This window comes from Aerococcus sp. UMB7834 (genome assembly GCF_030215145.1).
GTDB lineage: Bacteria > Bacillota > Bacilli > Lactobacillales > Aerococcaceae > Aerococcus.
This window is the reverse complement of record NZ_JASOLI010000011.1, coordinates 1-57,671: the sequence shown is the minus strand read 5'-3', so window position 1 is coordinate 57,671 and position 57,671 is coordinate 1. Positions and strand designations below refer to the sequence as shown.

Genomic DNA, 57,671 nt, shown 5'->3' with positions numbered 1-57,671 from the left:
TTGGCATCTTTGGATGTTTCTGGGCAGTGGCGTCTCTCTAATACAGTAACCTCACCTAACAAGGTTTATTCTTATTTCTCCCCTAGCATAGCAGAGACCAGCTAAAGATTCAAGCCCTCTTCAAAAAATACCTTAGGCCCGTCTAAATAGCTTGCCTTACAAATTCCTCGCAAAGCTTAAAATAAATCATGCTATAATAACAGTGAAATCCATAAAAAGAGGAGTAGTCACATGATTCCACGCTATACCCGTCCCGAAATGGCCCAAGTCTGGTCCGATGATAACCGCTACAAGTGCTGGCTAGAGGTTGAGATCCTGGCTGCCGAAGCCTGGGCAGAGCTGGGTGAAATTCCCCAAGAAGATGCCCAAAAGATCCGCGAAAAAGCAAGCTTCGATGTCCACCGCATCCAAGAGATCGAAGCGGAGACCCGCCACGATGTCGTGGCCTTCACTCGCTGTGTATCCGAATCCTTAGGTGAAGAGCGCAAGTGGGTCCACTATGGTCTAACTTCGACCGACGTGGTGGACACGGCCCAGGGCTACCAGCTCAAGCAGGCCAATGACATTATTCGTGAAGACTTGGCTTGGTTCCTAGAGATCCTGAAGAAAAAAGCCCAAAAATACAAGCACACCGTCTGCATGGGCCGGACCCATGGCGTTCACGCCGAACCAACCACATTCGGTCTGAAGATGGCCCGCTACTATTCAGAAATCAAGCGCCAGATTGACCGCTTCGACCATGCGGCCAAGGGCGTTGAAGCCGGGAAGATTTCCGGTGCTGTTGGGACTTTCGCCAATGTGCCAACCACTGTCGAAGCCTATGTCTGCGAGCACTTAGGCATCCGTGCCCAGGAAATTTCTACCCAGGTCCTACCTCGTGACCTCCATGCCGAGTACATCGCCTGCCTGTCCTTGATTGCGACTTCCATTGAGAACATGGCCACGGAAATCCGTCACTTACAGAAGTCGGAAACCCGGGAAGTGGAAGAATACTTCGCCAAGGGGCAAAAAGGGTCCAGCGCCATGCCCCATAAGCGCAACCCCATTTCTAGCGAAAATGTGACCGGCCTAGCCCGAGTCTGTCGGGGCCATGTGGTAACGGCTTATGAAAATGTTGCCCTCTGGCATGAACGGGACATCTCTCATTCCAGCGCAGAGCGGATTATTCTCTCAGATACCACCATCCTGGTCAACTACATGATCCGCCGCTTCGGTAAGATCATTGAAGACTTAACGGTCTTCCCGGACAATATGTTGCGGAACATGCAGGCCACTCACGGTTTGATCTACAGCCAGCGCCTGCTTTTGAAATTGGTCGACCAAGGCCTGTCCCGTGAGGCCGCCTATGACCTGGTCCAACCTCTGACCGCCCAGGCCTGGGATAACCAGCGCGACTTCCGCGAGTTGGTGGAAGGCGATGAAGAAATCTCGGATCTTCTCAGTCCGGAAGACATTGCTGACGCCTTCGACTACCACTACCACCTCCAACGGGTCGATGAAATCTTTGAACGATTGGGTATCTAAGAAATATGAGGGGAAGCGTACAGGAGCCTCATTTATACAGTAAAAATATGTCCATTAAACTAGAACAGCCCAGCAAGGATGGCTTTAATCCTGCTGGGCTGTTCTATTTTTATTAGTCGCAAGCTACAAATAAAGGCTTTGACTGTGGCTTCGAAATCGTGAGTCCACAAATGAAGACCTATACTGTGGCTTGCTGGCCGTGAACCCACAAACAGAGACTTTGACTGTGGGTTGGCAAGCTTGAAGCCACAATGAGAGCACCCAATTGTGGCTTCCTAGAAAGATCTAAAAAATCAATGGACCGCGCATAGCCCCATAAGCTGTATAGAAATCCCTCAAGTATTTTCCTTGGTGCTTGTAGAAGAAAACTTGGACAAAATCAGTTAAGTGCTTGATTTCTGGAATCTCCAGTCGGTCTTTGGGAGAGAATTTTTTAAGGGCATTGTAGGTCAGGACAAGGGCCTGGTCGATATTCTTGTTTTCCTGGATGACCTGTGCAGCTTCTAGGAGGTTTTCCTTAGTTTGGTCGGGGAAAGAAATTTTTTTGCAATTATAGACGCCTGCAATCAAGTTAAAAAAGACTTGGGCTTCATCCTTTGTTAGCACAGTTTGCTTTTTCATCTTAGGTCATCTTCTTCCTTTGTTTATATTATATTCTTTCTATTTATAAACACTAATTAAAATTATGCTTCCCCTGAATATTTAATGATCAAATTCAAAAGCGGAAGGAATAGTCTCCCTACGATTTGACAAACTATTCTCAACAAATCTCCAAAAAGCCAATTTATAAATAATTCGTCTTTTGGTAAATATTAATAAAACAAAATGTAAAAACATCCGTTTATATAACAAAATACGAACAATTATAAAATAAAATAGAATAATATATGTTTTTTGACCTTTTCTTGTGTTATAGTATTAGGGAAAAGGAAAGGGGTTATGGAAATGCCAGATGTTGCAGTGATTATGGGATCAAAATCCGATTGGGAGACCATGCGCGAAGCCTGCCGGGTCTTAGACCAATTTGGAATTACATACGAAAAAAGGGTGATCTCAGCCCACCGGATGCCGGATGAAATGTTCGCCTTTAGCGAATCCGCGCGGGCACGGGGCATTCAAGTGATAATTGCAGGTGCAGGCGGGGCGGCCCACCTACCGGGTATGGTGGCTGCTAAGACCACCCTGCCGGTGATTGGGGTCCCAGTTCAGTCCCGGGCCTTGAGTGGCTGGGATTCTCTCTTGTCCATTGTGCAGATGCCTGGGGGTGTGCCCGTGGCGACAACGGCCATTGGCACATCAGGCGCTAAGAATGCGGGGCTCTTAGCTGTTCAGATCCTCAGTCTCCAGGACCGCGATCTCGTTGATCGTTTGACTGATTACCGCCAAGCCATGCGCCAGTCTGCCAAAGAAAGTGGTGACCAACTTGATTAAGACCATCTTACCGGGGCAAACGATTGGGATTATCGGCGGCGGTCAGCTGGGGCAGATGCTGGCCCAGTCTGCCAAGGCTATGGGCTTTAGGGTTGGCATCCTCGATCCAGGGGCTAATTGTTCGGCTGCCCAGGTGTCGGACTTCCACTACCAGAAGGCCTATGATGACCGGGAAGCCCTGGCCGATTTTGCGGATGCCTGCGATGTCTTGACCTTTGAATTTGAAAATATTGATACCGACAGCCTCCAAGCCCTGGGCGACCGGGTCTACCTGCCCCAGGGGACAGAGCTTTTGGCAAAGACCCAGGACCGTTTGACAGAGAAGGCCTTCCTCCAAGCAGCTGGGGCCCAAGTGGCTCCTTATTGCCGGGTAGCTAGCCCAGCCGATTTACAAGCAGGCCTGGACCAATTAGGCTATCCCGCTGTTTTGAAGACGACCCGTTTTGGCTATGACGGCAAGGGTCAGCAGGTTCTCCGTTCAGACCAAGACATAGACCGAGCAGCTGATCTCATCAAGGACCAGGTCTGCATCCTGGAAAAATGGGTGCCCTTCAGCAAGGAATTGTCCGTTATGGCAGTGGGCAAGCCGGGAGGGGACCTGGTGACTTTCCCGGTGGCCGAGAATATTCACTCTGACAATATTCTTTTTGAATCCATCGTGCCGGCCCGGATTTCAGCAGAGCTCCAGGCCAAGGCGGACCAGGTCGCCCGGCAGATTGCACGAGCTGGCCACTTGGTCGGTACGCTGGGGATTGAGATGTTCCTAACGGCAGAAGGGAGTATTTTGATCAATGAACTGGCCCCTCGCCCCCATAATAGCGGCCACTACACCATTGAAGCCTGTGACTTCTCTCAGTTCGACCTCCATATCCGGGCCATCTGCAACTGGGACCTGCCCAAGCCCCGGCTCCTCAAGCCAGCGCTCATGGTCAATGTTCTCGGCCAAGATTTCGATCCCTTCAAGGACCACCTGGCCCAGGCCAGCCACTGGCACCCCCACCTCTACGGCAAAGACCAAGCCAAGGTCAACCGCAAGATGGGACACTTGACCCTCTTGACGGATGATATGACGCAAAGTCTAAAAGAAATTAAAGCAACAGAAATTTGGAAGCGAGGATAAGGAATGACTGATAAAAACTTAATTTATTCCGGCAAGGCCAAGGATCTCTACCAGACAGACCAAGCCGGCATTCTCAAGATGGTTTACAAGAACCAGGCCACAGCAGGCAATGGGGCCAAGAAGGAAGAAATTCCTGGTAAGGGTGCTCTCAACCAGGCCATTAACCAGCTGATTTTCACTTATTTAGCCGACCAGGGGATTCCCACCCACCTGGTGAAAGTCTTAAATTCCCGCGAAGAATTAGTTAAGGAAGCCCAGATGTTTCCCCTAGAAGTTGTCTTCCGCAATTATGCAGCAGGAAGTTTCGTTAAGCGGCTCGGCGTTGATAAAGGAACCGAGATCCCAGGCGGGGTCTTGGAATTCTTCTACAAGGCAGATGCCCTGAACGACCCCTTTATCAATGATGAGGATATTCGCTTCCTCCAAGCTGCGACAGAAGATGAGCTCCAAGAAATCAAGCGGCTGACCCGGCAGATTAATGCCCTTTTAGTTGCTTTATTCAAGCAAGCGGGGCTCATCCTAGTTGATTTCAAGCTCGAATTCGGCCGCACGCCCGATGGAGAAATTGTGCTTGCTGATGAATTCTCCCCAGACAATGCCCGACTCTGGGATATGGAAAGCAAAGCATCCTTTGACAAAGACATTTTCCGTAATGACGAAGGAGATATCATTCCTTTCTATGAAGCAGTACTCAGCCGACTCGAAGCCGTGACCCAAGCCTAAGACCACAAGGAGGACCAACATGTATCAGGTAGAAATTTTTGTTACTTATAAGGAATCCATCTTAGACCCCCAAGGTGAAGCTATCCAGCAAGCCGTCAACCAGATGGGCTATAGCGAAGTTAAAAGTGTACGCCAGGGCAAGTACTTTGAACTGGAAATCTCTAAGGATGTGGCCGATGTCCAAGCAAGGGTTGAAGCTATTTGCGATAAGCTCTTGGCCAATGTCACCATGGAAGCTTACCGCTACACCATTAAGGAGGCCTAGGCATGAAATTTGCTGTGATTCAATTTCCGGGTTCCAATTGCGACACGGACATGTTCCATGCCATCCGGGACATCCTGGGTGAAGAGGTGGCCTTTGTTTCTTCCGATGCCAGCGACTTGTCGGGCTATGATGCGGTCATGGTACCGGGCGGCTTTTCCTTTGGCGACTACTTGCGGTCTGGGGCCATCGCTCGTTTTGCCCCTATCATGACGGCCTTAAAAGCTTTCGCTGATTCAGGCAAGCTTGTCTTAGGGACCTGCAATGGCTTTCAGATTCTCTGCGAGGCCGGGCTCTTACCTGGGGCCTTCTTGCGCAACCGCGACCTCCACTTTGTCTGCAAATACCAAGCTCTGAAGGTTGAAAACAACCAAACAGCCTTTACCAGCCGCTACCAAGCAGGGGAAGAAATCAGCCTGCCTATTGCCCATGGCGAAGGGAATTATTACTGCGACCCAGAAACCCTAGAGGAATTGCGGGCCAAGCACCAGATTGTTTTTAGCTATGCAGGGGACAATCCTAATGGGTCAACGGCCAATATTGCAGGGATCTGCAACCAGGCGGGCAATGTGATCGGCCTCATGCCCCATCCAGAAAGGGCGGTAGAGGCCTTGATTGGCGGTATTGACGGCCTGCGGGTTTTTGAATCGATGCGGGACACTTATGAGAAGAACTTAGGAGGGCAAGCTTAATGGCGACACAAGAACTGACAGCAGAAGCAATCCAAGAGCAGAAGATCTACCAAGAGTGGGGCTTGACGGATGAGGAATATGCCCTGATCCGGGATAAGATTCTCGGCCGCTTGCCCAATTACACGGAGACCGGCCTCTTCTCGGTCATGTGGAGCGAGCACTGCTCCTACAAGAACACCAAGCCCATCTTGCGGACCTTCCCTTCTGAAGGTCCCCAGGTTCTCCAAGGACCGGGTGAAGGCGCGGGGATTGTAGATATTGGCGATGGCCAGGCCGTGGTTTTCAAGGCGGAGAGCCACAACCACCCCTCAGCGGTGGAACCCTATGAAGGGGCGGCAACTGGGGTCGGCGGGATTATCCGCGACATCTTCAGTATGGGGGCCCGTCCCATTGCCGTCTTGGACTCCCTCCGCTTCGGTGAATTAGATGATGCCCGGACCAAGTACATCTACCAAGAAGTGATCAATGGGATCGCGGGTTACGGCAACTGTATCGGCATTCCGACGGTGGGAGGCGAGATTGCCTTCGATAATTGCTACCGCGGCAACCCCTTAGTTAACGTTATGTGTGTCGGACTCATGGACCAAAAAGACATCCAAAAGGGCCGGGCAGCCGGCGTCGGCAATACCATCCTCTATGTTGGCGCTAAGACCGGCCGCGACGGAATCCATGGGGCGACTTTTGCCAGTGCGGAATTCAGCGATGACCATGATAGCCAACGCTCAGCTGTCCAAGTGGGCGATCCCTTTATGGAGAAACTCCTCTTGGAAGCCTGCCTGGAAGTGATCCAGACCTGCCAGGACGAATTGGTCGGCATCCAGGATATGGGGGCGGCAGGTCTAGTATCTTCAAGCTCTGAAATGGCCTCCAAGGCAGGAACAGGACTCCGTCTGAACTTAGACCAAGTGCCCCAACGTGAAAGCGGTATGACGCCTTATGAAATGATGCTATCTGAATCCCAAGAACGGATGCTTCTCTGTGTCAAGAAGGGCAAGGAAGCCAAGATCCAAGCCATCTTCGACAAGTACAAGCTCCATGCGGTGAAGATTGGCGAGGTAACGGACGATGGCCGCTACCGGCTCTTCCACCAGGGCCAAGAAGTAGCCAATGTGCCGGTAGATGCCTTAGCAGAATCCGCTCCTGAATACCAGCGCCAAGGAAAGCGGCCTGAGCGATTAGCCCAAGCAACAGCCAGCCAGTACCAGCCCCAATTCAGCGATGCCAAGGCGACCTTGGAAGCCCTCCTCCAGCAGGGGACCATTGCTTCCAAGCGGTCAGTCTATGAATCTTACGATACCATGGTGCGGACCTCAACTGTTCAAGGGCCTGGGAGCGATGCTGCTGTCCTCCGCATCCGCGGCACCCAAAAGGCCCTGGCCATGACGACTGACTGCAATGCCCGCTATATCTACCTAGACCCTGAACGTGGGGGCCAAATGGCGGTTAGTGAAGCAGCCCGCAACATTGTCGCTAGCGGGGGCCAACCCCTCGCCATCACGGACTGCCTGAACTACGGCAACCCAGAGGATCCGGAAATCTTCTATGAACTTGCCCAGTCAGCCGCTGGTATTTCCCAGGCCTGCAGCCAGCTCAATACGCCGGTCATTTCAGGCAATGTTTCCTTAAATAACGAAAGCAATGGCCAAGCCATCTATCCGACGCCAATGATCGGCATGGTCGGTCTGATCCGCGATCTTTCAGAAATCACCACGCAAAGCTTCAAGCAGGCTGGGGACCTGATCTATAGCATCGGGGAGACTAGTGATGCCTTCAACGGGTCTGAGCTCCAGTACTTAGAGACCGGCCAAATTTCGGGCCAACTCTTTGATTTCGACCTCGACCAAGAAGCTGCCAATCAAGAAGCGGTTCTCAAGGCCATCCAAGCAGGCTACCTGGCCTCTGCCCACGACCTGAGCGAGGGCGGCTTGGCGGTCGCCTTAGCTGAGTCTGCCTTTAAGACCGGATTGGGCCTAGAAGTCACTTATGGGGGACTAATCTGCCAAGTCTTTAGTGAAAACCAGTCGCGCTTCATCGTCAGCGTCCATCCCGATAAACAAGCGGCCTTTGAAGCTGACTTTGGCGACACGTTTAACTTATTGGGTCGGGTGACGGCCGAAGCCAGTTACCGCCTAACAGCTGATGATGGGCAAATTGAAGCCGATGTCGAAGAATTACAAGCACTATGGGAAGGGGCCTTAACGTGTCAACTGAATGCCACAAGAAAATAGTTTCTGAAGGAGACTACCTGTCCACCTATATTGATGAGGCCCACTATGACCTGCCCCATGAAGAATGTGGCTTGATTGGAATCTGGAACCACAGCCAAGCTTCCCGCCTGGTCTTTTACGGACTCATGGCCCTCCAACACCGGGGCCAGGAAGGAGCGGGGATTACTGCTCTGGACAGCCAGGGCCGGATGAAGGATATTCGGGGCTTGGGCCTAGTCAGTGAAATCTTTAAGGCCAAGGACCAATTCGACTATCTCCAAGGTCGGGCTGCCCTAGGACATGTGCGCTATGCCACGTCAGGTGAGCACTCCCTCCACAATATCCAGCCCTTCCTCTTCCATTTTGAAGAGGGGGACATGGCCCTGGCCCATAATGGCAACCTGGTCAATGGCCGGGCCCTGCGCCGGGACTTGGAAAAGAAGGGCGCAATCTTCCGGTCTACTTCAGATAGCGAGGTCCTCATGCACTTAATCCGCCACAGCCAGGAAGATAAATTCTTGGACCAAGTCAAGGACGCCCTGAACCAGATCAAGGGAGGCTTTACCTATATCTTGCTGACCGACCAAGCCTTGATTGGGGCTTGCGATCCCAATGGCTTCCGGCCCCTGGTTGTCGGTCAATTGGCGGATGGCTCTTATGCCATGGCTAGTGAGTCCTGCGCCCTGGACCAAATTGGGGCAGAGGCCCTCTTCGATGTCCAACCGGGCGAACTCGTTGTGATCAACAGCCAGGGTATCCAGCGCCAATACTATACGGCGGACCGCCAACAGGCCATTTGTTCCATGGAATATATTTATTTCGCCCGCCCGGATTCTACCATTCATGACATCAATGTCCACACGGCCCGCAAGCAGTGCGGGGCGCGCCTGGCCCAAGAAGCGCCGGCGCCAGGGGCTGATTTCGTGGTCGGCGTCCCCAATTCCTCCCTGTCAGCGGCCAGCGGTTACGCGGAAGCCGCCCAGCTCCCCAATGAAATGGCCCTGGTAAAGAACCAGTATGTGGGTCGGACCTTTATCCAGCCCAGCCAGGAAGAGCGGGAGCGGGGCGTCCGTATGAAATTATCGGCCGTCCACAAATTGCTTGAAGGCAAGCGGGTGGTCATGGTGGATGATTCCATTGTGCGGGGGACAACTTCCAAGCGGATTGTCAGCCTCTTGCGTGAAGCGGGAGCCAAGGAAGTCCATGTCCGAATTGCCTGCCCGCCGCTCAAGTACCCTTGTTTCTACGGGATTGATATTTCAACGACCCGCGAATTGATCGCTGCTAATCATGACGTGGACGAGATCTGCCGACTGATTGGGGCCGACTCCCTGGCCTTTCTCAGTGAGGAGGGATTGATGGAAGGGATTGGTCTAGAAAGTGATGCACCTTACGGGGGCCTCTGCATGGCCTACTTTAACGGCGACTATCCCACGGGCCTCTACGACTATGCCGAAGAATACTACCGCGCCCTAGAAGAACAGGAGGAAAAGCATGGATAATGCCTACAGCCAAGCCGGTGTGGATGTGACCGCAGGCTATGAAGCCGTCCGCCGCATGGCCAAACATGTCAAAAAAACTCAACGTCCAGAAGTCCTCAGCCAACTAGGGGGCTTCGGGGCCGCCTTCTCTCTGAAAAATTTTAACTACCAAGATCCCGTCCTCATCTCGGGGACAGATGGGGTAGGGACCAAGCTCCTCCTCGCCATCCAGGCCCAGGTCTATGACCAGATTGGGATTGACTGCGTGGCCATGTGTGTCAACGATATCCTGGCCCAAGGCGCTGAACCCCTCTACTTCCTCGATTACCTGGCTGTGGCCAAGAACGATCCGGCCATTATTGAAGCCATCGTTAAGGGAGTTTGTACAGGCTGCCAAGAAGCCGGTGCAGCCCTGATTGGGGGCGAAACCGCTGAGATGCCAGACATGTATACGGGGGACGACTTTGACCTAGCAGGCTTTGCGGTGGGGATTGCTGACCGAGATTCCCTGATTCAAAAAAGAGATGTCCAAGCAGGGGATATCCTCATTGGACTAGCTTCTTCAGGCCTCCATTCCAATGGCTATTCCCTGGTGCGCAAGGTCTTCTTCAAGGACCATGACTTTGCACTCGACGCTCCCTTAGATTTATTACCTCAAGCCGCCAGCCTGGGAGAGGAATTGCTCAAGCCGACCCGGATCTATGTGGCCCCCCTCCTGCCCCTAGTCCAAGCCGGCCAAATCCATGGCCTGGCTCACATCACAGGGGGCGGCTTTGTCGAAAATATTCCCCGCATGCTGCCTGAAGGGCTCTGCGCCCAGATCGACCGGGGGACCTGGCCTGTCTTAGATATCTTCAAGGCCCTGGCCCACTATGGCCAAATTCCTGAAGCCGACCTCTATGAGATCTTCAATATGGGGATCGGCATGGTGGCAGCAGTCGCCCCTGAAGACCGTGACCAGGTCCTAACTGCCTTAGAGGCAGCAGGCGAAAGGGCCTATGTCATCGGCCGAGTTGTCGAGGATGATGACCGAGCCATCCAGATTCACTAAGGAGGTTCTTATGCGTTGTGCTATCTTTGCATCCGGTAATGGGTCCAACTTCCAAGCCCTGGCCCAAGCTTTTGCAAGTGGCCAGGAAGGAGTTGAGATTGTCTTTCTCTTCTCCGACCAAGCGGGGGCCTATGCCCTGGAACGGGCCCTGAATTTAGGGATAAAGACCTACCAGTTCAGTCCCCAAGACTTCCCTAGCCGCCAAGTCTATGAAGAAGCCCTGGTTCAAATCTGCCAGGAAGAAGCCGTCGATTTGGTTATTTTAGCCGGCTACATGCGGGTCCTCCACGCGCCCCTCATTCAAGCCTATCCCCAAGCCATTATTAATATTCACCCCTCCCTCCTCCCAGCCTTTCCGGGACGTCACGGTATCCGTGATGCCTATGAAGCGGGGGTGGCGGAGACCGGAGTCACTGTCCATTATGTGGATGCGGGCATTGACAGTGGGGAGATTATCCGCCAAGCCAGCCTAGCCATCCGACTGGGGGAGACTTTGGACGACCTGGAAGCGCGCATCCATGACCTGGAACACCAAGTTTATCCAGCTGTTATTCGTCAATTGAAAGGAAGAGAAGATGCCTAGAGCTTTAATTAGTGTGTCCGATAAGACTGGAATTGTTGATTTTGCGAGATTTTTAGCCGACCAAGGCATTGACATTATTTCGACTGGGGGAACTCTGAACGCCTTAACTGAAGCGGGAGTCCCTGCGACTGCTGTGGAGGAAGTGACTGGCTTCCCGGAAATTCTGGATGGCCGGGTCAAGACCCTCCACCCTAAGATTCATGGAGGTCTCCTCGCCCGCCGCGACCAGGCCAGCCACCTTCAAGCCTTGGCCGACCATGGGATTGAAGCCATCGACTATGTGGTGGTCAACCTCTACCCCTTCAAGGCTACCCTGGCCCAGGCCCATGCTAGCCACGCCGACCTGATTGAAAATATCGACATCGGTGGCCCCTCCATGCTGCGGAGCGCCGCCAAGAACTACCAGTCCGTGACGGTTATTACCGATCCAGCTGACTATGATTTGGTGCGGGATGAGCTGGCAGCTGAGGGGGCGACCAGTCTGGACTTGCGGGCCCACTTGGCGGCCAAGGTCTTCCGCCAAACGGCCCAGTACGATGCCCTGATTGCCCAGTACCTGACAGACTATGTCGGTGAAAGTGAGCCGGAAAAGCTGACCCTGACCTATGACCTCAAGCAAGAGCTCCGCTATGGGGAGAACAGCCACCAAGCAGCAGCCTTCTACCAAGAACCCCTCGCCCCTGCCTATAGTCTAGTTCAAGCCCAGCAGCTCCAGGGTAAGGAACTGTCCTATAACAATATTAAGGACGCCGATGCAGCGCTAAGAATGATTGCGGAATTCCAAGTTCCCGCTGCCATTGCGGTCAAACACATGAATCCCTGCGGCATGGGCCTAGGCGAGACCATTGAACTCGCCTTCCAGCGCTGTTATGAAGCTGATTCCCAGTCCATCTACGGTGGCATTGTGGCCGTCAACCGGCCGGTGACCCAGGAGCTAGCTGAAGCGCTCAAGCCAATCTTCTTAGAGATTGTAATTGCGCCTGCTTTTGAGCCCGAGGCCCTAGAGCTATTAGCAGCCAAGAAAAACCTGCGTCTCTTAGCCTTGGACCACTTCGACCAGAGCCCTGCACCAGCCAAGGAATATGTGTCCGTCATGGGTGGCCTCTTGGTCCAAGACCAGGACATCCCCCAAACGGTCCATGCGGCGGACTGGCCAGCTATGGGCCAGGTGCTACCTGACCACAAGCAAGACCAGGCCTTGGAACTGGCTTGGAAGTTGGTCAAGCATGTCAAGTCCAACGCGATTGTGGTGGCCAATTCTGTTCAGAGCCTAGGGATCGGTGCCGGTCAGATGAACCGGGTGGGTGCCTGTGAGCTGGCCATCCAAGAAGCCCTGACCAATCCCCACGATGTGGACCGGTCGGATGTGGTCCTAGCCAGTGATGCCTACCTGCCCATGGCCGATACGGCTGAATATGCGGTGACCCATGGAATCAAGGCTATCGTCCAGCCTGGAGGTTCTATCCACGACGACGATTCCATTGCCGTGACCGATGCGGCTCAGATTCCTATGTTGAAGACGGGACGGAGACATTTTAGACACTAGGAGGTTGAAATGAAAATATTAGTCATTGGTGGGGGCGGCCGTGAACACGCCCTTGCCCGCAAATTTATGCAGAGTCCCAATGTTGACCAGGTCTATTGCGCACCCGGCAATCCGGGGATGCTAGGGGATGGAATCGACTTGGTCCCCTTAGCTGTTAACCAGGTCGATGAACTCCTGGCTTGGGCCCAAGAAGCTGAGATTGACTGGACCTTTGTTGGCCCTGAACAGCCCCTCTTCTTGGGAATTGTGGACCGTTTCCGGGCTGCAGGTCAAAAAATCTTCGGCCCCAGCCAGGCAGCGGCCCGTCTGGAATCTTCTAAGAAATTTGCTAAAGAACTATTAATTCAGAATGGAATTCCGACGGCCCACTACCAGTCCTTTGAAGATTACAAAACAGCCCAGGCCTATGTCCAAGAAGCAAGTTTCCCTCTCGTTATCAAGGCGGACGGACCAGCAGCTGGTAAGGGTGTTGTGATTGCCCAGGACCTAACGACAGCCGAAACTGCCCTGGCTGATATCTTGGAAGCCGATTGCTATGGGAGCCAATCCCAAGTCGTGGTGGAAGAGTGTTTGACTGGACCGGAATTTTCTTTCTTTAGCTTGGTCCACGACGGCCGGGTCCTCCACCTACCAACGGCCCAGGACCACAAGCGGGCCTATGACCAGGACCGTGGCCCTAATACAGGTGGAATGGGCGCCTATGCCCCAGTTCCCTTTGTCGATGAGGGTCTCTACCAGGAAGTTGTGACGACTATTGTTGAGCCCACCCTCCAGGCCATGGAAGCGGCAGGTTATCCCTACAGCGGGGTCCTCTATACCGGACTCATGCTGACGGCTGAGGGGCCCAAGGTGATTGAGTTCAATACCCGCTTCGGCGATCCCGAGACCCAGATCCTTATGTCGTTGTTGGGGGATGATTTCGCTGATACCATTAGTCAACTCCTGGATAGCCAGCCTGCCCAGCTGACCTTGAAAGAGAACCGCCCTAGCCTAGGCGTTGTCCTCGCAGCGGAAGGCTATCCCAATCCCTATGCCAAGGGGATGGACCTAAGCCCTCTCGTTAATGCTTGTCCGGCAGACATCTCTCTACTCTATGCAGGCGTGGGCGAAAAGTCAGGTCGCTTGATTGCTCAGGGCGGTCGCATCCTTATGGCAGTAGCCCAGGGGGATGATCTCGTCCAAGTGGCTCAACAGGTCTATGCCTATCTCGACCAGAATCCCATCCCTCAGACCTTCTACCGCCACGACATTGGTGGACAAGTCATCTCTCACTCTAAGGAGGAAAAAGTCTCATGATCCCACGCTACACCCGTCCCGAAATGGGCCAAGTTTGGTCCGATGATAACCGCTACCAGTGCTGGCTAGAAGTTGAAATCCTAGCAGCCGAAGCCTGGGCTGAGCTCGGTGAAATTCCTAGAGAAGATGTCCAAAAGATCCGCGCAAAAGCGACTTTCGACATTGACCGCATCCAAGAGATCGAAGCCCAAACCCGCCACGATGTCGTGGCCTTCACTCGCTGTGTTTCTGAATCTCTAGGCGAAGAACGCAAGTGGGTCCACTATGGCCTGACTTCGACTGATGTGGTCGACACGGCCCAGGGTTACCAGCTCAAGCAGGCCAATGACATTATCCGTCAAGACCTGGCCTGGTTCCTAGAGATTCTGAAGAAGAAGGCGCAAAAGTACAAGCACACGGTTTGCATGGGCCGGACCCATGGTGTCCACGCCGAACCGACCACCTTTGGCTTGAAGATGGCCCGCTATTATTCGGAAATCAAGCGCCAAATTGACCGCTTCGACCATGCCGCTAAGGGGGTGGAAGCCGGGAAGATCTCTGGAGCCGTGGGGACCTTCGCCAATGTACCAACCGCTGTTGAAGCCTATGTTTGCGACCACTTAGGTATTCGCGCCCAAGAAATTTCCACCCAAGTCCTCCCCCGCGACCTCCATGCCGAGTACATCGCCTGCCTAGCCCTGATCGCAACTTCCATCGAGAACATGGCCACGGAAATCCGCCACTTGCAGAAGTCAGAAACTCGTGAAGTCGAAGAATACTTCGCCAAGGGCCAGAAGGGGTCCAGCGCCATGCCCCACAAGCGCAATCCAATTTCCAGCGAAAACGTGACCGGCCTGGCCCGGGTCTGCCGGGGACACGTGGTGACCGCCTACGAGAATGTGTCCCTCTGGCATGAACGGGATATCTCCCATTCTAGCGCGGAGCGAATTATTTTGTCTGACACCACTATCCTGGTCAACTACATGATCCGCCGCTTCGGGAAAATTATTGAAGATTTAACGGTGTTCCCAGATAACATGTTGCGGAACATGCAGGCTACCCATGGTCTGATTTACAGCCAACGTCTGCTCCTCAAGCTGGTGGACCAAGGCTTGTCTCGAGAAGCCGCCTATGACCTGGTCCAACCTCTAACGGCCCAGGCCTGGGACGAGCAACGCGATTTCCGTGGGCTGGTTGAAGCTAATGACCAACTTACCGAACTTCTCAATTCTAAAGAAATCGACGATGCCTTTGACTACCACTACCACCTCCAACGGGTCGATGAGATCTTCGATCGTTTGGGTATATAATGGAAGGAACTGGAATTTATCCATGCAAAGTAGCCTAGCAGCTGGACCTGTTAGGCTTTTTTAGTAGGAGCCTGTAAATAAAAAGATATAAATCAAATGGTATTAGTGAGCATCCGTTCCGCTTTTGCTCAAAATAGCTGATATAGAAAATATTCTTTATTTACTAGTCATCAACACTAATAACTAGAGAATCAATTAAAGTAGCAGACTATTAAAATTTACACCTATGAGATGTCAGGATCTTGTAGAAGCTGCATTGCAACTTGAGATTTCATCATTTAATTTAAGTCCAAAAAGACTGAATACGGCTAAGCGTGCCTTGTTACGGGATAGTTTATTTGCTAGGATAGACTTGAAGCAAGGGCATTTCTGGAGAGGAGGGAGAGCGACCATGTATTTTGTCTTCTTTTTTATCGTGTCACTGCTGACTTTTATGACCCATAATTTTCTCCAAGAGTCCTTACAAGTCACAAACAGCTGGGTAAATGTCATACTCTTTGTTGGCCTCTACACGCTGATCTACATTATTTGTAAGTTTATTTTCAAAAAAATTGGCAAAGATATCTAAAGCAAAAGCGCCAGTTCCCTGACCCTTTCAGGTCGCGAGGAACTGGCGATTTACTTATTTACAGGAGATTATGGACAGCTTCGTGGATCTTTTTGGCGATATAGGGGTTGTTCATGGTGTAGAGGTGGATGCCGTCGACGCCCTGGCTGATCAGGTCGACGATTTGGTTGACAGCGTAGGCGATGCCGGCGTCACGCATGGCGACGGGCTTGTCTTGGTAGCGGTCCATCATCTTGACAAACTTGTCAGGGAGCTTGACCCCGCAGAGGCTGGTCATCCGCTCGATCTGCCGCTTGTTAACCACCGGCATGATTCCGGCTTCAATGGGAACGTTGATATCAGCGAGTTCACAGCGTTCGCGGAAGGCATAGAAGTCATTGTTGTCGAGGAAGAGCTGGGTGATGAGTTGGTCTACTCCAGCATCGACCTTGGTCTTGAGGTGCTTGATGTCTTGGACCTTGTCCTTGCAGTCGACATGGCCTTCGGGATAGCAGGCCGCCACCACATTGAAGTCTCCCTTGTCCTTGATGAAGCGGACCATGTCGGAGGCATAGCTGAAGTCACCGGGCTCATAGTCATCGGCCGGCAGGTCCCCGCGCAGAGCTAGGATGTTTTCAACTTTAAGGGCCTTGAGTTCTTCTAACTTCTCTTCCAAGTCAGCCTTAGTCATCCCAATGCAGGGGAGGTGGGCGATACTTTCAATGCCATAGCCCTTGATGGTCTGGGCAATCTTGAAGCTTTCGTCATTGTTGTCCCCGCCCCCAGCGCCGTAAGTGACGCTGATACAGTCGGGGGACAGGCTTTTGAGTTCTTCTAGGGTCTTGTAGATACTTTGGGGTCCAGAGCTCTTCTTAGGCGGGAAGACCTCGTAGGAGAAGACGGTTTTTTCTTTAAAAAGTTCTTTCGTTTTCATGGCGGATTTCCTCTGTAGCTTGGACCAGGTGCTTGAGGGAGGCCGTGGTTTCTTCCCAACCGCGTGTCTTCAGACCACAGTCAGGATTGATCCAGACTTTCTGGATGGCGACCTTGTCCAAGATCTTTCTAATGCTGCTTTTGATTTCATCGACGGAAGGGACACGAGGGGAGTGGATATCGTAAACGCCGGGGCCAACCTGGGTCTGGAAGTTCTGGGCTTTGAGGCTATCGAGAATTTCCAGGTCAGACCGTGAGGCTTCGAAGCTGATCACGTCGGCATCCATCTGGTCAATGGCAGGGATAATATCGGTAAACTCGCTATAGCACATATGGGTGTGGATCTGGGTGGTCGCTTGGACGCCGCTGTGGACCAGGCGGAAGGCTGGGATTGCCCAGTCTAGGTATTGGCTGTACCAGTCGGACTGGCGGAGGGGAAGCTTCTCGCGTAAGGCCGCTTCATCGATCTGGATGATGCGGATGCCATTCGCTTCTAAATCGAGTACCTCATCGCGGATGGCCAGGGCGATCTGGTAGGTCGAGTCCCTTAGTGAGATATCCTCACGCGGGAAGGACCAGTTGAGAATGGTCACAGGTCCAGTCAACATGCCCTTGACCAGGTGCTCGGTCCGACTTTGGGCATAGGTCGACCAGGGCACGGTTATCGCTTGGGGGCGGGAGATGTCGCCCCAGATAATCGGTGGCTTCACACAGCGGGTCCCGTAAGACTGGACCCAGGCGTACTGGGTGAAGAGATAGCCCTGGAGCCGTTCACCAAAGTATTCTACCATGTCATTACGTTCGAATTCCCCGTGGACCAGGACATCGAGGCCAATCTCTTCTTGGCGGCGGAGGCAGTCATCGATGGCTTGGCGGTTGAAGGCTTCATAGGCCTCCTGGCTAATCAAGCCCTTCTTGAAGTCGGACCGGTTCTTCTTCACTTCCTTGGTTTGGGGGAAGGAGCCGATGGTAGTTGTTGGTAAGAGGGGGAGTTGGAAACTTTCCTTCTGCAGGGCTTCCCTTTCGGCAAAGGCAGGCTGGCGGTTGAAGAGCTCTTCCTTGATGGCTTGAACTCGGTTTTGGACTCTAGGATCGTTGGCATCTGGTCGGTGGGCAAAGAGGGCCTGGTTGGCTTGGTAGGCGGGCTCATTCTGACGGTCGCCTCCAGCTAGGTGCTTGAGTTCTTGGAGCTCTTGGAGTTTCTCTTCAGCGAAGGCGAAGTGGGGCTTGTAGTCAGCCTTTAATTGCTCTTCTGGGGCCAAGCGGTAAGGCACATGGAGGAGGGAGCAAGATGTATTTAATACTAAGGCAATTCCCTGAGCCTCTAAGCGCTCAATCACGGACAGGGTCTTGGCATAGTGGTTGCGCCAGATGTTCTTGCCGTTGACCAGGCCGGCGAAGAGAAGCTTATCAGTTGGGAAACCATATTTCTCCACTAGCTCTAAAGTCTTCCGGCCTTCCAGGAAGTCTAAGCCGATGCCGTCGAAGTCGAGGGCGATGACCTCTTGGTAGATGTCGCGGATGTCCCCGAAGTAAGTCTGGAGGAGGATCTTGACCGCTCCCTTCTTGGGGAGGATGGCCTGGTAGAGGTCTTGGAAGAGTTGGATGTCCTCAGCGCTAAGGTCGTAGACAAGGTCGGGTTCATCCAGCTGGACCCAGGCTACCCCTTCGTCTGCTAGGTCTTGGAGGAGGTCGCTATAGGCTTGGCTGAGGTCTGCCTTGAAGTCTTGGGCTGTCTTCTGGCCCAGGTAGCGGAGCTTCTTGACCAGGGTGAAGGGACCAATGAGGCTAGGTTGGGTCTCCACTCCCAAGGCCTTGGCCTCCCGGTAGTGGTCGAGGACCCGGTTGTTGGCTAGCTTGACCACCGTATCGTCTTCGATCTCGGCGACCATGTAGTGGTAGTTGGTGTTGAACCACTTCTTCATGGCCAGGGCCTTAACGTCCCCCGCCTCTCCCTGGTAGCCTCGGGCCTGGGCAAAATAAGTATCCAGTTCAGAGAGCTGGAGGTCCTTATAGCGCTTGGGCACGATGTTGAAGAGGACCGCCGTATCTAGGAAGTGGTCGTAGAAGGAGAAATCATTGGAGGGAATGAAGTCCAGGCCACTCGCCTTCTGCTTGAGCCAGTGGTCTTGGCGGAGCTGGCGGGCCGTCTCTTGGAGGTCGGCCTCAGTGATTTCATGGCGGAAGTATTTTTCAGTTTGGAATTTGAGTTCTCTGAGGGCCCCGATGCGCGGGTAACCGATAATTGATGTTTGCATAAGACTGGTTCCTTTTTTGCTTTTAATAATAGGGGAAGTACATTTTTGAATGGCTTAAGTATAGCAGAGGCGGCTGACTTAGCGGTAATACGCACTTTGAATCAAGAAGAATAGCCAGTCGCTATGGATAGGACTGAAGTCGAGGAGATAGAATGGCCTTATTATTTCGTATATAGCCTATTTTTTGATAAAATAGAACTGACAATGTACGAGCCGAGGGGGAGCTCGAGTCCTTCTCATCAATAGCTAAAAGGAGCGCCTATGTTAGAAAAAATTAAAAAGATACCGGCAGGGACTTTTCTCGTCCCCATGTTTATCTCGATGGTCCTGTATACCTTGTGGCCCAATCTCTTTAAGATCGGAGGGATTAGCCAGTCCCTCTTAGCTGGGGAAGGCCAGGGTTTTATTATTGGCTTGCTCTGCTTCTGTTCGGGAGTGGGGATTGATCTTAAACGCTTGGTCCGGGTTCTCAAGCGCCAGGGGATTCTCTTTCTCGTTAAGCTGGGGATCGCCTTCCTGGTTACTATTGCTTACCTTCGTTTCTTTGGCGATGGCGGTATCTGGGGGATGCCAGCTATTGCAGTAGCAACCGCCCTCTTGAGTATTAACCCAGCCATCTACCTCTCCATCAGTGAGGAGTATGGCAATGAAGATGACCCTTACGCTTTCGGCCTAACCAGTCTCTTCTGTATCCCCCTCTTCCCGATGATTATCTTCGGCTTGGTCTACTCCAGCGGGGACTTCGACTGGATGCCGGTGATTTCAACCCTTCTCCCGATGCTCCTAGGGATTATCTTGGGCAATCTTGATAAACAGTTTGCAGAACTCTTTGGACCGGGACTCAATGTCTTGATCCCTTGGCTGGGCTGGTCGATTGGGCAAGGAACCAATGTCTTGGAGGCCATTAAAGCTGTCCCAACCGGCATCCTTCTAACCCTGGTGGTCATCGTCTTCATGTCGCCCCTCTTCTTGGTTGACTACAAGATCCTGGGTAATGACGGGACAGCTGGCTTAGCCATGCTCAATGTGGCCGGCCTGTCTACCTCCGTGCCTGTCGTCCTCGCAACCACCTACCCCCAACTCCTGGACTATCAGACCGCCGCTGTCTCTCAGATCCTCGCCTCCGTCGTCATCCTCAGCTTCCTCAGCCCTGTGCTGACCGAACGCTGGGTCAAACACCTCCAGAAAAAAGAAGCTGAATAAAAAAGAAAATCCGTCACACCATTTAAGAATGGCAGGTGACGGATTTTATATTAGGGGAAAAATTACCAAATATGAAAAAAAACGACCACATATGATGAATTTAAGTATTTACTCATTTTTTCTGATAGACTAAGGTTAACGATCAGGGATGGTTGATTGAACCAGTTCACTAGGAGCAAGCTAACCACTTCTAATCAAATCCTAGTGAAAGGAGAAAAGCAGATGACAGTTAAAGAAAAAGATTGCTTAATCAGTGTAGGACTTGCTGCTTTTTTCTTAATCTTTGCCCTTGCGATTATTTCCAACATCGATGCAATTGTGTCAGGTCTAGAAGCGGGTTTTAATTCGCTTTAGGGCTATCTACCTATAAAAAATCCGTCACTCCATTTGCGAATAGGAGTGACGGATTTATTTTATGAACAATTATATCTTTTGTGGATATCTAAGAGCCGGCGGAGGACAGTATCTGAGATATCATCAGCTTTATGGAGATCTTGCAATTCCATCTCCATAAAGTCATAGTCTTCCGCTTCGAAATAGTGAATTTTCTGAATGATTTGATCCAGCATCTTGCGCGTCTTTGTATACGATTGATAGTATGCCTTGGAGGTCTCTTTGATCGAACCAGCATTCAGAATAAATATTTTGAGAAATTTCCTTTCTTCAATTGACAAATAATGAAACCAATCCATAGTACACCTCCTTGAACGAACATAAGCAAATGCTATCATATATAAGCATTCTCTTCTAGAAAAAAGTAATAAAATGACAAAAAAATTGATTTTATTACTTTTTTTTAGCGCTAGCTTGCTAGTGCATTTGGACCTATGTTAAGTTAGCTTGGTTAAATGATACAGGAGGTGTGAGTGTGGAGCTTTATCTATTAGTTGCAATTTTATTATTATGTGCGGTTGCTTTTCATGAAGGAAGGAAAAAGGACGACTGAGTTAGCTTCATTCAATGGGAGCTTTCTATAGCTTATGGAGTGATTAAGAAGGAGGAGTAGACTATATGCAAGCTATGATCAAGACAAAGGACTTAACGAAGACTTACCAGGATAAGCAGGCTGTAGACCATTTGAGCTTTGAAGTAGGCTATGGTCAAATTTTTGCATTCTTAGGGCCATCTGGTTCTGGTAAGACAACGACTATTCGTCTATTGACTGGGCAGGAAAAACCGACTGCTGGGCAGTTTGAGATTATGAATATAGAGGGCAGTCAGCTAGAAGCTAAAGACCAGGCCAAGATGGGGATTGTTTCGGATAATAATGGTTATTATGAGCAATTATCGCTCTATGATAATCTCCTACTCTATGCTAAACTTTATAATTTCCCGCAGACAGATCTCGATAATCTGCTCCAAGCAATCGGCCTCTATGAAGACCGATCCACCAAGGCCAAAAATCTCTCGACAGGTATGCGCCAACGCATGTTCTTGGCCCGTGCCTTAGTGAAGACGCCAGAAATTCTCTTCTTAGATGAGCCTACAAGCGGTTTGGATCCCATGACCACACAAGCCATCCATAAGATTCTTGGTCAATTGCGGGCTGAGGGAACGACGATCTTCTTAACCACCCATGATATGGCTGAAGCCAGTCAGCTAGCTGACCAAATAGTGATTATCCATGAGGGACGAATGATCGAGTCAGGCTCTCCCCAGGAATTAATCCACAAATACCATAAGGAACGCTGGGTGGAAGTCAGTTTTGAAGATGGGCACCAAGAACGCCTTAACTTTAAAGATTTAGACCAATTTAGGGCCTGGGACCAGGTGCAAACCATCCACTCACAAGAACCTAACTTAGAGGACATTTTTATGACACTAACAGGGGAGGCGCTCAATGCTTAGACAAAGTCAGATACTCTTGAAATTGCGACTAAAGATTTATCAAACGAATTTCCAATATTTAATTGCTGTGCTTGCCCCCTATCTTTTTGTCCTTATCTACCAGATGATTTTTGATAGCGACCAGCTGAGCGGTGATTACCAATTATTTATGATCCTCCCCTTGCTCTATAGCATCACCCTAGGCCAAATGATTACCCCTGTCATAAGCGAAGAGAAAGAAAAGGATAACCTTAAGGAGCTACAATTATCCAATGTGTCCGGTGTTGCTTATCTCTTCAGTTCGCTCTTTTTTCCTGTCTTGCTGACCCTACTTGGCTTGATCCTCATTCCACTTTTCTTGGGCGTGCCCTATTCAGTGAATTATTTTATTGTAAGCATTCTTACGGGCATTATCCTTTCCTTGCTCTACCTAATTATCAGCTTGGCCTGCCGGTCAGTGAACGAAGCCCAAGCTATCGCCATCATCCTGATCCTAATCATCATGCTATTTCCGATGGTATCAGCTATAAATGAGACAATTGCAGACTTTACTCACTTTACCTTCTTATCCTTATTTACGTCTTATTTCATGGAAGAATTCAATCAGATTTGGCAAACGTCTTCATTTTGGATTTCTCTAGTTTGGCTACTTGCCTTATTAGCTATCAGTCACTTCTTCTATAAGCGAGTGGTTAAGGTATAGGTCCTGTATCTCAAACATTACAAACAAAGTAAAAATCCGTCACTCTATTTGCGAATAGGAGTGACGGATTTTTATATATTATATTTTTAACTTAAAATATACTTTTCGATATTAAATCGTTTAATTAATATAGCTACCACAATAAAGTCTATGACAAAGAGGAGAGCAATAATGAATAGAATGATCGAACGCTTTAATAAGATAGCGCCACTGGCTTGCGAGATGAGCATGGCCATAATAGGTACCACAATGATTAAAGCGATGGATTGGGCAGACTTTGTATTGCCCACATAAGGGGAAATAGCAAAGACTAAAGCGATGGATAGAATCGTTAATAAGGGAGCCAGGAAGAGACTAGCGTATAGCCATACCGAGTCTAAAAAAATATAGTTTCCTATGGTGAAGTAACTTCCTGTTGTGAATATGATTTCATAAATTAGGGTAAATAACCAGGTAATCAGGATACTCGGTATTAAAGCAGATAAGATTTTACCGATGACTAAGCTACGGATAGAGATGGGGGTATAGAGTAAGCCCTCTAAGGTCTTATTCTCCTTTTCTCCAATAAAGCCTTCACTCGAGAGAACATTGGCGATCATGACTGGAATTAGCAAGAAGAGGGGAAGAGTAAAGAAATTTAGGATCGCATAGATAGGATAATAGACAGTGGGAAGATTGCTAGGCATTAAGTCAGCCGGGATAACCTCTAAAAAAGCCGAGAGACCAGCTATACTTTTGATAATCGCATCATTTGTCCCAAGGGTTAAGATCATAATAGGGAACACAATCGAAAAAATACTAGGTAAGACAAATAGAATACTGACTATCGATTTGTTATTTTTTAACGATATAAATTCTTTATTGATGATTGTTCCTATATTATTCATAGTGACTAGCCTCACCTTCATTAATAACGTCGAAGTAGAGATCCTTAATCGTATATTTACACTCACTTATAGAAAAGATATCAATCCCAGCTGTAATCAAATCTTTTGCTAGCAGAGGAATTTCGTGCTTATCCTGACTAATGATATATAATTTGTTTTCAGTATTTTTGTACAAATTAATCGAGTTCTTGGCCTCACAAATTTTCTTTGCCTCATTTACGGGTGTAGCTTCTAGGACATATCTTTTTAAGGGCCATCTTTGGTCGATAAGAAGGTCAGGGTTCCTTTGAAGCTTAATCGTTCCTTTCTGAATGATCGCAAGGTTATTGATAATATGCTCTAGGCCGTCCAGTTGGTGGGTGCACATTAGAATGGAGAGCTTTTGATTTTCTGCCAATTTCTTAAGATAATGGATAAGATTTTCCTGTGTTTGTGGATCTAAGCCTGAAGTCGGTTCATCTAGTATTAATAATTCGGGCTGGTGGATAATTGACCGTGACAATAATACTTTTTGTTTCATTCCTTTACTTAGACTACTTACTTTAGCATTGATTTTATTTTCTATGTCAAAGAAATTTAATAAGTCATCCATTCGTTCATCAAGTTTGACTCCATAAAGGCCATAAAGATGGCCCCAGATTTTCATATTTTCATAGACTGTCCAATTTTCATATAAATTGGCATCATTCTGCACACCAATCCTTCTCTTTAGGTCTTCAATATTTGCTTCATTGGTGTCTTCGCCAAATAAATGTACACTCCCCGAATCAGGCTTAAGTACGCCCATGATCAATCGAATCATTGTTGTTTTTCCAGCGCCGTTAGGACCCAGCAGTGCGAAAAATTCTCCTTGCCTTACTTTTAAATTGATATTCGACACAATTTGTTTTCCATTAATTGATTTTGAAATATTTTTAACTTCAATCATTTGCATCACTTTCTTTATCAAATACTTATTTACTTAATTATATTCAATTGCTTTATTTATAAATAAGCAGAAGATTCACTTATTTAGTATGATTTAACTTTTAAGATAAGCAGCTTCTATAGATGGCTGGTTAACACATAGATTGGCTATTTCAAATATTAAAATCAAAAAATCCGTCACACCATTCACGAATGGCAAGCGACGGATTTTATTTGGCTTTTTGGTCAGACTGGTTTTCCCGCTCAGCTAAGGCCTGGTTGAGGGCGGCCTTGTACTTGCGGGAGAAGGCGAAGACTTGGCCGTTGCTCAGGGTCAGCCGGCGAGTGAGTGGGCTGACCTGGTCGATGTGGTCGAGGTTGACTAGGGCCGATTGGGAGAGGCGGAAGAAGCCTGGAAGCTGGTCGAAGTCCTTGAGGGCACCGTAGCTCTGCAGGGTGCTGGACCGGGTGGTGAACTCTAAGATATGGGGCTTCTGGGTGGTTTGGATGCTGAAGAGATCCTGGAGGTCGACGAGGTAGGTCTGCGAGCCCGCCTTAATTTGCAGGCTGGCTTGCTTTGTTTCCTGGCCCGGATAGAGGCGCTGGTAGAAGAGCTCGAAGCAGGTGATGATCTCTTGGCGCAAACTGTCGAGGTCGACTTTATGGATATAGGCCAGGGGCTCCAGGTGCTGTTGGAGGGTCAGGGGGGCATAGGAGGAGTGGGCCGTGATGAAGGCAATCCGTCCATAGGGGTCCAAACGCTTGATCTCTTGAGCCAGGCTTATCCCCTCTGCCTGGCCCTTAATTTCAATGTCGAAGAAGTAGAGGCCCGGCTGCTTAGGCTGGTCGGAGAAGGCCGCCGCAATTTCTTCGGGCTCGCTGCTGGCCTTGGCCAGGTAGAAGCTCTTGTCATGGAAGAGGATGTAGTCTTCGATGATGCCTGTGATGGCTTGGAGCTGGCTGGGATTATCCTCTAAGAGATAAACAGGGTGCATGGTGGGCCTCCTTTCTAGAGATAGGTCAGGTAGAGCTGGGCCTGGAAGAGGCCCTCTTGGTAGGTCAAGTTGAGGAGGGCATTGGGATAGGCGCTGAGGATCTCTTCCAGATTGGTCAGGCCTAGCCCCCGGTGGCCCGCCTTGGTAGAAAAACCGGCCTGCTTGGCTTCCCGGACCGCAACAGCAGGACTGGGATTGGTCACCTGGATCTCCAGCCCCTGGTCATCGGCCAGCATAAGGATATCGATGGTCTCACCAGCACTGGGATAGGCCGCTTGCCGGCCCTCGTTGGCATTATTGAGCAGGATAGCCAGGCAGCGCATGAGGTCGAAGCGGTTAATCGGCAGAGTATTCAGAGGGTAGAGGCATTCGAAGCGGTAGGGGATCCCCGCCTTCTCCCACTCCAAAAGCTTGGACATGAGGAGATAGCGCAGGTCCTGGCCTTCAATCTGCTGGAGGTCGGCCAGGTTAGATGGACTCTCTTGGGGCATCTCTTCCTTCACATAGGTCGACAACTTGTCCAGGTAGTCTGTCAAATGGTCGAAGTCCTGGTCGCGGACCATCAATTGGGACAAGGACAAGAGGTCATTGAGGTCGTGGCGGATCTTCCGGATACTGTCCCGGTTATCTTCCAAGCGGTCCAGGTAGAGGGCTAAATCTTCCGTTCGTAGGGCCTGGGACTCAGCCGCTTGGTCCGCCATCTTCCGCCGGTAGTAGAGGAAGGCGAGGAGGAGGGCGACTAAGAGTTGGAAGGCCATAAAAGCCAGGAGCCCCATCAAGACCTTGGAATAAGATAGGTCGGGATTCTGGTAAAAGAAGTCAGAAAGAATGGTCAAAGCAATAAAACATAAGAGTGGAATCGTGAAGATCCGGTCATTGAATATTTCTTTAAAGAGTTGGAATAAGTTGCCTTGCTTACGAATATAGCGACAAGTCGCAAAAGTGACGCTAGATTCTAAGAGCCAAAATGTGATAAAGAGTCCCCAGCCTTCAATCTGAAGCAGGTTCAAGGGAAGGGCAAAGCAAGCTAACCCGACTATAGAATGGAAGATTTGATTCAATAGTAAAAAATTAAGGAGCAGGTAATCACTCTCTGAATCTTTTTGCAGGAGAAAGAAAAGAAAAAGAATGACAAGCACCGTGGCCAATGATTGAAAATGGACGAGCTCTCTTAGCATCCCCTGGAAGAAGAGGTAGGTGGAGCTAACCATTAATATCTTAAACAAAGGGTGCTTGGCCTTTAAAGAGAAAATAGGCAGAGAAGTATATAAAATAGCTTGTATGCTGGCGTTGAGGAGCGATAGGTAATAGGGGATAGTTGTCACTCCCATCTAGTGGATTAAGGTACATTTATCATAAGTAAATCTTAAATAAAAGTCAATCATTGCTATAAATGAACCGGATATGATGAAAAAACGACCAGATATGATGACTTTAAAACGCTATCAAAACTTTCTGTTATACTAAGGATACAGAAAGCAGATAGAAGTTGATTTGGAGGAGGAGTTGAATGAATACAAAAGAAGACCCACACAGCAAGTTGAAAAAATATATCTTGCTATTAATTATCTTGGCCATCATCTTTGTAGGCATAGATTTCTACCGTAACTTTGATTTAGTCGTTGAAGGTTACCAGACCACCCGTGTTGCACCTGAAACTAAGAACTAGTTGTCTATGATCGACATTCTTCTGGTGACTTATAGACTTAGAAATGGAGGCCCATTATGGATTTAAAACAATCATTCACTGAAAGCTTGGAGGCCCTGGTTCAAAGCTTAGAAGCCAACCACCCTGAGGCACGAACAACGCGTTTTGTTCGGGAAAGTTTAGCTGAAGTTAAAGAAGCAGAGGGCGTGGCTTTGACAGGTCAAATCCAACAATTCTTAGAGAAGGCACCGATTGTTAAGAGCTCGGAGAAGCTGGACTTTTCTGTAGAGGAGAAGAAACTTTGGCACAAGGTCCTAGACCACAAGCAATTGGGCAATAACTTGTGGGGGCTCTCATTATAAGAAATTGACCTCAAAACGAGTTATACCGAAGGAGCTGGTGCTTGAGATGCCTGAAGATCGTAAGAAGCAAGTAAGAATTATCTTGGATGCAGGGCTAGCAGCCTTAACGGTTCAGCTTGTACTGTCCTATCTTTCCAAGAGCGACCCCCTGCTGGTTTGGGAAGATTACAAGTCCATCTTGGATTTTATCTTGCTGGTAGCTATAAGCCTGGAAATTAGTCTCCGCTTTAAACGTTGGCGGGCTAATAGAAACTAGAAGGTGTATGATGACAAAAGGAAAAGTTAGTCCTTTAGCTAAGTTCATGATGATACTCATTGTCCTGGCCTTGGTCTGTATCGGTGTCGATCTCTACCGGAATGCTGATACTTACTGGGAAGCCTACCAGGCGGGTTATGATTCTTATGAGCAAAGTTCTCCCTTTGACTAAGGGATCGAGCTTAGTTAGGACGGATTACTAATTTTTTAGAAGACCACTCGTTATCCGAACAAGGAGGTGTTCTTATGAAAGCCGAAGAAAGAAAGTCACTTCTTATGAAACTATTGCTTGTTTTTGTTGCGATGAAGCTCTTATCCTTTGGCGTAGATGTCTACAATAATTTTGATGATTATCAAGCGACCTACCAGGCAGGCTATGACTCCTATGAGCAGGTCAATCCTTTTGAATAGTATAATTTACTAAAACAATTAAATAGTGTCAGTGAGCATTCGTTCCGCTTTTGAATTTTGCCCTTAAAGAGTCATGGCACCGGTTCGGGCCAAGGTCCCTCACCTAGCGAGCTTCAAAGGGCTAGTACGGCTAGTGCCTACTATCCCTAATTCACATCGCTTGCTTATTCATGGCTAAGGGCAAACTTCAAGGCTTCACTACTGCTCAAAATTAAATAAGTAATTCTTTATTATTGAATTATCAATCATCAATAATAAATTTTTAGTGATTCCGAGAAGCTCCTCAGCGCGGGAGCTTTTTGTGATTTTATTTCCTCTCCCCCTTGCATCCTCTGGCTTGAATTGTTAGTATAGGTTCCGCTATGATAGACTTGAGTCAAGTCTGCTCTTGCGAACCCGACTAAAGGGTGTGAGAGGGTGTGGGAGAAAGGGATCTCTGGAGTAAAAGACCAGAGAAGGCTGAAAGCCTTCGACGGACTTTTATGAAGAGGAGCACTTTCTGCATCCTCGAACCGGACTGCAGTAGGTAGAAAGAAGGGGTTTTGATGGCAATTTTTGATGATCACGCCAAGGATTATGATCGATGGTACGACAAGCCTATGGGGAAATTTGTGGATAAGGTGGAGACTGACCTGGCCTTTTCCCTCTTGACGGTCCAGCCGGGCATGCGGGTCCTGGATGCGGGCTGTGGGACTGGGAATTACAGCATCAAGTTGGCCAAGCACGGGGCTGAGGTGGTCGGCATCGATATTTCCCAGGCCATGTTGGACCAGGCGGAGGCCAATGTGCAAGCGGAGAACTTGGAGGTAGACTTCCAGCTGATGGACATGCAGGACCTGGCCTTTGAGGATAACTCTTTCGATGCTGTCCTCTCCATGACCGCCATTGAATTTGTGGAGGACCTGGATGCCCTCTACCGGGAATTCCGCCGGGTGGTGAAGCCGGGCGGCCAGATCTTACTGGGATCCATTACCGAGTCCGGCGCCTGGGGGCAAGCCTATAGCGACAAGGGCGGGGACATCTACAGCCAGGCCCATTTCCGCGATTTGGCAGAGCTGAGAAGTTTAGATGAGGCGAATTTGGTGGATACGGCGGAGGGCCTCTTTGTCCTCCCTAATTCGGATCCCGCTAAGCTGTCTAGTGACTTGGAGATGAGCCTGTCGGAGAAGGGCCGAGCCGCAAGTTTTGCTTGTGTCCTCTTCGAGAAGGCGGACCAGGTCCAAGCCAAGCTGACCCTGGTCGCGGAAGAAGACCAGGACCTGAGCCAGCAGCGGGCCTACTTCTTGGACCGGATCGAATCGTCTGGCATCCCTTATGACTTGTCAGAGGCTGATGATTGTGTGACCCTGAGAGGGAATGCGGGGGAAGTCTTCCGGCTCTTAGAGGTCATCCACCAACAAGCGGCCCTCCATGGCGACTTCTACGACATGCGGATTGACTTGAAGAATCGTTTGGACTAGGAGGGACCAGGATGCAACTATTTGTCGATGAATCAGGGTCGATCAACCGCAAGAAGAACCCAGACGGTCGTTACTTTGTCATGGCCTTTGTGCAGACCGACCGTCCCGACCATGTCGCAGAGATTTTTCGCCGCAATAAGCAGTCCTACCTGGATAAGTCCCAGTCGAAAAAGACCGCCGATGAGGAGATCAAGGGGTCCAATATGCCGGATGGGATGAAGGCGCAGATCTTCAAGGCATTGCGTGATGAAACAGATGCAGTCTTCCATTATTTGGTGATCGATAACTTCCAGGTCTACCCCAATCTCCTGCGCAAGCCATCTCTGACCTTCAATTATTTCGTCGGCCTGGCCATCAAGGAAATTGCGGGCCACCGCCAGAATGAAAAAGAAAACCTGCAGATGATGATCGATAACCGCAACCAGGCCTTGCGGTCGCTGAATTCACTGGAGGAATACCTGCAGATTATCATGACCATCGAGAAGCGCTGGCTCCACGATGTCCATGTCGAGTACAAGGACTCCCAGGACGAGAACATGATCCAAGTGGCAGATATCTTCGCCAACACCGTCTTCCGGGTCTGCCGGAGCGAAGCCCATGGCAAGTCCAATCCCGACAACAAAAACCTCCTCAAACTCTGCCGCATCGGCAAAACACGCTTCTTCCCGCGGGGTAAGAGCGAATTGAGTTTATTTGAATAACAGGGTGTGAGGGCTGGCGGTTAGCTTTCGTTCACTGGAGCAAGTCACCAGAGCAGTCTGCAAGACTGCGGCGGAGACTTGTGAAGTGACACGAAAGCTGCCAGACCGAACCCGACTAGACCAGGGCGTGAGGGAGCGCGGGTAGAAGTGGACCTCTGGAGCAAAAGACTAGAGAAGGCTGAAGGCCTTCGATAGATTTTTGTGAAGAGAAGCTATTTCTGCATCCTCGAACCCAACTAAAATAGGATAAAAACAAAAAGCATCCCAAAAGCTAGCAGCTTGTGCCAGCTTTTGGGATGCTTTATTTTTATAGGAATAGTCGTACGCCGTTGACGATATTGAGGAGGATGACGGAGGCCGTGATGATGAGATAGGTGCGGTTGACGGCCTTGTTGGTCATGCGCTGGTTGAGGGCAGAGCCGACATAGCCTCCGATAACGGCAGCGGGGAGGATGACGAGGAGGAAGCTGCTTGAGCCAGCTGCGACACTGCCTGCCAGGACGATGCTGGTGAGCTTGGAGAGCTGGGAGAAGAAGATGGTGATGATGGAGTAGACCGTGGCTTGCTTGGTTGAGGCACCGAAGAGGGCGATGAAGAGGGCTACGTTCATGGGCCCGCCACCGATGCCGAGCAGGGTCGAGAGGACACCCAGGGCCAGGGAGGCGATGAAGAAGCTGAAGAGGCCAGCTAGGCGGAGCTGCTTACGGCTGGGGTCATAGGTGTACCAGATGGAGAGGCCCAGGGTGATGACGGTGATAATAATTTGAATCAACTGGACCTTGTCGGGATTCTTGTAGAGGGACATGAGGATGTTGAAGATGGTGTCCCCTAAGCGGCCGCCGATAATGGACCCGAAGGCAATGGCGAGGAGGCGCTGCCAGGAGATCTGGAAGCCACCGCGGACTTGTTTGATGATCGACACAATGGACATGGTGAAGACGGCGGCACTGGAGAAGAAGCCAATTACATTGAGAGGGTGGGCACCAATCGCATCTAGGGCGGGCTTGATAATGACGCCTCCTCCCATGCCGGAGACGGCTCCTACGGTATTGGCGAAGAGAATGACAATAAAATAAAGTAAATAGAGCATACAAACCTTCTTTCTATCTTAGGCGCGGGATTGGGCACAGCGGAAGCCGGTGTTGGAGGTGCTGGACAGGGCATTGTTGGCGTTGCGGCCGGCGATCCGGTAGCGCTGGCAGTAGGAATGGTGGCAGAGGAAAGAGCCTCCTCTGAGGGCGAAGTCGGTGGCTCGGTCATAGCCGGCGTAGGCCTTGGCCCAATCTTCGGCTGTTCTGTCTTGGAACTGGGTCAGGGGGATGCGGCCGGGATTGCTGCACCATTCCCAGACATTGCCAATCATCTGGTAGAGGCCGTAGTCGTTGGGGGCATAGGCTTTAGCAGGGGCAGTGCCGACATAGCCATCTGCAGCTGTGTTCTCGTTGGGGAAGTCGCCCTGCCAGACATTGGCCCAGTGCTTGCCGCCTGCTTCGAGCTCATTGCCCCAGGGATAGGTGCGCCCGTCCCGGTGGCCAGCTTGGGCAGCGTATTCCCATTCTGCTTCGCTGGGCAGGCGGAGTCCGGCCCACTGGCAATAGGCCAGGGCATCGTTGTGGGAGACGTGGACGATGGGATGGTCCATCCGCCCTTCTAGCGTTGAACCTGGGCCTTCCGGTTGCCGCCAAGAAGCACCTGGCACCTCATGCCACCAGTCGGTCCCAGCAGTCAGGGGGTATTGGTCGCGCTTGTCTTCATCGATGAGGAGGAAGAAGACATTGGACGAGCCGTAGCGTTCAGCATCGGTAACATAGGCGGTATCCAGGAAGAAAGCCTGGAAGTCCCGGTTGGTCACCGTTTGGGCACTAATGGCGAAGTCAGCCACTTCGATCTCGACGCTGGGGCCTTCCTGGTCGCGGTCGAAACCACAAGACTTCTGGTCACTCCCCATGCGGAAAGTGCCGCCTTCAATTGAAATCAGTTCATCAGACATGGAGGTCCTCCTTTTTCATGATAAGTATCTAATCTAACTATAACATATTTTCATCAGATAGCTTTTTTTAAGGCTTAAAGATCGAGAAAAGATTGACCTTGTCCCTGAATTCGCTTAAAGTTAATGTAATAGATCTTAAGGAGGATTTACCATGAAGAAACAATGGCTCTTATTACTAACCTCGATGGCCCTGCTCGGTGCCTGCCAACAACCGGCCGACGACAAGGCAGCTGACCAAAGCAGCGCCCAGACCGAGGAACAAGCCAAGCAAGAAGCGACCTTTAGCATCCAACCCCTAGAAGGCGAAGCTGAAACCAAGCAAGTGACCTTCCAAGAGGGCGACAAGGTGCTGGATGTCTTGAAGGCTAACTTCGATGTGGAAGAAGATAAAGGCTTTGTCAAAGCCATCAACGGCGTCAGCCAGGATGAAGACAAGCAAGCTTACTGGATGTTCTACGTTAATGGTGAGATGGCACCCAAGGGAGCTGACCAGATCGAACTCAAAGCCGGCGACAAGGTGGAATGGAAGCTAGAACAGATGCAGGCTGAATCAGAATCTGAAGCCGCTTAGGAAAATATAAATAAATTGAAAACAGGAATTTCCTCTGTCTGTGAGGAAATTCCTTTTTATTATGGGAGGGAGTAAGGACTGGGCCAGCAAGCCTCACTCGAGGGCTTCGATTGTACCTTCACTCTCGCCAAGCCACACGCCTGCTTCCCGAATGGGGCTTGATCTTCATGAACCTTCACTTGAGGTGTATGATTGTGGATAGAGCCAGGGCAAGCCACAGATAAGCCTTTTGTTTGTGTCTTCACTCACTGGATTTAAAGTCTGACTTTTTTTGACCAATAATCATTGACCTTTATTGACCAATTTGATATAATAAGAAGTGAAGAGGGAAAGGATCCCTCGAGATGATGAAGAAAGGTGATTAATGATGAAACGTTATACAGTGACTGCAGATGTCAACAGTGAAAAATTTGGTCAAGGGACCTTGGTTGCTGAATTGAATGAAGATGATTTTATCCGCTATGCCAACCTTTCGGACCAAGAAAAATTAGACTTCTTAAAAGAAAAAGGCGCCCGCTTCCAAGTTGATGTGAAGGACTTAGAAGACAAGGACGTGGCTAACTACAGTGTCAAGGCGAGTGAAAGTACCCCATTCCGTCAAAGCGCGAGTGAACAACCTCGTGTGAGCCGGAAGATGCGGGTGAATGTGAATGGTCAAGACACCGGTTGGGTTGATGTGACCGAAGAAAACCAAGCCCAATACGATGCGATGATGGACCGCTTCAACCAAATGCACCAACGCTTCAACCAAGAATTCAATAACTTCTTCCCAAGCTTTCGCCGGGGCAACTTCCTAGACCTAGGTCGTCCCTTCTTTGAAGGCTTGTCCGCTCCTGAAGGCCAAGACCAAACTTCAGAAGACCAAGACAAGGCTGACAAGGAAGACAGCGGGGATAACGAAAAAAATGAATAAAGGGTGTGAAGCCTGGCGCTTAGCTTGCGTTCACTGGAGTAAGTCAGCAGAGCAGTTTGAAAGACTGCGGCGGGGACTTGTGAAGTGACACGAAAGCTGCCAGATCAAACCTGACTATGAATCTTAAAGCTGGAGGCTAAGCTGCTTCCAGCTTTTTTGTCTTTTTTCAGGAGAGGGCGTATAATCATTTTAATCAATTAAGGAGGTGGCGCTTATGGCAGCCTTGAAATGGTTTGCGGGCGGGCAAGATCGCCGCAAAGAAGCGATTAAATTGATTCAAGAGATAGAGGGTAAGTTAGGTCCTTCCCAGTCTGCCCTCAAGCAGGTGCTCGCTGATTATCTAGTGGAATTCCAAGAGAGTGGGACGTCGACCCCTTATATCTTGACTCGGCTCAACCTGGACTTGTCCAAGGCCTTGCGGGCAGATGGGCAAGTTATTCCCGATGACCAGGAAGCCCTCTTGAAGGAATTATCCGCCCTGTCTCAGATTCGCTATGGTTATTGATGGAATTGTTCAAGAAATTGAAAAAATTCTGTTTTAAGCCTTGATTTATAAGGGGATCTTCTTTATGATAGGTTGGGTCTAAGGAATCCTTAGATAGCAGCGCACTTTGCTTGCTGAAGCACTTTATTTTTATGTCTAGCTAAGCGACATAAAAATGGGGTGCTTTTTGCACTGAGAAAGGAGACGAATCAAATGCTAAAGAATTTTGTGCGTTATGTGAGTTTCGCTACCTTGAGTATGGTTGGGTATTCGCTCTTTGTCTTGGCGGATACCTTCTTCATTGCCCAGGGAATTGGGGGACAAGGGATTGCGGCCTTGAACCTGGTACTTCCGGTGGTCCATGTGATTTCAGGACTGGGCTGGATGTTCGGGGTAGGGGGAGCGACCCTCTTCACCATTCAGAGATCGCGCGGTCAGGTGCGTCGGGCCCAGGAGATTTTTTCGTTGACTAGCTTAGTGGCCGCTCTATTAAGTCTTTTCATTGTGGCTATTTGCTTCTTCTTCCGCGATCCCTTACTTCAGGCTTTAGGGGCATCCGGGGAACTTTATCACTGGGCCAGGGATTATTTTGCGGTCTACACCCTCTTTACCCCGGCCTTTATCCTAAATTTTGTCATGGTGTCCTTCTTGCGCAATGATGGGGCGCCCCGCTTAGCTAGTATTGCCTTCCTAGCAGGGGGCCTAGCGAATATTGTCCTCGATTACATCTTTATCTTCCCTCTCCAATGGGGCTTGGCAGGGGCAGCTCTGGCGACCTGCTTCTCGCCGATTCTCTCTTTGGTCTTAGCAGTCGGCCACCTACGCCGGGAAGATAGTCAGCTGAAATTTCGTCGCTTTCGCTTCCAATGGCGAGAGCTGGCTTCTGTTGTGGCGAATGGCTTGTCTTCCTTTATGAATGAGTTCTCCTCGGCTGTGGTCATGTTCGCCTTCAACCAGGTCTTATTGAATCTGGCGGGCGATTTGGGCGTAACGGCCTATGCCATTATCGCTAACTTAAACATCATCATTATTGCTATCCTAACAGGGATTGGTCAGGGCTTCCAACCCCTGGTCAGCCAGTTCTATGGGGCGCGTGATGACCGCAATGTTCAGGCTGTCTTCCGTCTGGCCCTAGTGACCTATCTGGTGTTTGGCGGCCTCTGCTTAGTCATTGGTCAAGTGGGGGCAGGGTCTCTAGTCAGCATCTTTAATAGCCAGGCAGATCCGGCCCTAGCCTCCATGGCCAGTTCAGGTTTGCGACTCTACTTCCTATCTTATCCGCTGACTGCCGTGAATTTCTTTGTGATCTATTATGCGGTAGCTGTCAACGCCCCGCGCTCGTCCATGGTCGTTTCTCTGTTAAGAGGACTGGTCTTGATTGTGCCTTATCTCTTAGTGATGAGTCGGATTTGGGACCTGACCGGCGTTTGGCTGACCATGACTGCTGTAGAAGCTAGTACAGCCCTCATCTCCCTCGCCCTGATCATCTACTATTACCGCCGCCTGACAGGTGAACAAAATATCAAAATCTTCCGCCGGTTAAGAAGAAGGGTGTGAGCAAAGGCGTTCAGAAAGGAATGACTGGAGGCAAAGTGGATAAGAGCAGCTTTAGCTGCTCGCTCCACTTTGCTGAAGTCACTTCCCTTCTGCCTTTGCGAACCCGACTACACAGGGTGTGAGGGAGCGCGGGTAGAAGTGGACCTCTGGAGCAAAAGACCGGAGAAGTCTGAAAGACTTCGCAGGGATTTTGTGAAGAGGAGCCAGTTCTGCGCGACCGAACCCGACTAAGAAGGGTGTGAGGGCTGGCGATTAGCTTTCCTTCACTGGAGCAAGTCACCAGAGCAGTCTGGAAGACTGCGGCGAAGACTTGTGAAGTGAGAGGAAAGTTGCCAGACCGAACCCGACTAAGAAGGGTGTGAGGGCTGGCGGGAGAAATAGACCTCTGGAGCAAATAGCCAGAGAAGACTGAAGGTCTTCGGCGGATATTTGCGAAGAGGAGCTATTTCTGCCAGCCTGAACCCGACTGTAGGGTGTGAGAGGATGCGCTCAACTTTTAATCAGGAGCTCTGAGTGTGAGTTGCTTATGCTCAACTTTCAATCGGAGGGTCTCAGTCTAGGTGACCAAGGCGGCTTCAGCTGCTCTTATCCAACATTTACCTTCACCAAAGAAGCTAGATCCGCTCTAGCTTCTTTTATTATGGGCTTCTTCCCTTGGTGGAAGGGCTTTCTTTAGGTATAATAGGAGTGACACATAGCTGAGAAATGGAGGAGACAAGATGGCAGAATTTAAAGAAGATGCGGCCGCCTTGCTGGAGGCAATTGGCGGTCAAGATAATGTGGCAGCGGTGACCCACTGTGCGACTCGGATGCGTTTCGCTTTGGAAGATCCCGGCAAGGCGGATGTTGACCGGATTGAGAGCTTGCCTTCAGTGAAGGGGACATTTACCCAAGCGGGGCAATTCCAAGTGATTATTGGCAATAAGGTGTCGGAATTCTACCAAGAATTTGAAGCGGTATCGGGTTTGGAAGGAACGAGTAAAGACCAGGTGAAAGCTCAAGCCAAGGGCAATCAGTCCGCCTTCCAGCGGGGCCTAGCCTTTATGGCGGAGGTCTTTGCACCAATTATTCCAGCCTTTATTGTCGGGGGGTTGATCTTAGGCTTTAGGAACTTATTGAGTGGGATTCCCTTAGATATGCTGGATGGTCAGACCCTAGTGGAAGCTTCGACTTTTTGGGCAGGTTTGAATGACTTTCTCTGGCTGCCCAGTGAGGCCATCTTCCACTTCCTACCGGTCGGCATTACCTGGTCCGTGGTGAAGAAGATGGGCGGAACCCAGATTCTGGGGATTATCTTAGGGATTACCCTGGTCTCTGGTCAGTTGCTGAATGCCTATGATGCGCCGGCCGCTATCCTCAATGGAGAGGTGCCGGTCTGGGACTTCGGTTTCTTTACTTTGGATAAGATTGGCTACCAGGGTCAGGTCTTACCGGCTCTCTTCGCTGGTTTGACGCTGGGCTACTTGGAGCGTTTCTTCCGCAAGCACGTGCCGGAGTACCTGTCGATGATCCTGGTTCCCTTCTTGGCCCTCTTCCCTTCGATTATCCTGGCCCATACCGTGCTAGGGCCGGTGGGTTGGCGGATTGGGACCTGGATTGGGTCGATTGTTTACGCCGGTCTGACTTCAGGTCTAAGTTGGCTCTTCGGGGCGGTCTTTGGAGCCCTCTATGCGCCCCTAGTGGTGACGGGCCTCCACCACATGTCCAATGCCGTCGACGCCCAGTTGATCGCAGACTACCAAGGAACGGGGCTCTGGCCCATGATTGCCCTCTCGAATATTGCCCAGGGTTCTGCGGTGCTTGCCGTATGGTGGATGACCCGCCACGACGAAGAGGAATCCCAGGTCACTATTCCGGCCGCTATCTCAGCCTATCTCGGCGTAACAGAACCTGCTCTCTTCGGGATCAATCTCAAGTACATGTACCCCTTGGTGGCCGGGATGATCGGCTCTGCCTTGGCAGGCCTCCTATCCACAGCGACCAAGGTAACTGCTAATTCCATTGGGATTGGTGGCTTACCTGGCTTCTTAGTGATCCAGGTTCCCTCAATGGCTTGGTTCTTCCTAGCCATGCTGATTGCTTTAGTTGTGCCTTTTGTCCTGACCATTCTCTTTAGGAAGATGGGTTTCTTGGTCAAGGACGGTCAGGGTCAAAAGGAAGCAGTCAGCCAAGAAAATTCTGACCAAGTAGATCAAACGGCACCGACAACGGTTAAGGCTGAAACAGCTAAGGAAACAATAGCCAGCGTCGCCAACGGTAAGGCTAAAGCCATTACGGCCGTTGATGATGAGGTCTTCTCCCAGCAGATGATGGGGGATGGTTTTGCGGTGGAACCCACGGATGGCCGGGTAGTTTCTCCCGTAGCCGGCAAAGTGACGAGTGTCTTTCCTACTAAGCATGCGATTGGTTTAGAAACAGATTCAGGCGTTGAAGTGCTTATCCATATGGGCTTGGATACGGTTGACTTGGAGGGAGAACCCTTTACCATTGAGGTTCCAACAGGTCAGGCGGTTGACATAGGGACAGAGCTAGCCGAAATGGACCTGGAAGCCATTCAGGCAGCAGGTAAAGGAACGGATATTGTGGTTGTCTTTACAGAGGCAGACCAATATGATGCGCTGGACTTTAACTTTGACCAGGTGGACCAAGCAGGCCAGCGTGTCGGCTATTTGATTAAGTAATCGAAAGGAGTTCCTGTAATGAATTTTCGTGAGATGACGGTTTACCAGATCTACCCCAAGTCTTTCCAGGATAGTGATGGAGACGGCTTCGGAGACTTGCGTGGGATTATCCAACGCTTGGACTATTTGGCTAAATTGGGGGTGGATATGCTTTGGTTGAGTCCGATCTACCCCTCACCTCAGAATGATAATGGCTATGATGTGAGTGATTACCGGGCCATCGACCCGCGCTTTGGGACGATGGAGGATTTTGAGGACTTGGTTCAGGAAGCAGACCGGCGTGGCATGGGCTTGATGATGGATATGGTCTTTAACCACACATCGACCGATCACGACTGGTTCCAGCGAGCCTTGGCGGGTGACCGGACCTACCAGGACTACTATATCCTTCGCGAGCCCAAGGCCGATGGGAGCCTACCGACCAACTGGCAGTCTAAGTTTGGGGGGCCGGCCTGGGAGCCTTTTGGTGATACAGGGCTTTACTACCTCCATCTTTATGATGTTAGCCAGGCTGATATGGATTGGCATAATCCTGCTGTTCGCCAAGCATGTCAGGAGATTTGTAATTTCTGGTTATCTAAAGGGGTGCGTGGCTTCCGCTTCGATGTGCTCAATGTGATCGGTAAGGATCCGGTCTTAGTCGATGGGCCCGGCGATGGAGGCAGCGAGGAGAAGGCCCTCTATACCGATACCCCGCGTGTCCACGACTGGGTGCGCCAGCTGAACCAGGCCAGCTTTGGCCAGCGCGCGGATACGGTGACTGTGGGGGAAATGTCTTCGACCTCTATTGCCGAGGGAGTCAAGTATACCAATCCGGATCGGGATGAATTGGATATGATCTTCAATTTCCACCATCTCAAGGTAGACTATCCCGAGGGTGAGAAGTGGGCCTTGGCGGATTTTGACTTCTCAGCTCTTAAAAAAATCCTCGATGACTGGCAGCGTGGCATGTCTGAAGGAGGCGGGTGGAATGCCCTCTTCCTGAGCAACCACGACCAACCCCGCCAGCTCAGCCGCTTCGGTGATCCAAAGCATTACCCTTATGAATCGGCAACGATGCTGGCCCAAACGATCCATCTCATGCGGGGGACGCCCTATATTTACCAAGGTGAGGAGCTCGGCATGACCAATGCTAACTTCCAAGCGATTGAAGACTACCAGGATGTGGAGACCCACAATGCCTACCAGAGCCTCTTGGAAGCTGGCAAGGATCAAGCTGAAGCCCTGGCCATTATCCAAGACAAGTCACGGGATAATGGCCGGACCCCTATGCAGTGGGAAACCGGCGACCAAGCAGGCTTCACGACGGGGACGCCCTGGCTGGCAGTTAATGCGAACCATGACCAGGTGAATGTCCAGTCGGAATTGAGCCAGCGTATTTTTGCCTACTACCAGGACTTGATCCAGCTGCGGAAGACAGAGCCGCTAATTAGTCAAGGTGACTACGAGGGGCTCTTTCTTGACCATCCTCGAGTCATGGCCTACCGCCGCCGCTATGGCGACCAGGAGCTCTTGGTACTGTCTAATTTCTATGCAGACCCTGTGACGCTGGACCTCAGTGAACTAGGCTGGCAGGCTGACGCTAAGAAAGTTATAGGCAACGGCCCCTTGACGGAGCTCTCAGACCAGCTAGAACTCGCCCCTTACGAAACCGTCGCCTTCCGCCAAAATAAGGAGAGCTAAATATTTTTTTAGAAAAACCTAAAAAAGTGTTGACGACTCTCTCGTAAGCTGATATACTATAGTCAAGTTAAACAAATGGCTTGGCACCGACCAAGCATAGCATGCCAGTTGTTCCAACTGGCACAGCTAGCGACTATGCGCTAGCACCACGGGAAATTAAGCGAGCAAGAACGCCCAGAGCCAACTTGCATCGCTTTTTTTGATGTTTAGGGTGTGAGGGCTGACGGGAGAAAGAGATCTCTGGAGCAAAGAACCAGAGAAGAGTGAAGGTCTTCGGCGGATCTTTGCGAAGAGGAGCTATTTCTGCCAGCCCGAACCCGACTATAACAGGGTGTGAAGGCCGGCGCTTAGCCGGTTTTCCATTTGCACTCAGAGACTTTGCGTGCAAATGGAGAACTACGAGTTACGGAAGTTGCCCAAAGCTGTCGAATCGAATTCATTTAGAAGAGTCATTCTCTTTTAACTAGCAGTCAGGATTCAGCATTAAAAAAGAAAAAAGACGAGCCCTCTAAAAAGAGCTCGTCTTTTGCTTTACGCTAAAAATGGTTTGAGTTACAGTCTACGCAGTCGGGTCCGCAATTGCTTACACCCTTATTTGCTTTCCAAGATCACTTGGCTATCGAATTTGCCAGCTGTCATGGAAACAATTTCTGCTTTGTCTGGATCGTTGGGTTGGTCACGTTTGTCGGATGCTTCCCAAGCGGCCCAGGCATCTTTGTTTTCCCAACGACCGATGACGAAGATGACGTCCTTACCGTCTTCTTGTTCTTCGCCTTTGAGAACAGACATGTCAACGAAACCATCTTGTTCGGTAATGATTTCACGGTCGCCTAATTTCTTGATCACATCTTCAGTGTGTTCTGCTTCAGTAGTAATTTTTTGTAAAATAACAAACATTTAGCATCCTCCTCTATTTAATCTAAATCTAGCATAACAAGAATTCCGACCAATAACAAAAGTTACGCTCAAGTCTGCTTATATTCTGGCAATTCGAGTTTAAATTGGCTATTAGATAAGAAAAAGACCCAAACGCTATTAGCGCTGGGCCTTAAAATTACTTTCGTTTAGTATTCATCCCGGTTTACATAGTCAGTAACGGCGCCGCGGTCGGCGGAGGTTACGTTGTGGGCATACTTACCGAGGGCCCCCTTCTTGAGGAGTTCTGGTAAGACTAATTTTTCCCGACGTTTGGCTAATTCTTCGTCGCTGACTTCAAGGCTGATGGACCGGCTTGGCACGTCGATGGTGACGGTGTCGCCTTCTTCAACCAGGGCGATGGTTCCGCCGACAATGGCTTCAGGCGCGATGTGGCCGATAACCAGACCGTGTGACCCACCAGAGAAGCGGCCATCAGTCAAGAGGGCAACAGATTCACCTAAGCCTTCACCTACTAAGATAGAGGAGAGGGAAAGCATTTCAGGCATACCTGGTCCGCCTTTAGGTCCTACATAGCGGACGATAACAACGTCGCCTGGGACAATTTCTTGCCGGGTCGCTGCTTCAACCGCATCGTCTTCTGTGTTGAAGACGCGGGCAGGGCCGGAATGGTGCATGACCTTGAGCCCAGAAAGTTTGGACACACAACCTTTTTCAGCCAAGTTACCGCGCAGGATGATCAATGGACCATCTTCGCGTTTAGGCGCAGAAAGCGGCATGATGACGTCTTGGCCCTCGCTCAGACCTGGCATTTCTGCCAAGTTTTCGGCCAGGGTCTTACCTGTAACCGTCAGGCAGTCGCCGTGGAGGTAGCCCTCTTCTAGCAAGTATTTCATCACCGCTGGCACGCCGCCGACTTTGTAGAGGTCATTGAAGACATAGCGGCCGGAAGGTTTGAGGTCAGCTAAGTGAGGCACCTTCTTCTGGATGCGTTCGAAGTCTTCCAGAGTCACGTCGACTTCCACCGCATGGGCAATGGCCAATAAGTGAAGGATGGCGTTCGTTGACCCACCCAGAGCCATCACCAAAGTAATAGCATTTTCAAAGGCTTCCTTGGTCATGATATCTTTAGGATAGATACGCTTCTCAATGAGCTTGCAGACTGCTTGGCCGGCTGCTCGTGAGTCATCGTGTTTCTCTCGGGACACGGCAGGGTGGCTGGAGCTGCCGGGTAGGGACATACCTAATGCTTCTGCGGCTGAGGCCATGGTATTAGCGGTATACATCCCACCGCAAGACCCGGCGCCAGGGCAGGCATTTAATTCAACATCGCGGAAACGGTCGTATTCGATGGTTCCAGCGGCGTATTGGCCAACTGCTTCAAAGGCGGACACAATATCAATGTCCTGGCCTTCACGGTCTTGGCCAGGCAAAATCGTTCCGCCATAAACGAAGACAGCTGGTAGTCCGGTGTTGGCAATCCCAATCAAACAGCCGGGTATATTCTTATCGCAGCCCCCGAAGGCCACAACCCCGTCCATGTTTTCACCGTTGACAACTGTTTCAATGGAGTCGGCGATTAAGTCACGGGAAGGCAGGGAAAAGCGCATCCCCTGGGTCCCCATAGAGATCCCGTCAGAGACCGTAATGGTGTGGAATTCGAAGGGATGGTAGCCGTAGTCCTTGATGGCTTGGATGGTTTCATCCGCCAGGTCCCCCATATGCATGTTACAAGGGGTAATATCGCTCTCAGTATTGGCAACCCCAATTTTTGGTTTCTTGAAGGTTTCATCGGTTAAGCCTACCGCCCGCATCATCGCCCGGTTCGGCATTCGTACGTCTGGATCGTAGACTTGACTTTGGATCCGATAATCTTTTTCTTGATCAGCCATCATGACACTCCCTATCTTAGTAATGTGAATATTATGAATCATTATAAGTTATTAAAAATAATAGCACAAAGTTAAACTAAAAGCAAAACAATCTAAGTATTGTCTCATTTTATACTCATCAAAAACAATTCTAATCTAGACGACTTTGAAAGAATGGATGGGAAAGATCTATACTTAAGCTTCCCCTAAGATTGTCAGGGGAGATTGCGCTGCTTTGTGGGGGTTTGCTATAATAAGCATGCATGGTAAGAAGTGGAAGTTAAGGAGCGTACGGTTAACGATGAAGATTCTAATCACAACTGACTTATATCAGCCTGCTGTTAATGGCGTGGTGTCTTCTTTAATGACTTTGCGCGAAGAATTGATGGGGCGGGGCCACGATGTCCGGATCCTGACCCTAGGTGACAAGCAGGCTATTGCCAAGGAGTCGGGCGTTTATTACTTGAATTCCATTAAGGTGGGGAAGATCTACCCCGGCGCCCGCATCAGCCTGCCCATCAACCACAGTATTATACGGGAGATCATTGACTGGGCCCCAGATATTATCCATACTCAGTGTGAATTTTCGACTTTTCACGCGGCTCGGACCATTGCCAAGGCCCTGGATATTCCCATTGTCCATACCTACCACACGGTTTATGAAGACTATACCCATTATTTCTCCCCCAGCAAGGCGACAGGGAAGAAGATTGTTTCGGTGGTCTCCTACCTGACCTTGCGCGCGACCGATGCGGTGATTACGCCCAGTAAGAAGGTGGAGCGGCTCCTGCGCGATTATGGCGTTGACCAGACCATCGAAATTATTCCGACGGGGATCAAGCTGGCCCGCTTCCAACAGGCCTTCCCGGAAGAAGAATTAAAGGCGCAGAAAAGGGCTCTGGGACTGAGCGATGACCAGCTCGTCTTGGTCTCCATCGGGCGGCTGGCCAAGGAGAAGAACCTCCAAGAAATCATTGCCTATCTTGCCCGCTTACAGCGGCCGGATCTCCGCCTGCTTGTGGTGGGCGACGGCCCCTACCGCAGCAACTTAGAAGCTGAAGTGACTCGTTATCACTTAGAGGACCAGGTTATCTTCACCGGTAAGGTCGCCCAAGAAGAGGTCGCCCGCTACTACCAGCTCGGGGATATCTTTGTCAGTGGCTCGACCAGCGAAACCCAGGGCCTGACCTATATCGAGGCCCTGGCTTCCGGTCGGCCCGCCCTCTGCCGCGCCGACGATTGCCTAGAGGCGGTCCTAATTGACGGCTACAATGGCTACCAGTACCACGATTTCGACGAATTTGCGTCCTATTTAGACCGCTTGCAAGAACAAGGTACTCGACGTCGCTTAGGCAGCCGGGCCGCCAACTATGTCCAACAGAATTTCTCCTCCAAAGTCTTTGGCCTCTTGGTGGAATCCGTCTACCAGCAAGTCCTAAACAAGCGCCAATTCGCTAAAAATCAAGAATCCCGAGCAGATAAATCATAGAATGAAACAAGGCCCTCCTAAGCATCTGAGTTAAGATCTTTGGGAGGGCCTTTTTGTTTTGTTCAGAGTGTATGCGGCGTGTGACTTGCTTTTGGCGAGTCCCTTAGCAAGTCAGCTCATTAAATCAAAATAATGGCACACAAAAAGGCCATAATAATCTATGCTTAAATTGCTGTAAAAAGTGATGCTTTGGCATCGAAAGGAGAATTATTATGGCCCAATTAAATTCTACAATAAGTCTTGAGGGAATGAAAGTGTTAACCCTCATGCCCTGTATGGAATAGATATCATAACTGACTTTTGGAGCAGATGTTTAAAAAAGGAGCTGATGCTGTTGTCCAAGCCCCCAATTGCTGCCTTCGAGTGGGTGTTGGGGTTGGTCAACCCTCACTTGCGGGTCTCGATTGTGTGTTGTAGCTTCCTAAGCCTCATTCTGATGCCTTTAGTGTGGGTTAGAGTGTATCAATCCCCACTCGAGCATTTTCTCTGTGGGTTAGAGCTTGCCAACCCACAGTCTAGGCCTCTGAGTCCATGTTGACCTTGCTAATTTTTGATCTACTAACCGAAGTGTAGAGTTTTTTGATTTTTTAGTTAAAAAGGAAAACAAGCTAGGCCGAAGCCTAGCTTGTTGAATAATTGTATGGAAATATCTGCTATCTATAGAGAGGTCCACTTCTAACCGCGTGCCCTCACACCCTAGTCGGGTTCGCAATTGCAGACTTGAAGTGACTTCACTCAATCGGAACGATCGGCTAAAGCCGCTCTTTTCCGTTTGGTCTCCAGTCATCAGAGTCTAAACGCCAAGTCTCACACCCTCCAGTTGGGTTCGAGCGCGCAGAAGTGGCTCCTCTTCACAAAGCGCCGTCGAAGACTTTCAGTCTTCTCTGTTGCTTTGCTCCAGAGGTCCACTTCTAACCGCGCGCCCTCACACCCTTACCCACACAGATACGCTTCCAGCGGGGCAGGTGAAGTGGCCGTTGCCGTCTTCATCGATGCTGATGGTGTCTGGGCTATTGCCGAGGGCGTCCTGCCATTCTTGGCCGGCGTGGGCTTGGCCGACGTACATGTCTTTGAAGCCGTCTTCGCCGTTGGACATGAGGAGGGCTAGGCCATCGGGGTGGTCGCTATCGCCTTCGCGGGTGAAGCCGACGCAGTTGGGGTGGTCGAAGTAGTTGTTTTGCTTGCCGTAAGCTTGCTTTTGCCGGAGGTCCAGGAGTTGGTCGAGGAGCTCTTGCTTGCCGGGGATGGGATTGTCGCCGCCGATGCCGTAGTAGTCGCCGTAGAAGACGCAGGGGAGGCCGTCTTGGTGGAGGAGGATAAGGGCGTAGGCGAGGGGTTTGAACCAGTCTTGGACCCAGGATTCGAGGGATTGGCCAGGTTGGGAGTCGTGGTTATCGACGAAGGGGATGGCTAGGGTCGGGTTCTTCTGGAGCAGGGTATCGTCCAGTAGGGTGGACATGTCGTAGCCGTCAACCGATTCGGAGGCTTCCTTGAAGTTCTGGTGGAGCTTGACGTCGAAGAGGTCGATGTCGAAGCTGGTTTCGTTCATATAGTTCTCCAGGCTGGCATAGTCCCCATTCCAGTATTCCCCAATCAGGTAGAAGTCAGGGTCAGCCTCCAGGAGCTTGGCTGCCAGTTCCTCGATAAAGTCGGCATTGATGTGCTTGAGGGCGTCGAGGCGGAAGCCGTTCAGGCCGGTCTCTTGGACATACCACTTGGCCCAACTTTCCACTTCTTTGATCACGTCGGGATGACGGTAGTCGATGTCGGCGAACATGAGATAGTCGAAGTTTCCGTTCTCGCTATCCACTTCATCATTATCGGCCCAGCCCTTGTTGAGCCCCTTGATCATGAAAATTCCATTGCTGTCGGTCGCCTGGTCATAGTCCACACCGGAGAAGTGGGTCCAATTCCACTTGAAGGCACTGTAAGTGTCCCCGCGTCCAGGAAAAGTAAACTTGGTCCAACCTTCAATTTCATGGGCTTCAGAAATAATTTCCTGGCGGTTATCGGGGTTCACCTCATAGGCTTCGAAGCGCTCAGACTCATCCGCCCCGGCCTTGTGGTTGAGGACAACATCGCCTAGGACAGAGAGGCCAGCCTCTTGCAGGGCCTTGATGGCTTTAATATAGTCATCCTTGGTCCCGTACTTGGTGCGCTTGGCCCCTTTCTGGTCGAATTCGCCCAGGTCATAGAGGTCATAAACCCCGTAGCCCACATCATTGGTGCCCGTTCCCTTGGTCGCTGGGGGCAGCCAAATATGGGAAAAGCCCTTGTCAGCAAGGTGCTGGGCGTCTTTAGCCACCCGCTGCCAGTGCTTGCCATCATCCGCAAGCTCCCACTCGAAATATTGAATCATCGTTCCATTCATGGTCTTTTCTCCTTTTCTAAATCCTATTATCTGCACCTTAATTATACCCAATAGCCTTAGAAAATACTCAGAAAGCGCCTAGGGAACAGGTTTTGTTTTTAAATTCAATTGTTGGCTGCTTATAAGAAAAGTGGACCTCGATCTTTTAAGATTGCTGTCTAGAAAAAAACCAGAAGCCCTCGTTTGAAGGAACTTCTGGTTTTTCTGTTTTATTTGTCGAGTAAGCGGCGGCTCTCTTTGATCAGAGCGTCGGCGGCTTGTTCGATGTTTTCGGGGATGGTGGCCAGATTGAGGCGGATGTAGTCGCCGAAGTTGGCGCCGAACCAGTTGCCGTAGTCGACGGCTAGGCCACAGCGGTCTTGGATAAAGTTTTCCATGTCGATTTGGTCTTGGACGAAGGGGAGCTCGACGAACATGAGATAGGTCCCTTCCAGGTCGGTGACCTTGGCTTCTGGGAGTTCTTGGGCCAGGCGGTCTTTGAGGTAAGTGTAGTTGCTGTAGATGGTGGCCTTGAAGCCTTCCAACCAGTCAGCGCCACCCCGGTAGGCGGCTTCGGTCGCAATGAGCCCCATCATGCTGTTCTCAGTAAGGTTGAGCCGGTTCACCACCTGGTCGTATTGGGCCCGCAATTGGTCATCGGAAATCATGACGTGGGACTGGAGGAGGGTAGCCATGTTGAAGGTCTTAGAGGCTGCGTTGACCGCTACAATCCGGTCGCGGTACTTGCCGCCTGCCACATTGAGGGCAGGAATCTGAGGGCGGCCGCTGAAGTTGAAGTCTTGGTGGATCTCGTCAGAGACAATCAGGACACCATGCTTCTCACAGATAGCGAAAAGCTTGTCCATCTCTTCTTCGGTCCACACCCGGCCCGCTGGATTATGGGGGGAGCAGTGGATATAGAGCTTGACTTGGCCGTCGATAATGGCTTGCTCGAAGGCCGCATAGTTGATTTCAAAATGATTGTCGACGGCCTTGAGGTCACAGGTAATCAAGCGCCGGCCGGTATCCCGAGCCGCATTATGGAAGGGATAGTAGACTGGGGTCTGGATGAGGATGCTGTCGCCCGGTTGGGTATAGGCATAGACGAAGTAGTAGAGAGCTTGGACCACACCAGTGGTAAAACGAATCCAGTCCTTTTCCAAATGGAGGTCGAAATGGTCGGCCATCCAGGTGAAGAAGGCCTCGTAGTAGTCATCGCTCACAAAGGTGTAGCCGAAGACACCGTGGTCGATCTTGTCGTGGAGGGCTTGACGGACGCTATCGGGTGTCTTGAACTCCGCGTCAGCGACCCAAAGAGGGAGCAGGTTTGCATCGCCGAAGCGTTCTTCTAAGAGATCCCACTTGAGCGATTGGGTGTTTTGACGTTTAACGGCATAATTTTTGATGAATGTTTCTTTATCCATGGTATCATCCTTTCTGGTTAACACAGACAAGCGAGCAGGCGCGAGGTCTTAACTTACTAGTATTCTACCATAGATTAAGCGCTGTCTCTTATAAATCGGGTTCGACATGGACATCGACTTGTTGGATGGCGAAGGCGTCGGCTAAGACGTGTTCCACCTTTTCCGTGATGTCGTGGCCTTCCTTGACGGAGAGGGAGGGGTCGACCAGGATGGTGACGTCGATGTAGACATTGGCACCGTAACGGCGGGCGGCAATGTGGCGGACTCTGTGGATGTCGGGGATGGCGGCAATCTCTTCCTCGTAAGTCTCAATCAGGTCAACGGGGAAGCCGTCCGTCAATTGGAAGGTGGAGTCGACGAAGATATCGAAGCCGGTCTTCAGGATAATGAGGCCGATTACCAGGGCCATGACCCCGTCCAACCAAGGCAAGCCGAACTGGCTGGTGAGGGCAGTGAAGGCCGTCATGAAGGAGGTGAGGGCGTCGGTCAGATTGTCCTTGGAAGAGGCGAGGAGGGCCTGGCTCTCAAGCTGCTTGGCCAGACGCTTGTTGTAGAGGTAGACCCCCAACATGACCAGTCCCGAGACCAGGGCCACGCCGATAGTCAGGGGGTCTGGGGTCACAGGCTCATAGTGGAAGAAATTCTGCAGACTGTTCAGGGTTACTTCTAGGCCAATATAGAGAATCAGGAAGCTCATGGCCAGGGTTGCGATAGATTCCGCCTTCCAGTGGCCGTAGCGGTGGTCGCTGTCCGCTGGCTTGCGGGAGAAACGCAGGCCGATAAACATGAAGACCGCATTGATGGTATCCGATAGGTTGTTCATCCCATCCGCCGTCAGCGCACTGGACCGGAAGAAATAACCTCCTAGTAACTTGGCCGTGGCAATGATGAGATAGCTGGCGATACTGAGCCAGGTGGCCCGCTCGGCACGTTTGACTTGTTCATAAGATTGTTCGGGCATGGTGTCAACTCCTCTTAGCTTAATAGACCTAGTATAGCAAATTTTCAAGCCAGAATCCTTGAAAGGTCGGGATTTGGACCGCCTAAACTTGATCTTTACTGGAGCCTTGGAGGGACTTTTAAGGGCACAGAAGCTTGTGAAAAAATTGAAGCTGAGAAGATGAATTCGTTTTCTTGTCGTAGAGCCTGGCTGAGATCCTTGTAGACTGGGCTCAAATCCAGATACAAAAAAAGTACTCGACAAGAAAGTGCAAGCCTTTTGCCACTTGCCTGATTTTGCTCGTTTTGGGAAGATTTTGGCTTGCACAAAGATGTAAAATAATATAACATGATGTCAGATTATAGAATTGAAAGGATAGGGGGATTTATCATGTCAGAAAAAGAGTTGCGGCGGTCGATGGCGGTCTTTCCCATTGGAACGGTGATGAAACTGACCGACCTTACAGCCCGGCAGATTCGTTATTACGAAGAGAAACACCTGATTACACCTCAGCGGTCGGAAACCAATCGACGAATGTATTCGCTTAATGATGTGGACCGCTTGCTCGAGATTAAGGATTATATTGCGGAAGGGCGGAGCGTCAACTCCATCTACCAGATCTTCCACAAGCAAAAAACTGCACCGAAAAAAGAAGAAAAGCCAACCAAACAGTTAACCGACGAGGATGTCAGAGAGATTCTCTATAACGAGTTCATCAAGGCAGGCGGCTTCCGTCAAGGCGATCCGCGCCAGCGGAAAATGTAGGCTGGCAGCAAGTAGAGAGTCGGGACAACTTTCGAATAAGGCTTCGGATCGCAAGTCGGGTCGCGTCAACTTTCAAATGGGGCTGCCGTTAGCAAGTCGGGTCGCACCAACTTTCGAACGAGGCCGCCGTTAGCGAGTAGGCTTGCATCAACTCGCAAACGGGCCTCCGATTAGCAAGTTGAATTGCTCCAACTCGCAAACGAGGCCAGCATTCCCAAGTTGCCCCCGCTAGGCAAGCCGCCCTCTCCCGAACCATAATGAAAACAAGCTAGCAAGGCCTTGCTAGCTTGTTGACCCTTATTTTATGTTTTTTTACCAGGGGTTCTACCTCATCCTAATGGGCCATTATTTTATCAGAAAGGATGCGTTCTCCAATTTTCTCTAGAGGTCCACTTCTAACCGCGCTCCCTCACACCCTCAAGTCGGGTTCGACTTGGCAGCTTTCGTGTCACTTCACAAGTCCCCGCCGCAGTCTTGCAGACTGCTCTGGTGACTTGCTCCAGTGAACGAAAGCTAAACGCCATCCCTCACACCCTGTGTAGTCGGGTTCGCAAAGGCAGAAAGGGAGTGACTTCAGCAAAGTGGAACGACTGGCTAAAGCCAGCCTTATCCTCTTTGCCTCCAGTCATCCCTTTCTAATCGCCTTTGCTCACACCCTGACAATCAAGTGCCCGTGCCGGTAGGGTGTTCCGTTCTCGCGGTAGGAGAAGCTGTCGGGGTTTTGGTAGGTGCAGTGGTGGTGGATGTGGATGTTTGCTGCTGGGATGCCGCTGAGTTGGCATTGTTTGGCGACGACGGCTTGGTTGTCGATGTGCCAGCGCTGGCTGCTTTCCCGGTAAGTGATGCTGTCTTCGGCGTAAGCGAGCGCGTGGAAGGCCTGGTAGGCGTCGGCTTGGACCTCGAATTTTTCTTGGGAGAGGGCGGGGCCGATGTGGACCTGGACTTGGTCGATGGCGACTTGGGGATGGGCTTCTTTGATCTGGTCAAAAGCTTTGCGGCTGATTTCTTGGACGGTGCCCCGCCAACCGGAATGGATGGCACCAACTAAGCCTGAGCCTTCCTCGTAGAAGAGGACGGGGACGCAGTCGGCGGTCAAGACGCCTACAATGATCCCTTTGTCAAAAGTATAGAGTCCGTCGCAATCAGCGATACCGGTCTCAGCTGACCGGGCACCTCGGCCGAGGTCTTCCTGGCCTACTTGGTAACAATGGGCGCTGTGGGTCTGCTGGGGCATGACGACCTGGCCTAAGTCCAAGTCAAATTCCCCCAAGATCCGCTGGCGGTTGGCGACCACGCCGGCCTTGTCCTTGGCCTGGCGGAGAGCGAAATTGCCTTCTTCGGGCCAATCTGCCTGGCGCAGGCTGGTCAAAGCAATAATAGAACTCGGACTTGAATAGCGAAATGTTGTCATAGCTTAAGCTCCTTTTTTAGCTTAATCTTAGCCGCTAAATCTTAAAAAAACAAGTTTACGAACTAAAGGAGAAACGATGAATATTTATTTTAACCATAATTTTAATGCAGACCCGAGCCAGGAAGCTCAGACGACCAAGTTCTGGGGCCAGGTCTTGAAGCGGACCTTTAAGAATATCTGGGTCTTTGCCTGGGCTCAAGTCAAACTGCTGGCCCTGGTCTTTGTGATTCTCGGTCTCGGCCTCCACTATCTGGGCATTCCCTGGGCCTGGCTTTTGGCTCTGGTAATTGCCCTCCTCGACGCCCTGCCTGTGATCGGGTCCGGGATTGTCTTCGTCCCCTGGATCCTCTACCAGTGGCTCCTAGGAGACACGACCCTGGGCTTCTGGCTACTCGGCCTCTACCTGGTCGTGGCCCTCTTGAAGCAGGCTCTTGAACCCTTCTTCCTGGGCCGGGACTTGGCCTTGCCGGTCTGGGTGACCCTTCTCGTAACCATTATCTGTACCCTGGTCTTCAATGTCATGGGGATCGTGGTCTCTGCTCTAGTTATCCCCTTCCTCTCCGCCTACCGCCAAGTACGCCGGGACTTCCAAGACCAAAAGCGGGACCAGAATAAAGAAATCGACGCTGAATTTACCGAAATGAATGACTAAGTTAAGTAAGGATGTGATTCCATGTCAAAAGAACAAATTGCAGGTTTTCACCTGGTAGACCAATTCCAAGCACCAGACGCCAACAGCCTGACCTATGTCTATGAACATGACCAGTCGGGTGGCCGTGTGCTCTGGCTGAAGAATGAGGACCAGAACCGGGCCTTTGGAATTGGCTTTATCACCCCGCCTGAGGATTCTAGGGGGGCGGCTCATATTGTCGAACACGCCGTTCTGGCGGGGTCACGCAAGTACCCGGTCAAGGACCCCTTCATGTCCATGCTCAAGACTTCCATGAACACCTTCCTCAATGCCATGACCTTCTCCGATATGACTCTCTATCCGGTGGCTTCCATGAATGAGGAGGACTTCCACCATCTGATGGATGTTTATTTAGACGCCGTCTTCTTCCCTCGGATGTTAGAAGAGCGCCGGGTCTTCGAACAGGAGGGCTGGCACCTGGACCTGGACGAGGAAAGGGGTAAACTAGCCTACAATGGGGTGGTCTATAACGAGATGCGTGGGGTCTACTCCTCGCCCGACCGGACGGTTATCCAGGACATCGACCGTACCCTCCACCCTGGATCCACCTATGCCCATGATTCAGGCGGCTATCCTTATGACATTCCCAAGCTGACCTATGAAGACTTCTGCGCCTTCCACCAGGCCCACTACCGGCCCGACAATGCCTTGGCCTTCCTCTATGGTGACCTGGACATCGACCGCGCCCTGACCCAGATCGATGGCGACTACTTCAGTCACTTCCAAGCGGGGCAAGGTCTGTCTAGTCTTCAAACGCCTGTACCCAGTTCGGAAGACCGCCGTTATACCCTTAGTTATGACGGTGGCAAGGGCGACGACCGGTCGACTGACTCCTATTTGAGCTATAGCCTGCCTTTTGGCCAAGCGACTTCCCGAGAGGACCAATACCTGATGGGGCTTCTTGCCGATAGTCTGGTTAATGCCGAATCCAGTCCGATCCGCCAAGCTATCTTGGAAGCGGGATTAGCTGAAGATGTCTCCGTCTATGGGGGCAGCGGCTACTACCTAGATTTCACCATTATCCTGGAGCGCTTCAACGCCGACCGGGTGGATGAAGCGGTCGCCCTGATTCAAGATGTTCTCCGCCAGGTGGTTGAAGAAGGCATCAATACGGAGCTCTTGGAAGCTGTGATCAAGCGGACCGAATTCGCCTTGCGTGAGGCAGGGGGCGCCAATCGCGGAGTGACCAAGTTCATCCAGTGCATGAGTGCTTGGCGCTATGGCATCTCCTTTGACGAGTCCTTGAATTACAGCGAGAGCTTCCAAGCCTTTAGAGAGCGCTTGGGGACGGATTATTATGAGCGGCTCATCCAGGACCGCTTGCTAGGGGCAAAAGGCCAGCAGATCCTCGTCCACGAGCCTGAGCTGGGCCGCCACCAGGCCATGGACCAGGAAGTAGCTGACCGATTGGCAGACCAAGTTCAAACCATGACAACAGAGGAATTAGACCAGGTTAAGACGGCCAATGCCTCCCTCCGCAGCTACCAGCAGACCCCTGACAGCCCCGAAGCCCAGGCTAGTCTACCCCAGCTCGATTTGGCTGACGTGGACCGGGAAGTGGCTAGCATCCCTGAAGACCAGCTCACACTCGCCGGAGGTCAGACCTGTCTTTATCATGACCAGCCCGCAGCGGGTATTCGCTATGTCCACCTGGCCTTCCCGCTCGACCAAGTGGCCTTCGATGACCTAGCGACCCTCTCGGACCTCCTGATCTTCCTCGGTAGCGTCTCAACGGAATCACACACTTATGCGGACTTGGATACAGCTATCCTAACCTATGCCAATGGTTTAAACTTCCAGGTCAAGCTCTACCGGGACGTGGACCAGCCAGCTCTTTACCAGGCTAAGCTAGTCGTTTCCTTCGCTGCCCTGGGCCAAGATAGTGGCCAGGCCTTCGACCTAGTGGAAGAGATCCTAACGACCAGCCGCTTCGATGAGAAGGCCCGACTCTTGAATATCCTCCAGCGGGTTAAGGCGGACTTGGAGGACAGCCTGGAGACTAGCGGTCATAGTTCGACCCTCACCCGGCTCCAGGCCATGACAACCGAGACGGCTCGGATTGCAGAAGAGCTAGAAGGAATTGCCTATTACGATCATGTCTGTGCCCTCCTCGCTGACTTTGATGCTGTCTTCGAAGACTACAGCCAAGCCCTGACCGACCTCCAAGCCAAGTTCTGGTCTAGCCAAGACGTCACCGTCAGCCTGACCGCGGAAGCCAGTGATCAAGAAGGCCTCATCGAAGAGACCCAAGCCTTCCTGGCCAAGCTCCCAGGCCAAAAAGCCCCCAGCCAATCCCTCAATGTGCCTCTAACTGGCAGCCAACGCGAAGGCATTCGAACCAACGGCAATGTCCAATATGTGGTCCAAGGGGGCCGTATCGACCATGAGGACTTCTATTATTCGGGGGCCGTCGTTGTCCTTGCTCATCTCTTGACCAGTAGCTTCCTCCATGAACAAATTCGGGAACAAGGCGGCGCTTATGGAGCAGGCTTTATCCTGAATCCAGCTGGTGATCTTGCGGCTTACTCCTACCGCGACCCCCACCTCAGCCGCACGCTAGAAGTTTACAGCCAGATTGGGGACTTCATTCGCCAGTTGACCCTTGACCAAGCGACCATCGACCAGTTCATCATTGGTGCGATGACTAACTTCCACTTCCCTATCGTGCCCCAAGCTGTCAACGGTCTGGCCCTCCGCCGCTACTTCAAAGGCGAGACCGAGGGGCGGATTAACCGGTGTCTCCAAGAAGCGTTGGCAACTAGCTTGGATGATTTCCAGGCCTATGCGGACGTTATTGATCAAGTCTTCCAAGAAGATGCCTGGGTGGTGATCGGCAACCAGGACAAGATTGATGCCGCTGCTGATCGTTTTACAGACCGTCGTGATCTTAAATCCTACCGAAGTTAGCAATAAGTCTAAGCCATAGTCCCTAGCAAGATTTTGTTCCTGCTAGGGGCTTTTTCTTGTTTGGAGAAAAATAAGACGCTCCAAATAGTACTTATAATTTGATAACATAAATAATATATGCTTAATAAAACTAAATTTGTATTTTTTTGTCAGTCGGTCTTCAATGTGCAAAAAGCCTCAAAAAGATGAAAATTATTATAATAGGAAGAAAGAGATCAAAAATCGTAGGTTATTGCTTTAGGCTATTAATACAATAGATTAAATTAGCGCAAAAAGTATCAAAATGAACAAAATTAATGTGCAAAATAAAATACAAAAAATAAATTTAATTTCTCTTTAAAAAGCAAGTAAAAACCCTTAGATATTAAGCTTTGTTTTTAAAATTTTGACAAATTGGAAAAAGTACAAAAAATTTTCTGTTTATTATTTTATTTTTTGTGGAGTAAGATAATTGGTGACGTACGCGAATGATTTATTATGCCGGGAGGTTTTTATGCTAGGAAAAAATAATATAAAATTAAGAAGAGAGAAGATGAGTAACAAGTTCTACCGTTACTCCATCAAACGTCTAAATATAGGCGTCGCCTCTGTAGCAGTTGCTGCAGGCTTATTGTTTACCAACCAAGCCGTGAGCGTGCAAGCCGATGAAATTACTGCAGCCAGTGCTGTGGACCGGGTAGAAGCCCCAGCTGATGCAACCAGTAGCCAGCCAGAAGCGGCGCCTGTGCTTGAAGCAGCCCCAGAGGCTGAAGCTAAGCCAGCCGAAGAGCCTGCACCAGCAGCTGAAGTTCCAGCTGATCCAGAAGCAACAAAGCTGGAAGCCCCAGAAGCTGAAGCTAAGGCTCAAGCCCCAGCTGAAGCTGACTCAGCTAAAGGAAATAAAGAATCAGCAGACAAGAACTTAAACCCTGAAGTGGGTGAATTGTCAGACAACGGCAAGAAGGAAGCCCCTCAAAGCCAAGCAGGAAATTATGCGGCAGTTGAAGGGGCTGAAATTCCAGGCACTTCTGCAGAAGCAGCTCGTGAAGCTGGCCTCGACCGTTTGGCTGAAAGAATCTTGGGTGCAGCCAACCCTCAAGAAGCACTTCGAACAGAACTCAAGGACATCTACACCGACGAAGAGATCGATGGCATTGTGAAGAATGTCGATTTATCTAAAGTCAGCAACGGCCGCCAGTTTATGGAAGAAGTTTCCAAAGCCGGCGTTCAGTACGCGGGCGACAAACGCCGCACAGGCTTTGCCTTCTATGCCGCACCTGAAACCCCAAGTGAAGTGCGGGTAGGTGGAGCACCTGTTGCTTTAGGGAATGCGAATACGCCAATTACTCATCAAGCAGATGGAGTTGTTTTTGGCGGAGGAAGTACAAATGATGCTCACTATACCTTGAAAGCTGTTCCTAATCGATCTGCCAATAAGGTTGATTTTGAATTAACCTATCGTTTGGATCCTAAAGCAATAGCTCAATTAGGGGGATCGGTTCAACACCAACCTCGTTTTGGTATTGAGCTAGGAAGTGGCTTTAACTATAATCCAACAACGGGAGTTACCGCCCAGGCTAGCATTCAAGGAAACAAAGCTCGCCAGCCTCAAAATATTCAACTAAAGAGTGGAGCAGCTACTGGTTATACCGGTTTATCCATGGGGACTGACTATTCTTTAAGCAACTATGATGTTAAGAACGGTTATCCTTTAATTTTTAAATTCTCAGTTCCGGTTAAAGATTGGAATGGCAAGTTAGATTATAAGACGACAATTGGGATGTTCAACCAAGCCATGGGTTCAAATACAGGTTCAACTGACCCAGTAAATCGTCGTAATTATTTTTATGCAGATAACACCAAGCAAGGTGACTTTAACCCAGACGCTAACTTCGGTACCCGCGAAAAAGTTACCAAGTCTCCTATCAAATTCCAAACTCAGTATCGGACAACCACTGAACTCCCTATTGGTGCAGCTAAACAAGTTAGAGCCGGGGAAGAAGGGGTTACTAAACACATTAAAACAGTTCGCACTTATAAGGGCGTTGACTTAGGTGAAATTGGTACTCGTGATGAAATTGAAAAGCCAGCAGTAGATGCGGAAATCTTACTTGGTGTCGGCCTACCAGAAGGTCAAAAACTGCCAATTCAACCCCCAGTAGTGAATCCTCGCTTATCAGGCGATACAACTATCAGTGGTGTAGCTGAGCCAAACAAGGACATTACCGTAACTGTTGGAAATAAAACTTACCAAACACGTACTAATCCTCAAGGGGAATTTGAAATTCCAAATGTGCCAGCTTTAAACGAAGGCGATACAATTTCAGCTGTCGTTCGAGATGGCGATCGCACTAGTCGTCCAGGCAAGACTATCGTTCCCCGTGATGGACGTACTCCTAAGATTACAACTGAACGTGGGACTAAAGATGGCCGTCCAGGGACTAAAGTAATCGTAACGGATCCTGTAAGCGGAAGAGTTCTTAACGAAACCTTTGTTTACGATGGTCAACAAGGGCCTAAAGGTGATGCCGGTGCTAAGGGTGACAAAGGTGAACCTGGTGTAGCTGGACCAAAGGGTGAAAAGGGCGAACAAGGTGTCGCCGGCCCACAAGGTCCAAAAGGCGAGAAGGGTGAACAAGGTATCGCCGGTCCTCAGGGTCCAAAAGGCGAGAAGGGTGAACAAGGTGTTGCCGGTCCACAAGGTCCAAAAGGTGAAAAGGGCGAACAAGGTGTCGCCGGCCCACAAGGTCCAAAAGGCGAGAAGGGTGAACAAGGTATCGCCGGTCC

At 50.5% G+C, this 57,671-nt stretch carries 51 protein-coding genes and 1 riboswitch (1 of these 52 running past the window's edge); of the genes, 35 read left to right on the top strand and 16 right to left on the bottom strand.

Going from position 1 to position 57,671, the window contains the following annotated elements:
• Positions 1–70: riboswitch (M-box (ykoK) riboswitch) on the bottom strand; it reaches 95 nt to the left of the window's first position.
• A 161-nt stretch (positions 71–231) separates the two neighbouring features.
• Entirely contained in the window at positions 232–1,524 is a 1,293-nt protein-coding gene (gene purB, locus QP339_RS08790; RefSeq protein ID WP_284911197.1) for an adenylosuccinate lyase, read from the top strand.
• 285 nt (positions 1,525–1,809) lie between these two features.
• On the opposite strand, the gene QP339_RS08785 is transcribed toward purB (QP339_RS08790), so the two are convergent.
• Positions 1,810–2,145 carry a hypothetical protein gene (locus QP339_RS08785; RefSeq protein ID WP_284911196.1) on the bottom strand — a complete coding sequence of 112 codons (336 nt, stop codon included), beginning with the start codon at positions 2,143–2,145 and terminating at the stop codon, positions 1,810–1,812.
• Positions 2,146–2,469: 324 nt separating this feature from the next.
• Between QP339_RS08785 and purE the strand changes: the two genes are divergently transcribed.
• From purE to purB (QP339_RS08725), 12 genes are read left to right on the top strand one after another with little or no spacing between them, the layout of a single operon-like run.
• Complete coding sequence (gene purE / locus QP339_RS08780) at positions 2,470–2,955, top strand: 5-(carboxyamino)imidazole ribonucleotide mutase (protein WP_284911195.1); 486 nt, start codon at positions 2,470–2,472, stop codon at positions 2,953–2,955.
• Positions 2,948–4,075: a 5-(carboxyamino)imidazole ribonucleotide synthase gene (gene purK, locus QP339_RS08775; RefSeq protein ID WP_284911194.1), complete on the top strand. Its 1,128-nt coding sequence runs from the start codon at positions 2,948–2,950 to the stop codon at positions 4,073–4,075. The genes purE and purK overlap by 8 nt, the downstream gene beginning before the upstream one ends.
• A 3-nt stretch (positions 4,076–4,078) precedes the next feature.
• Complete coding sequence (purC, locus tag QP339_RS08770; protein WP_284911193.1) at positions 4,079–4,798, top strand: phosphoribosylaminoimidazolesuccinocarboxamide synthase; 720 nt, start codon at positions 4,079–4,081, stop codon at positions 4,796–4,798.
• A 19-nt stretch (positions 4,799–4,817) separates the two neighbouring features.
• Entirely contained in the window at positions 4,818–5,063 is a 246-nt protein-coding gene (gene purS, locus QP339_RS08765) for a phosphoribosylformylglycinamidine synthase subunit PurS (protein ID WP_284911192.1), read from the top strand.
• Between the two features lie 2 nt (positions 5,064–5,065).
• Entirely contained in the window at positions 5,066–5,752 is a 687-nt protein-coding gene (gene purQ, locus QP339_RS08760; protein ID WP_284911191.1) for a phosphoribosylformylglycinamidine synthase subunit PurQ, read from the top strand.
• On the top strand, positions 5,752–7,980 hold the full coding sequence (purL, locus tag QP339_RS08755) for a phosphoribosylformylglycinamidine synthase subunit PurL (protein WP_284911190.1): 2,229 nt from the start codon (positions 5,752–5,754) through the stop codon (positions 7,978–7,980). Before purQ ends, purL begins: the two co-directional genes overlap by 1 nt.
• A gap of 50 nt (positions 7,981–8,030) precedes the next feature.
• Complete coding sequence (gene purF, locus QP339_RS08750) at positions 8,031–9,461, top strand: amidophosphoribosyltransferase (RefSeq protein WP_502869664.1); 1,431 nt, start codon at positions 8,031–8,033, stop codon at positions 9,459–9,461.
• Positions 9,454–10,491, top strand: a complete 1,038-nt coding sequence (gene purM / locus QP339_RS08745; protein ID WP_284911189.1) for a phosphoribosylformylglycinamidine cyclo-ligase — start codon at positions 9,454–9,456, stop codon at positions 10,489–10,491. The genes purF and purM overlap by 8 nt, the downstream gene beginning before the upstream one ends.
• A gap of 10 nt (positions 10,492–10,501) precedes the next feature.
• Entirely contained in the window at positions 10,502–11,074 is a 573-nt protein-coding gene (purN, locus tag QP339_RS08740; RefSeq protein ID WP_284911188.1) for a phosphoribosylglycinamide formyltransferase, read from the top strand.
• Complete coding sequence (gene purH / locus QP339_RS08735; protein WP_284911187.1) at positions 11,067–12,620, top strand: bifunctional phosphoribosylaminoimidazolecarboxamide formyltransferase/IMP cyclohydrolase; 1,554 nt, start codon at positions 11,067–11,069, stop codon at positions 12,618–12,620. Before purN ends, purH begins: the two co-directional genes overlap by 8 nt.
• Positions 12,621–12,629: 9 nt before the next feature.
• Positions 12,630–13,916, top strand: a complete 1,287-nt coding sequence (purD, locus tag QP339_RS08730) for a phosphoribosylamine--glycine ligase (RefSeq protein WP_284911186.1) — start codon at positions 12,630–12,632, stop codon at positions 13,914–13,916.
• Entirely contained in the window at positions 13,913–15,205 is a 1,293-nt protein-coding gene (purB, locus tag QP339_RS08725) for an adenylosuccinate lyase (protein WP_284911185.1), read from the top strand. Before purD ends, purB (QP339_RS08725) begins: the two co-directional genes overlap by 4 nt.
• Positions 15,206–15,831: 626 nt before the next feature.
• Here the strand turns inward: purB (QP339_RS08725) and metF are convergent.
• Both metF and metE read right to left on the bottom strand, forming a co-directional pair.
• Complete coding sequence (metF, locus tag QP339_RS08720; protein ID WP_284911184.1) at positions 15,832–16,686, bottom strand: methylenetetrahydrofolate reductase [NAD(P)H]; 855 nt, start codon at positions 16,684–16,686, stop codon at positions 15,832–15,834.
• Positions 16,664–18,943 (bottom strand): 5-methyltetrahydropteroyltriglutamate--homocysteine S-methyltransferase, encoded by a 2,280-nt coding sequence (gene metE, locus QP339_RS08715; protein WP_284911183.1) that lies wholly within the window; start codon positions 18,941–18,943, stop codon positions 16,664–16,666. Before metE ends, metF begins: the two co-directional genes overlap by 23 nt.
• Positions 18,944–19,204: 261 nt before the next feature.
• On the opposite strand from metE, the gene QP339_RS08710 reads away from it, so the two are divergent.
• Entirely contained in the window at positions 19,205–20,146 is a 942-nt protein-coding gene (locus QP339_RS08710) for a 2-keto-3-deoxygluconate permease (RefSeq protein WP_284911182.1), read from the top strand.
• A 222-nt stretch (positions 20,147–20,368) separates the two neighbouring features.
• Positions 20,369–20,500, top strand: coding sequence for a hypothetical protein (locus QP339_RS08705; protein ID WP_284911181.1), 132 nt, complete (start codon positions 20,369–20,371; stop codon positions 20,498–20,500).
• 59 nt (positions 20,501–20,559) lie between these two features.
• Here the strand turns inward: QP339_RS08705 and QP339_RS08700 are convergent, their stop codons facing one another.
• Positions 20,560–20,838 (bottom strand): DUF2089 family protein, encoded by a 279-nt coding sequence (locus tag QP339_RS08700; RefSeq protein ID WP_284911180.1) that lies wholly within the window; start codon positions 20,836–20,838, stop codon positions 20,560–20,562.
• Positions 20,839–21,166: 328 nt separating this feature from the next.
• Between QP339_RS08700 and QP339_RS08695 the strand changes: the two genes are divergently transcribed.
• Entirely contained in the window at positions 21,167–21,994 is an 828-nt protein-coding gene (locus tag QP339_RS08695) for an ABC transporter ATP-binding protein (RefSeq protein WP_284911201.1), read from the top strand.
• On the top strand, positions 21,987–22,676 hold the full coding sequence (locus QP339_RS08690; protein ID WP_284911179.1) for an ABC transporter permease: 690 nt from the start codon (positions 21,987–21,989) through the stop codon (positions 22,674–22,676). Before QP339_RS08695 ends, QP339_RS08690 begins: the two co-directional genes overlap by 8 nt.
• 86 nt (positions 22,677–22,762) lie before the next feature.
• On the opposite strand, the gene QP339_RS08685 is transcribed toward QP339_RS08690, so the two are convergent.
• The 4 genes from QP339_RS08685 to QP339_RS08670 form a co-directional block, all read right to left on the bottom strand.
• Positions 22,763–23,563, bottom strand: coding sequence for an ABC transporter permease subunit (locus QP339_RS08685; RefSeq protein WP_284911178.1), 801 nt, complete (start codon positions 23,561–23,563; stop codon positions 22,763–22,765).
• On the bottom strand, positions 23,556–24,491 hold the full coding sequence (locus QP339_RS08680; RefSeq protein ID WP_284911177.1) for an ABC transporter ATP-binding protein: 936 nt from the start codon (positions 24,489–24,491) through the stop codon (positions 23,556–23,558). Before QP339_RS08680 ends, QP339_RS08685 begins: the two co-directional genes overlap by 8 nt.
• A 208-nt stretch (positions 24,492–24,699) precedes the next feature.
• Entirely contained in the window at positions 24,700–25,464 is a 765-nt protein-coding gene (locus tag QP339_RS08675; RefSeq protein WP_284911176.1) for a LytR/AlgR family response regulator transcription factor, read from the bottom strand.
• A gap of 14 nt (positions 25,465–25,478) precedes the next feature.
• Positions 25,479–26,690: a GHKL domain-containing protein gene (locus QP339_RS08670; protein ID WP_284911175.1), complete on the bottom strand. Its 1,212-nt coding sequence runs from the start codon at positions 26,688–26,690 to the stop codon at positions 25,479–25,481.
• 284 nt (positions 26,691–26,974) lie between these two features.
• On the opposite strand from QP339_RS08670, the gene QP339_RS08665 reads away from it, so the two are divergent.
• From QP339_RS08665 to QP339_RS08635, 7 genes are all read left to right on the top strand, one after another.
• Positions 26,975–27,133 (top strand): hypothetical protein, encoded by a 159-nt coding sequence (locus QP339_RS08665; protein ID WP_168162706.1) that lies wholly within the window; start codon positions 26,975–26,977, stop codon positions 27,131–27,133.
• A gap of 56 nt (positions 27,134–27,189) precedes the next feature.
• Positions 27,190–27,474 (top strand): hypothetical protein, encoded by a 285-nt coding sequence (locus tag QP339_RS08660; RefSeq protein ID WP_284911174.1) that lies wholly within the window; start codon positions 27,190–27,192, stop codon positions 27,472–27,474.
• Between the two features lie 46 nt (positions 27,475–27,520).
• On the top strand, positions 27,521–27,730 hold the full coding sequence (locus QP339_RS08655; protein WP_070617997.1) for a hypothetical protein: 210 nt from the start codon (positions 27,521–27,523) through the stop codon (positions 27,728–27,730).
• Positions 27,731–27,740: 10 nt separating this feature from the next.
• Positions 27,741–27,902 carry a hypothetical protein gene (locus QP339_RS08650; protein WP_168162707.1) on the top strand — a complete coding sequence of 54 codons (162 nt, stop codon included), beginning with the start codon at positions 27,741–27,743 and terminating at the stop codon, positions 27,900–27,902.
• A gap of 74 nt (positions 27,903–27,976) precedes the next feature.
• Positions 27,977–28,141: a hypothetical protein gene (locus tag QP339_RS08645; protein WP_284911173.1), complete on the top strand. Its 165-nt coding sequence runs from the start codon at positions 27,977–27,979 to the stop codon at positions 28,139–28,141.
• Between the two features lie 545 nt (positions 28,142–28,686).
• On the top strand, positions 28,687–29,601 hold the full coding sequence (locus tag QP339_RS08640; RefSeq protein WP_284911172.1) for a class I SAM-dependent methyltransferase: 915 nt from the start codon (positions 28,687–28,689) through the stop codon (positions 29,599–29,601).
• Between the two features lie 11 nt (positions 29,602–29,612).
• Complete coding sequence (locus QP339_RS08635; RefSeq protein WP_284911171.1) at positions 29,613–30,302, top strand: DUF3800 domain-containing protein; 690 nt, start codon at positions 29,613–29,615, stop codon at positions 30,300–30,302.
• Between the two features lie 307 nt (positions 30,303–30,609).
• On the opposite strand, the gene QP339_RS08630 is transcribed toward QP339_RS08635, so the two are convergent.
• Together QP339_RS08630 and QP339_RS08625 are read right to left on the bottom strand one after the other, a co-directional pair.
• Positions 30,610–31,392 (bottom strand): sulfite exporter TauE/SafE family protein, encoded by a 783-nt coding sequence (locus QP339_RS08630; protein WP_284911170.1) that lies wholly within the window; start codon positions 31,390–31,392, stop codon positions 30,610–30,612.
• An 18-nt stretch (positions 31,393–31,410) separates the two neighbouring features.
• Positions 31,411–32,292 carry a formylglycine-generating enzyme family protein gene (locus QP339_RS08625; RefSeq protein WP_284911169.1) on the bottom strand — a complete coding sequence of 294 codons (882 nt, stop codon included), beginning with the start codon at positions 32,290–32,292 and terminating at the stop codon, positions 31,411–31,413.
• Positions 32,293–32,443: 151 nt separating this feature from the next.
• Between QP339_RS08625 and QP339_RS08620 the strand changes: the two genes are divergently transcribed.
• The 6 genes from QP339_RS08620 (at position 32,444) to treC (ending at position 40,181) form a co-directional block, all read left to right on the top strand.
• On the top strand, positions 32,444–32,863 hold the full coding sequence (locus tag QP339_RS08620; RefSeq protein ID WP_284911168.1) for a DUF4430 domain-containing protein: 420 nt from the start codon (positions 32,444–32,446) through the stop codon (positions 32,861–32,863).
• Between the two features lie 364 nt (positions 32,864–33,227).
• Entirely contained in the window at positions 33,228–33,776 is a 549-nt protein-coding gene (locus tag QP339_RS08615) for a hypothetical protein (RefSeq protein WP_284911167.1), read from the top strand.
• Between the two features lie 214 nt (positions 33,777–33,990).
• The gene (locus tag QP339_RS08610; protein ID WP_284911166.1) at positions 33,991–34,281 is read left to right on the top strand and encodes a bacteriocin immunity family protein; all 291 of its coding nucleotides are present in this window, start codon (positions 33,991–33,993) and stop codon (positions 34,279–34,281) included.
• Between the two features lie 192 nt (positions 34,282–34,473).
• Positions 34,474–35,817: an MATE family efflux transporter gene (locus tag QP339_RS08605; protein WP_284911165.1), complete on the top strand. Its 1,344-nt coding sequence runs from the start codon at positions 34,474–34,476 to the stop codon at positions 35,815–35,817.
• 719 nt (positions 35,818–36,536) lie between these two features.
• A complete protein-coding gene (gene treP / locus QP339_RS08600; RefSeq protein ID WP_284911164.1) occupies positions 36,537–38,498 on the top strand; it encodes a PTS system trehalose-specific EIIBC component in 1,962 nt (653 codons plus the stop codon).
• 18 nt (positions 38,499–38,516) lie between these two features.
• The gene (gene treC, locus QP339_RS08595) at positions 38,517–40,181 is read left to right on the top strand and encodes an alpha,alpha-phosphotrehalase (RefSeq protein WP_284911163.1); all 1,665 of its coding nucleotides are present in this window, start codon (positions 38,517–38,519) and stop codon (positions 40,179–40,181) included.
• A gap of 591 nt (positions 40,182–40,772) precedes the next feature.
• Here treC and QP339_RS08590 read toward each other — a convergent pair.
• Both QP339_RS08590 and ilvD read right to left on the bottom strand, forming a co-directional pair.
• Complete coding sequence (locus tag QP339_RS08590) at positions 40,773–41,078, bottom strand: antibiotic biosynthesis monooxygenase family protein (RefSeq protein WP_070618028.1); 306 nt, start codon at positions 41,076–41,078, stop codon at positions 40,773–40,775.
• A 167-nt stretch (positions 41,079–41,245) separates the two neighbouring features.
• Positions 41,246–42,949 carry a dihydroxy-acid dehydratase gene (gene ilvD / locus QP339_RS08585; RefSeq protein WP_284911162.1) on the bottom strand — a complete coding sequence of 568 codons (1,704 nt, stop codon included), beginning with the start codon at positions 42,947–42,949 and terminating at the stop codon, positions 41,246–41,248.
• A 280-nt stretch (positions 42,950–43,229) separates the two neighbouring features.
• Between ilvD and QP339_RS08580 the strand changes: the two genes are divergently transcribed.
• Entirely contained in the window at positions 43,230–44,417 is a 1,188-nt protein-coding gene (locus QP339_RS08580) for a glycosyltransferase family 4 protein (protein ID WP_284911161.1), read from the top strand.
• A gap of 925 nt (positions 44,418–45,342) precedes the next feature.
• Here QP339_RS08580 and QP339_RS08575 read toward each other — a convergent pair.
• From QP339_RS08575 to QP339_RS08565, 3 genes are all read right to left on the bottom strand, one after another.
• Positions 45,343–46,788 (bottom strand): alpha-amylase, encoded by a 1,446-nt coding sequence (locus QP339_RS08575; RefSeq protein ID WP_284911160.1) that lies wholly within the window; start codon positions 46,786–46,788, stop codon positions 45,343–45,345.
• Positions 46,789–46,997: 209 nt separating this feature from the next.
• Positions 46,998–48,191, bottom strand: coding sequence for a MalY/PatB family protein (locus QP339_RS08570; RefSeq protein WP_284911159.1), 1,194 nt, complete (start codon positions 48,189–48,191; stop codon positions 46,998–47,000).
• A gap of 88 nt (positions 48,192–48,279) precedes the next feature.
• Positions 48,280–49,152 carry a cation diffusion facilitator family transporter gene (locus QP339_RS08565; RefSeq protein ID WP_284911158.1) on the bottom strand — a complete coding sequence of 291 codons (873 nt, stop codon included), beginning with the start codon at positions 49,150–49,152 and terminating at the stop codon, positions 48,280–48,282.
• Between the two features lie 369 nt (positions 49,153–49,521).
• Between QP339_RS08565 and QP339_RS08560 the strand changes: the two genes are divergently transcribed.
• Positions 49,522–49,896 carry a MerR family transcriptional regulator gene (locus QP339_RS08560; protein ID WP_070620840.1) on the top strand — a complete coding sequence of 125 codons (375 nt, stop codon included), beginning with the start codon at positions 49,522–49,524 and terminating at the stop codon, positions 49,894–49,896.
• Positions 49,897–50,545: 649 nt separating this feature from the next.
• On the opposite strand, the gene pgeF is transcribed toward QP339_RS08560, so the two are convergent.
• Complete coding sequence (pgeF, locus tag QP339_RS08555; RefSeq protein ID WP_284911157.1) at positions 50,546–51,307, bottom strand: peptidoglycan editing factor PgeF; 762 nt, start codon at positions 51,305–51,307, stop codon at positions 50,546–50,548.
• A 76-nt stretch (positions 51,308–51,383) separates the two neighbouring features.
• Here pgeF and QP339_RS08550 point away from each other — a divergent pair, with 76 nt between their 5' ends.
• The 3 genes from QP339_RS08550 to QP339_RS08540 all read left to right on the top strand — a co-directional run.
• Positions 51,384–51,959 (top strand): AI-2E family transporter, encoded by a 576-nt coding sequence (locus tag QP339_RS08550; protein ID WP_284911156.1) that lies wholly within the window; start codon positions 51,384–51,386, stop codon positions 51,957–51,959.
• Positions 51,960–51,980: 21 nt separating this feature from the next.
• The gene (locus QP339_RS08545) at positions 51,981–54,905 is read left to right on the top strand and encodes an insulinase family protein (RefSeq protein WP_284911155.1); all 2,925 of its coding nucleotides are present in this window, start codon (positions 51,981–51,983) and stop codon (positions 54,903–54,905) included.
• A gap of 532 nt (positions 54,906–55,437) precedes the next feature.
• Positions 55,438–57,671: YSIRK-type signal peptide-containing protein (locus QP339_RS08540; protein ID WP_284911154.1), on the top strand; the 2,234-nt coding region annotated here is incomplete at its 3' end.

Bases quoted from the DNA above. Each gene is read 5' to 3' on its own strand.
- purB (WP_284911197.1), top strand. From the start codon at position 232: ATGATTCCACGCTATACCCGTCCCGAAATGGCCCAAGTCTGGTCCGAT.
- QP339_RS08785 (WP_284911196.1), bottom strand. From the start codon at position 2,145: ATGAAAAAGCAAACTGTGCTAACAAAGGATGAAGCCCAAGTCTTTTTT.
- purE (WP_284911195.1), top strand. From the start codon at position 2,470: ATGCCAGATGTTGCAGTGATTATGGGATCAAAATCCGATTGGGAGACC.
- purC (WP_284911193.1), top strand. From the start codon at position 4,079: ATGACTGATAAAAACTTAATTTATTCCGGCAAGGCCAAGGATCTCTAC.
- purS (WP_284911192.1), top strand. From the start codon at position 4,818: ATGTATCAGGTAGAAATTTTTGTTACTTATAAGGAATCCATCTTAGAC.
- purQ (WP_284911191.1), top strand. From the start codon at position 5,066: ATGAAATTTGCTGTGATTCAATTTCCGGGTTCCAATTGCGACACGGAC.
- purL (WP_284911190.1), top strand. From the start codon at position 5,752: ATGGCGACACAAGAACTGACAGCAGAAGCAATCCAAGAGCAGAAGATC.
- purM (WP_284911189.1), top strand. From the start codon at position 9,454: ATGGATAATGCCTACAGCCAAGCCGGTGTGGATGTGACCGCAGGCTAT.
- purN (WP_284911188.1), top strand. From the start codon at position 10,502: ATGCGTTGTGCTATCTTTGCATCCGGTAATGGGTCCAACTTCCAAGCC.
- purH (WP_284911187.1), top strand. From the start codon at position 11,067: ATGCCTAGAGCTTTAATTAGTGTGTCCGATAAGACTGGAATTGTTGAT.
- purD (WP_284911186.1), top strand. From the start codon at position 12,630: ATGAAAATATTAGTCATTGGTGGGGGCGGCCGTGAACACGCCCTTGCC.
- purB (WP_284911185.1), top strand. From the start codon at position 13,913: ATGATCCCACGCTACACCCGTCCCGAAATGGGCCAAGTTTGGTCCGAT.
- metF (WP_284911184.1), bottom strand. From the start codon at position 16,686: ATGAAAACGAAAGAACTTTTTAAAGAAAAAACCGTCTTCTCCTACGAG.
- metE (WP_284911183.1), bottom strand. From the start codon at position 18,943: ATGCAAACATCAATTATCGGTTACCCGCGCATCGGGGCCCTCAGAGAA.
- QP339_RS08710 (WP_284911182.1), top strand. From the start codon at position 19,205: ATGTTAGAAAAAATTAAAAAGATACCGGCAGGGACTTTTCTCGTCCCC.
- QP339_RS08705 (WP_284911181.1), top strand. From the start codon at position 20,369: ATGACAGTTAAAGAAAAAGATTGCTTAATCAGTGTAGGACTTGCTGCT.
- QP339_RS08700 (WP_284911180.1), bottom strand. From the start codon at position 20,838: ATGGATTGGTTTCATTATTTGTCAATTGAAGAAAGGAAATTTCTCAAA.
- QP339_RS08695 (WP_284911201.1), top strand. From the start codon at position 21,167: ATGATCAAGACAAAGGACTTAACGAAGACTTACCAGGATAAGCAGGCT.
- QP339_RS08690 (WP_284911179.1), top strand. From the start codon at position 21,987: ATGCTTAGACAAAGTCAGATACTCTTGAAATTGCGACTAAAGATTTAT.
- QP339_RS08685 (WP_284911178.1), bottom strand. From the start codon at position 23,563: ATGAATAATATAGGAACAATCATCAATAAAGAATTTATATCGTTAAAA.
- QP339_RS08680 (WP_284911177.1), bottom strand. From the start codon at position 24,491: ATGATTGAAGTTAAAAATATTTCAAAATCAATTAATGGAAAACAAATT.
- QP339_RS08675 (WP_284911176.1), bottom strand. From the start codon at position 25,464: ATGCACCCTGTTTATCTCTTAGAGGATAATCCCAGCCAGCTCCAAGCC.
- QP339_RS08665 (WP_168162706.1), top strand. From the start codon at position 26,975: ATGAATACAAAAGAAGACCCACACAGCAAGTTGAAAAAATATATCTTG.
- QP339_RS08660 (WP_284911174.1), top strand. From the start codon at position 27,190: ATGGATTTAAAACAATCATTCACTGAAAGCTTGGAGGCCCTGGTTCAA.
- QP339_RS08655 (WP_070617997.1), top strand. From the start codon at position 27,521: ATGCCTGAAGATCGTAAGAAGCAAGTAAGAATTATCTTGGATGCAGGG.
- QP339_RS08650 (WP_168162707.1), top strand. From the start codon at position 27,741: ATGACAAAAGGAAAAGTTAGTCCTTTAGCTAAGTTCATGATGATACTC.
- QP339_RS08645 (WP_284911173.1), top strand. From the start codon at position 27,977: ATGAAAGCCGAAGAAAGAAAGTCACTTCTTATGAAACTATTGCTTGTT.
- QP339_RS08640 (WP_284911172.1), top strand. From the start codon at position 28,687: ATGGCAATTTTTGATGATCACGCCAAGGATTATGATCGATGGTACGAC.
- QP339_RS08635 (WP_284911171.1), top strand. From the start codon at position 29,613: ATGCAACTATTTGTCGATGAATCAGGGTCGATCAACCGCAAGAAGAAC.
- QP339_RS08630 (WP_284911170.1), bottom strand. From the start codon at position 31,392: ATGCTCTATTTACTTTATTTTATTGTCATTCTCTTCGCCAATACCGTA.
- QP339_RS08625 (WP_284911169.1), bottom strand. From the start codon at position 32,292: ATGTCTGATGAACTGATTTCAATTGAAGGCGGCACTTTCCGCATGGGG.
- QP339_RS08620 (WP_284911168.1), top strand. From the start codon at position 32,444: ATGAAGAAACAATGGCTCTTATTACTAACCTCGATGGCCCTGCTCGGT.
- QP339_RS08615 (WP_284911167.1), top strand. From the start codon at position 33,228: ATGATGAAACGTTATACAGTGACTGCAGATGTCAACAGTGAAAAATTT.
- QP339_RS08610 (WP_284911166.1), top strand. From the start codon at position 33,991: ATGGCAGCCTTGAAATGGTTTGCGGGCGGGCAAGATCGCCGCAAAGAA.
- QP339_RS08605 (WP_284911165.1), top strand. From the start codon at position 34,474: ATGCTAAAGAATTTTGTGCGTTATGTGAGTTTCGCTACCTTGAGTATG.
- treP (WP_284911164.1), top strand. From the start codon at position 36,537: ATGGCAGAATTTAAAGAAGATGCGGCCGCCTTGCTGGAGGCAATTGGC.
- treC (WP_284911163.1), top strand. From the start codon at position 38,517: ATGAATTTTCGTGAGATGACGGTTTACCAGATCTACCCCAAGTCTTTC.
- QP339_RS08590 (WP_070618028.1), bottom strand. From the start codon at position 41,078: ATGTTTGTTATTTTACAAAAAATTACTACTGAAGCAGAACACACTGAA.
- ilvD (WP_284911162.1), bottom strand. From the start codon at position 42,949: ATGGCTGATCAAGAAAAAGATTATCGGATCCAAAGTCAAGTCTACGAT.
- QP339_RS08580 (WP_284911161.1), top strand. From the start codon at position 43,230: ATGAAGATTCTAATCACAACTGACTTATATCAGCCTGCTGTTAATGGC.
- QP339_RS08575 (WP_284911160.1), bottom strand. From the start codon at position 46,788: ATGAATGGAACGATGATTCAATATTTCGAGTGGGAGCTTGCGGATGAT.
- QP339_RS08570 (WP_284911159.1), bottom strand. From the start codon at position 48,191: ATGGATAAAGAAACATTCATCAAAAATTATGCCGTTAAACGTCAAAAC.
- QP339_RS08565 (WP_284911158.1), bottom strand. From the start codon at position 49,152: ATGCCCGAACAATCTTATGAACAAGTCAAACGTGCCGAGCGGGCCACC.
- QP339_RS08560 (WP_070620840.1), top strand. From the start codon at position 49,522: ATGTCAGAAAAAGAGTTGCGGCGGTCGATGGCGGTCTTTCCCATTGGA.
- pgeF (WP_284911157.1), bottom strand. From the start codon at position 51,307: ATGACAACATTTCGCTATTCAAGTCCGAGTTCTATTATTGCTTTGACC.
- QP339_RS08550 (WP_284911156.1), top strand. From the start codon at position 51,384: ATGAATATTTATTTTAACCATAATTTTAATGCAGACCCGAGCCAGGAA.
- QP339_RS08545 (WP_284911155.1), top strand. From the start codon at position 51,981: ATGTCAAAAGAACAAATTGCAGGTTTTCACCTGGTAGACCAATTCCAA.